Below are 56854 nucleotides of genomic sequence, written 5' to 3' on the forward strand. Positions count from 1 at the left end.
AAATTAATCTGAGCCATATCTATTACCTCCGGTTTTGTTTTTGTCGTTATTAACATTTTAACCGATTTGATAGATATGTGCTCTATTTTTTTATTTACACCATTATACAGACTCTATCGAACCGGAAACATATATGGTAGGAATCTTCTGTATAAAAAGATGTTTTTAAGCTTTATTCAATCAAATTTGTGCTATTTTGTTCCAGGAAGAAACTGCTGAAAGCTGAAATCCGCCATAAATACACCTAAAATTGCTCGTTTCAGGCACTTTTGTCGGATTTAAAGCGAAGGAGAGGGGATATTTTAGGACTTTATGCGTTTGCCGTGCGGATACCCAAGAAAAACATGCCCGTCATGACAAAAAACCAGAGCCGCGTCTTTAGCGTCAGCTCCGGTTCAACTGCGATAAATGAAAAAACAATTATCTCTCTAATATATGCGCTTTTTCCTGACCCGTGATGACTCTGTGAATGCCTTTCGCCAGGGCTTCCATTTCGAAAGTACCCGGGATCACTTCGACTGGAGCGATAAAAGCTACTCGCTTCTTCATCTCTGAAGTCAGATAATCAGAGTGCGCCATGCCGCCCGTCAGGATGATTTTGTCCACCTTACCACAGACAATCGGGGCAAGCGAACCGATATCCGTCGAGAGCTGCATGATCATGGCGTCGATGATAGTTTTCGCCTGCGGATCCGTTTCCGCTAATTTCTCAGCCGCCCTGAGATCATTGACGCCAAGATACGCGATCAAACCACCCTGCCCTTTCAGCTTCTTCTGCACTTCTTTTTCTGTCAGGCCACTCCGAAAACAGAATTTGACCAGTTCTCTGCACGGCACGCCGCCGGAACGTTCAGGTGAAAATCCACCTTCGTCATCACCGACAAATTCCACAACCTTGCCGCCTTTGATCAGATTGGAAGTAACGCCGCCGCCCAGGTGGCAGACGATGTAAGTCGTCTCTTCCAGTTTGACGCCGTCTCTCCTTGCCTGTTCGATGCTGACCGCACGGCTGTTGAGCACGTGGGTTAGGAAAGGCTTCTTAATCTCCGGCACGCCTGTATAGGTAAAAATCGGATCGGGCACACCGCACCCGCAGACCGCATCGTAGACATATCCGTGAATGCCTGTTCCAGCCTGCTCCGCCAACTCATAGGCGATGATTGGAGAGAGATTGGCCGGATGGGGAATCGTAGAAGTTCGGGAAGCTTCTGCAAAGACTTCGTCTATCAGATAAGCGCCGCTGTCAAGCTGCCCCACGATACCGCCTCTTGCAGCAATGGCCGCCAAATCAGTAAGTGTCAAATTCTGCTCTTTCAGATAATCCAGCACTGCAGCCTTACGAAAGTCCAGCTGATCGTTAATTTCCTTAAACCCTTTCAAGTCTTCTGCCGGATGGTCGATGGAGGTGACATCAAGCGCTTTTTCTCCATCGTAGATTGCAACCTTTGTAGAGGTTGAACCGGGATTGATCACTAAGATATATTCTGCCATGTTATCTCGCTCCTTTCGCACATGCCGCCGCCAAAAGCAGGGACTGACGTTTTTCTTTTTCTGTTGCGCCTCTGGAAGTCAATGCGATGGGCGCTTTCGCTCCTACAATCAGACCTGCCATATCCGCTTCAGCGGAAAAGAGAAGCGCTTTGCCAAGAATATTGCCGCAAGGCATATTCGGCACGACCAAAATATCCGCATTGCCCACCAGCTCGCTGTCAAAACCTTTCTTATGGGCTGATTCTCTGCTCATCAAAATGTCGTAGGACAAAGGGCCTTCTACGATACAGTCTTTGATCCGACCACGCTTGTACATCTCTGTCAGCTCTGCTGCATCCACGGTCTCTGGCTGCTTGGGATTGACTTTCTCCACTGCTGCCAGAATTCCTACCTTCGGTTCGTCATATCCCATATTCCGCAGATTTTCCACTGCATTTTCGATGATTTCTTTTTTCTGTTCCAGTGTCGGATACAAAACCATACCGCTGTCAGTCAGCACGATAATCTTGTGATAGTTGGGAATCTTTAAAAAAGCCAGGTGACTCATCAGTTTCCCTGTGCGAAGCCCATTTTCCTCCGCAACGGCGGCTTTCAGCAGAATTCCTGTATCTATTTTTCCTTTTAAAATAAAATCCGCCTGGCCATCACGGACACAGAGACAGGCTTTTTTTGCCGCCTCTTCCAATGTTTCCGCATGGACAATGGGCACATCATCCATCTCTCCATGGAAGTGTTTGATTTCTTCTTTGATCAGCGTTTCATCGCCTACGAGAATTGCGTCGATCAAGCCGTCTTTTCGGCATGCGTTCACTGCAGTCAAAGCGGATTTATCCTGTGCAGCTGCTACGACAACGGTCTTTTTCGAGGATGCGTGAAACGAACCCTCCAGCTCCTCAAAATTTCTAAATACCATAAGTGTGTCCTCCCGTTTTCACCTACAGTTGACAAGGAGATACAGGCTGCAAAGGTCGTGCACCTCTATCGACTGAAGGTAACCGTTTTTCTAACATAAGAATAGCATTTTTGCAGCTCCCGGTCAAATTCTTTTTTAGAATCAAAAACTTTTTGTCAGAATACTTTTACACTGTTATGTACGAAACAGCAAGTGTGCACAGAATTGAGCCATTTCCGTTCTCAAATTTTTATTTTGATATTATAACTTTTTGTTTGATAAGTAGTTGCAATGAGACTAAAAAATTGATATAATGAATGTGCTAATTTGTGAAAGTGCCCTTACGGTCTAAGGGGGAAATCAGGAGACGATAAAATGATAAAAAATGAAAAGCAGCTAAAACAGGTAGCCGATTTGATCGCCGCACAGTTTGGCCCCAACACAGAAGTCGTCGTCCACGACTTTACGGGCGATATTGACCACACCATCGTATACATCGTCAACGGTCACGTAACGGGTCGCCGCATCGGGGACGGGCCGACGCAGTCCTTCCTGCGTTACATGAAGAGAGAAACCCATGCCATGGAAAAGGTTCGTTATATCACCCATACTGCCGATGGCCGCATGGTTCGTTCCTCCACAGTGAATTTCTTCGATGACGACGGCATTCTCAACAGTTCCATGTGCATCAACCAGGACATCACAGATTTGGTCGCGCTGGAAAACGCCATCAAGGGAATGTCCGATAACAAATATTTCGAAACCAACCGTCTTGCCAGCGACGACGAGTTCGACAGGCCGGTCACTTCCATTCATGGCTTGATGGACAGTCTCATCGCAGAAGGTTTGGCACAGATCGGCATGCCGCCGGACAAGATGAACAAAGAAGCTAAAATCAAGCTCTTGAAGTTCCTAGACGAACGCGGCGTGTTCATGATTCAGAAATCCGGCCAGACAGTCTGTGAACTTCTGGATATATCAAAATTCACGCTGTACAATTACCTGGAGGAAGCCCGGGGAAAAGAGAAAAAATAGAATCACATACACAACAAAACGCGCAATCCTCTAATGGTTTGCGCGTTTTCTTTAGGGAAAACTCCTGTCCTAACTGGTAACTCTGCAAACTCTACTATACCTTCTCCATGACTACGTTCTTTAAGTAAGAGTCGAATTCCTCATAAGCTGCCTGGGTCAGCTTTACCGGATAGGACATGACTGCCAGACCGTGTCCCTGGTTCCCTTGGCGGTAAGGCGGATGCACATGGGCGAAACTGTTGACACAAAATCCCGCCCGCTCGTAGAAACCCTGCCGTCTCTTTGCTATCTCATCCTCAGGTGGATCAATTTCCAAAATGATCGTCTTTCCCTTCTCCTTTAATAGCTTCAGGGCCCGCTGACCGTAGTTTTTATTTCTCAAGTTGGGGTCAATACAAAAATGCTCAACATAGATAAAGTATGCTGACTGCCAATACAGAATGATACCTGCAAAGGCCCCTTCGTCGTAAATCAAGTCAAAATGATAATCTGAGGCATTCATAATTTTTCTTTGGCAGTCGTCTTCCCTCTGTTCATGGCTCGGAAAGCTTTTGCCATAGAGTTCCATGGCCACCTCGTACAGAGGATCCTCTGCGGACGTCATTCTTACAAAATTCATATTTATCACACTCTCTCATTAAAATTTTCTCTGGACAGGATCGCCAAAATCAAGCTGATTACCAAAATGGAGATATCGCTAGCAGATACGCTGTCCATAAAATAGTCTACGATGGCCATCGTCACCGCTGTGACCGCAGTGTCCAATACCAAAAATAATATTTTTGCTCCTCGAGCCGTTATTTTCTCCAAAGACAGCAGAGCCTTCGGAAAGGCTCGTGCGATGATTTCTGCCGGAAACCCTGCAATACCCGCGATTAGAAAAAATAAGACAATGCTGCCGGGCGACTCATATTCAAAGCCAAAAACTTTCATAATTGCGCCGCCAAAATAGGCTATGATGGCAACGATGGCTACAATAATGCCTGCAAGCAGACCGTAAGCGATTGCAGCTGTAAATGCTTTCTTCATTTTGTCTTTCAAATTTCTACGCTCCTTTCGTTGCCTTCATCTCAAGCAAAATTTCTGCTGCCCCTTTTTGCTGGGCTTGGACGATATAGAGATTCTGCTTGAGATTCAAAACCACCAGCTTCGGCACCTCTGACTGGACAATCTGTTTCAGCTGCCGGTTGATTCCTTCCTCATATTTTTTCAGCAGGACAACCCTGTTTTCCAGCAAAGCTGCCGCCTCCTTCCTGTCTATGGCCTTAACAAAGAACAAACCAATATGAAATGGCGTAATATCATAGTCAAAATCCGCCAGAAAGTTTTTTATGGTTTCTAAAAACTCCGCACGCCCCTTATCTGTCATGGAATATATTGTCTTGTCCGGCATATTACCGGATTTCTCTATAGTACCTGTAATATAATCCTTCTTTTCTGCTGCCTTCAATGTGGCGTAAACGGTGGAGCTTGCAATGTTGTACCAGTCCCGTACGTGCATTACTGATAACCATTTGTTCAGTTCATATGCGTTAACCGGCTGCTGCTCTATGATACCCAGCAGAATCGCCATTGTTTTTGATAACATAAAATTTCTCCTTCACAATGCTGCAGCACAGCACTACTCTATATATAGAGTAGTGCTGTGCTACACTATTCTGTTATAATAACATCTAAAGTCGAAAATGTAAAGTGTGGAGGTTTATCATGATTGTAGATCTGATGGCAGAAAGTTGGGAGGATATCTCCCAGATGAATGCGGAAAAATTAGTTGTTTTCCTTGGAATCGCGCCAATTGAGGAACACGGCAGACATCTGCCAATTGGCGTAGACATTTATGAGACAAATCATTGGATTCATAAGGCGGCAGAAAGGCTGGACTCTGCACTGCCAGATTATTGTTTTGCTATTCTGCCGACCATTCCCCTGGGTTTTGCCGATATGGGGCAGTTCCCCGGCAATATTCACGTCAGCCGTAGGCTAATCTTCGATGTTGTCTATGAAACGACGTCTGCCATTGCAAGATGGGATGTCCACAATATCATCATTATTTCCGCCCACGCAGACCCACTTCACGCCATTGCCGTGGAACAGGCCTGCGAAAAAACCAACAAAGAACATGGCGATATCTGTCTTGCGCCGATGGGTGCTATTTTTAACCTAGGACCTGAGGACACATCTGCTGCAGAACCATCCGAACTGCCTGCGATGCAGCGTAACTTTCCAGACGACTTTCATGCCGGTTGGATTGAGACCTCCTGTATGCTGTCCATTCTGCCCCAATATGTAAAGTCAGATTATATGAAGCGGCCAAATATCGTCTTACAGGGACGGGAAATGACGGATGGGCAAAAGGTTGCGGCGGCGATTGCCGGCGAAGGACATATCGGATTTCCTAAGCTAGCTACGGCCAGCCTGGGTGCAGAACTTAACAACGATATGGCAGAAAAAATTAAAACGGCGGTCTGCTGCTTCGTGAAGCGTGAAGATTTCGCCCGTTATATGAAGCATCCTCTGCACGACATCCTCTCGTCCGTTCCACTTTGATGCAACAGTAACCAAGAGGTTCTGGCATAAAACATGGCGTATAAAACAAAACTGGCGCGATTCATATTATTGCAGTTGTTTTAATTCTTTCAACATCTCCCGGATGAACTCTGCGGATAACGCCGATGCTTTGCTGCAGTTTTGATCAAAGGTGTCGACGCCGCTCTGTTCTTCGGTATCAGTGATGGTGCGAACCGCGATAAAGGGAATCTGATTGACATAACAGACATGAGCGATGGCACCGGTCTCCATGTCCACAGTCAGCGGCTTGTGGATCTGGTTGATTTCTGCGCGCTTCTCCTGATCGATGAAAATCTCTCCAGTCATCATTCTCCCAAAGACCACCTTTTGGGAACTTTGATCTGCCGCCTTTCTCGCCAGACTCACCAGTTTCTGATCCGATTGAAAGTAGATAGATTTCATAAACGGGTGGTACTCTGTCAAGATATCTTCTGCCACATCCCAGTAGGCAGTTTCTGTAGCTACCACCGTATCGAATACGTGCAGGCCTTGATCCATGCCGCCGCAAGTTCCGCCATTAATCATCACATTGCAGCCAAACGAATCAATCAAAATCTGCGCTGCGATAGCAGCATTTACTTTGCAGACGCCGCAAAACACGGCGGCCACGTCGACGCCTTCCATCTGCCCTTCGTAATACTTGAGCATTGCCTTTTCTGTCATTTCTGTCTTTGTAAGGTGGGACAAAACCGGGCTGATTTCGTCATCCGTTGCACAGATAATTCCAATTTTATGTTTCATATTTTTCCTTTCTTTTGTTAATATATTCATCAACGTCCTCGGTATCATAGTGCTTATCAGAGTAGGTTCCCCCTCGGTTCTGTGCGACAAAATCGAGCCACGCTTCGTCAGCTTTATCAAAATAAAGCACCTCTAATTCCTTTGCGATTATAGTTGTATTATAAACAATGCCCACCAATAAATCAATTCTTTCTAAAAGTTCAACTTGCGCCAGAGTCCCTTCTCTGTTATAATTATTCTGAATTAAACAAACGTGGAAATGACGGAACTAAAGATTCCTATTTCTTACGTTATGAAAAGATTTGAGGTGAAAAGATGCGTAATTTTTCTTGCTAAGTTTAACATGCATGATAGAAATTTATTTCAGCGGCAAAGAACCCCGCTTGTTTTATCATGCAGACTGCGAGAAAGTTTACGAATCTGACTGACTTATAGAAATCATCCATCGCGCCTCAGCGCCTTTGTTAATGATGCTTTAAGCTGCAAGAAGAACTTTCTTGCAGCTTTTTTCGTTGCATATAACAAGCTTGGAGGTGTATATATGTCTTTAATCAATGTAAACAATTTAACCTTCGCCTACGAAGGCAGCTACGACAACATCTTTGAAAACGTCAGCTTTCAAATCGACACAGATTGGAAGTTAGGGTTTACGGGAAGAAATGGTCGGGGAAAGACCACTTTTCTCAATCTGCTCCTGGGAAAGTACGAATACAGCGGACAGATTTCAGCAAAGGTGCATTTTGATTACTTTCCCTTTGAGGTGGCTGATAAATCCGTACCCGCCATCGAGGTAGTCGATCAGGTTTATCCAGCCTATGAGTATTGGCAGCTTTCCCGGGAACTAAATTATCTTGCGGTCACAGATGAGGTGCTGTATCGTCCTTTTGATACGCTTTCAAGCGGCGAGCAGACCAAAATTCTGCTGGCTGCCCTCTTTCTAAAGGAAAATAACTTTCTTTTGATCGACGAGCCGACCAACCATCTGGATATAAACGCGAGACAAATCGTCAGCGACTACCTGCGAAGAAAAAAGGGATTTATCCTCGTCTCTCATGACAGAGTCTTTCTCGATACCTGCATCGACCATATTCTTTCTATTAACAAAACCAATATCGAGATACAGAAGGGGAATTTTTCAACCTGGTATCACAACAAAGAACTGCAGGATGACTACGAAATGGCAGAAAATGAAAAACTGTTGAAAAATATCAAGTCCATGGAAGCAGCAGCCCGCAGAACAGCCCGTTGGTCTGATACCATTGAGAAGCGCAAGAGCCACAACGGCGATCGTGATGCCGGTGTCAAACCGGACAAAGGCCACATCGGCGCCCAGGCAGCAAAGATGATGAAGCGTTCCATCGCAGCCCAGAGGCGGAAGCAGGGTGCTATCGAAGAGAAATCCAAACTGCTCAAGAATATAGAAAGAGCTGACAGTTTAAAGATTCACCCCCTCTCCTTCCACACAGATTCTCTAATCACCTTTGAAGACGTTTCCATCAAATATGGGGAGAAACAGGTTTTCAGCAATCTGACCTTTGAGATTAAAAGAGGAGAGCGCCTCGCTCTTCAGGGCAGAAACGGCTGCGGCAAGTCCAGCATCATCAAACTAATCTGCGGCTTTGACGTGCCCTTTGACGGTGTGGTACGTATTGGCAGCGGGCTAAAAATATCCTATGTTCCACAGGATACCGCCGGACTTTCGGGAACCCTTGACGATTACGCCGCAGCGCGCAATATTGACGAGACCCTTTTCAAGGCTATTCTGCGGAAGTTGGACTTCTCCAGGATACAGTTCGAGAAAAAAATGGAGGATTACAGCGGCGGTCAAAAAAAGAAAATGCTCATCGCAGCCAGCCTCTGTGAAGAAGCGCATCTGTATGTCTGGGATGAACCACTCAACTATATTGATGTCATCTCCCGCATGCAAATTGAGGATTTACTTCTCACCTATGAACCCACCATGCTCTTTGTAGAACACGACAGCGCTTTTTGCCAAAATACGGCTACGAAGCGCCTGTCTTTCTAGTGGAATGTGAGCGAAATCTACAGAGGTTCTTCAACAAACCATTACAATAAGGTCAACATTCCATCGCAGTCCGCGTCTAAAATGTCAAGTAATCAATGACGAAAGGGGTACGTGGAATGGAAACAAAAGACCACTATTATCTGTCAAGGAATCTGGCCGACTCCATGGCCCTGGGCAGACTCGATAAGTTTCTGTTTATCCTGGGCAATTTAATACCGGATATCAATCCGTTTTCATATATAACCAGTATCGGCTCAAACCGTTTCTCGGGGCACAGCTTTACATATCGGAAAACCTTTATGAAAAGCGCCCTGGAGAAGCGGCATCCCGATACGGGACTCAGGTGGTATCAAACCGGAATCCTGACCCATTATCTCGCTGATTCCTTTACCAGGCCCCACAATGAGGCTTTTCAATATTCACTGAAGGATCATGTGGAATATGAGCGCCAGCTCCATCAAACTTTGGAAGAGTTTCTCCGCAGAAATCTCACTACTGCGATTTCAAAAGAGCCTTCTACCCCTCGACTTTCAGCCAAACAATTGGATGCCCGCCATGCGGCATATATGAAAGAAAGCCGTGGAACGTTTGATGACTGCCGCTATATTCTTCAGACCGTGGTCGAAGCTTGTCATTTGACATTAGAAGCAAACTGCCCTAGACTATAAGATAGAATTGATATTATCTTCAGAGGGGGTAAACCATGTTAACAGAAAAAGGCAGTCAGAATCTGTCAGATTTTACAGAAAAAAATTCCCATGAGAATTATGTGGAAATCACAAAGGGTATTTGGCACATTTCCGGATTGGGTCATAGCAATGCCATCTGCATTGAAGGAAATTCCAGCGTCATCCTTATCGATACATTAGATTCCTTTGAGAAGGGTAAAATCCTCTTACAGTTCATCAGGGAGCGGATAGGGAAATCTATTTCTACGGTGATCTATACCCACGGACATCCAGATCATCGCGGCGGTGCCGGCGCATTTACAGAGAGCAATCCAGAAATCATCGCCTTTGCCCCCATTACACCAACGCTGGCAAAAACAGCCATGCTGCAGGATATACAGAATCAACGAGGAAGCCGACAGTTCGGTTACACTCTCACTGATGAGGAAAACATCTCACAGGGAATCGGCCGACGCGAAGGAATTGCCTACGGTGAGCAGCGCGCCTTTGTTCCCCCGACTACCCTATATCAGCAGGACAGCGTCGTGCGGGAAATAGACGGCGTAAATCTGGAACTGATCAGAGTCCCCGGCGAAACAGAGGATCAGATTATGATCTGGCTGCCGGATAGAAAAGTGCTCTGCTGTGGAGACAATTATTACGGCTGTTTTCCAAATCTCTACGCCATCCGCGGCGGTCAGTACCGTGATCTGGCTCTTTGGCTGCAAAGTCTCGATAAGCTGGCCGCCTACCCGGCCGAATATCTGCTGCCAGGACATACCGCTGCCGTCATTGGCAGGGATCAAATTCAAGAGGTCCTGCTGAACTTCAGAAATGCTATCGATGACATTTTGACTAGAACTCTGCAGGGTATGAACCTGGGCAAGTCTGCTGACCAGTTGGCTGCCGAAATCGTACTGAAGCCGGAATATGCGGCTTTGCCTTATCTGGGAGAGTTTTACGGATGTGCAGAATGGACCGTTCGCGCCATCTATTCGGCTTACCTCGGCTGGTTTGACGGCAACCCGACTCATCTGCATCCACTGCCGCCGAGGGAAAAGGCAGAAAAAACCACCGCACTCATGGGAGGGATTCAGTCTGTATTGGACGCGGCCAAAAAAGCCTTCTCCATGGAGGAATACCAGTGGTGCTTAGAACTCTGTGACCTGCTCTTAGATGCGGGACAGGAGATTACAGAAGCAAAGACGCTCAAGGCTTCTGCCTTAAGAGCTCTGGCAGAATATGAGACCAGCGCCAACGGACGCCATTACTACATCGCCAGTGCAAAAGAATTAACTGAATAAATCAAAAACGCACAGGAGCCGGGCAGTCACGATGACGCCCGGCTCCTATCTAATGCAGATTACTTTTTTTGTTTTCTGATAAAGTGTTTCGCTAACAATACCCCTATTGTTATGATCCCTGCCCAAGACAGGATGAAGACCAGCAGAATGATAATCTGTACCGTCAGTGGTGACATTATAATCCCTCCTTATAGGCACAACAGCGTTTGCCTGTTATAAACTCTTAAGCATTTGTCTCTTTTCTTCTGCGACAGCAGCTTCCCTTCTGCACAGCCGCTTACGCATGATCCAGTAGATGAAAAAGTAAAACGCAATCACGACTATATAGAGCGCTGCTAATATAAGCTGACTTCTGTATCTTCCACCTTCACGGCCTTTAACGTACTCCCATTTCATAGCTTTGGGAGAGCAGGATTTTCCTGTAAAAAAACCGTCTGTTTGAGAAAGGTCTTCGATGCTGGACTTGTATTTAAGCGCTTCTTTCCCACCAATCAAATTTCCCTGCTGATCGAACTCCATGGGATACCACTTCTTTTCCCCGCTGCTTCTATCCTTGACCTGGAGGTCGCTGAAGACAACTGGACTCCCCGATTTATCATTGATCACTCCGAAATAGATTTTTACATCGTCCAGGGTTTCATCCCCATAAGAATTTTCCCAGACTGGTATTTCGGAGAACTCGTCGATAAAATCTATGGATAATGGTACTAATAATACCAGGCTTAGAACTGGGATCAGTAAGCCAATCCATTTATTTTTACGCCCCGCCAGATAAAACTCCAATATTCCAAACACTATCACATTGAAAATAAGCAATCCCCAAATGGTGATAATTTCAAACAGATCTTCCATAAGACTTCCCCCTCTCTATAACTCCTGAATATTCATTTTCTCAAGTTCTTCTCTCTGCTTTATACGACGAAGCTGATGTCGTCTCATCAGATGGAGCAGCAGCAACGGCACAGTGACGATTCCTAAATCCCACAAGAAAATATTCTTTGAAAAAGTAGTGTAGCCGAATTTCACTCCGTCTTCCATCCCATCCTTCCATGTGGTAGGCGTGTCCATTGTAATAGCATAATCCCCTTTTAACTTTTTTTGCACGTCCTTCAATCTATATTCTCCCCATGCGATTTCATCAATCAAAATACCCTTTTTATCCTTGATCGATATATCTGTCACCGAAACAATTTCGTTATTTTCTCCCCACGTAATCGTTGCTTCGGCAATCCTGTCCTTTTCCAAACTGCATGTCAATGTTTCTTCTTTCGTCGGCACATCTAAGCTATATGCCCAAACCGTCAGAGATAAGAAAACAACACATACAGCTGCGATGAGTGCCAGCCCTGGAAATACACTTTTTTTAGAAGACAACCATAGCTGTAACAAAATCAGCAATATGCCCATACCCGTCAAAGTCAAAACGTATAACATATTATCGCTCCTTTTTATATTCATTAATTAAAAGCTTGGCAGTCTCAAAGTCTAATCGATCCTCTAAAGCCAGCCGTTTGATCAGTTTCACATAGGGTTCCGCTTCCTGATCGTCCGTCATCTTTATCCTGTCAATCAGCCGATCCAGACGCAGACGCACTGTGGGATACGTCACATCGTATTTTGCGGCCATTTCCTTCAACGAACCGCTTACCAGCATAAAGTTCTTGATAAACACAATGTCTTCCTCTTCTAAATTCTCCATCCAAGATGGTATTACTCTAATCGTCATTCTTTTTACCCCCATTACAAATCTTCAAGACGCGTCTTGTCTAACTGATTTCCTTTTTTTCTCTGCAGTCGATCCCCCAGAACCATAAGCCAAAGAATCAGCGGACAGATTGCATGAAATCCAAATGCAATAAAATAGTTTTTGAGGGAAAAGGTTTTAACCGGCTCTCTGATTTTATCCTGCTCATCTCTCAGTTCCTCAAATGAAACGGTGCTGCCGGTGAATCCCTTTGTCAAAGAGCGAGTAGCATTGTCAATCTGTTTCTTATACCGCAGCGCCTCTTCGCTTCCGACTAACTCACCCTCCTTGTATTCCAGTGCTATATACTCCAAATCCTTCTCTGTTTCCCCAATCACCAGATATCCTATAGCATACATATGCTTCTCGTGATCTGCAGCAGTCTGGATTTCTCCAAATTGTTCGTCTTCAATCATGACAGAGACGCTTGTTATTCCACTGCTGCTGTGTGAAATCCAACTGAATTGGATTGAAGAGAAGATAGCAAGTATAGTTATCGCTGCTGGAATAACCCATTTCCATTTTTTCTGCAGTTTTATTATCTGCCATTCTGCCAGTATCGTTAGCGCTGCAACTCCAATAAAAATAAACATCGATATAAATGCCGAAAAAATAAACATTCGCCCCACCCCTTTCTTTAATTTATTTAAATATAACATTTAACTTTATTAAAGACAATACTAAACACAATTCTTAATTTTATTTAAGAACTCTTCAAGGTTCATGGGAATTAAAAAGGCTGCCCCGAAAGGACAGCCTTAGAATCCAAATATGTAGTTTACGCTTCAGTTTTTGCTTCTTGCGCAGCTTCAGCTTTTGGAGCAGCCGGTTTTGCTGGCGCTTTTTTGACTCTCATATTGTTGATTGCACCAGTTGGACATTCTTTTGCACAGAGTCCGCAGTTCTTGCACTTCTCTGGGTCAATGCGGGCAACGTTGTTTTCCACAGTGACAGCTTCGAACTTACAAGCTTTCTCGCACTTCTTGCATCCGATACATCCGTTGGAACAAGCTTTTCTAGTCTCAGCACCTTTTGCCTCAGATTTGCACTGAACCACAACCAGGTTCTTAGCACTCTGAATATTGATGACTGCGTTCGGACAAGTCTTTGCGCAGACACCGCAGCCTACACAGTTGTCTCTGTTGACTACTGCCACACCGTCACAGATGTGGATGGCGTCAAAATCACAAGCGGCTTCACAATCGCCCAGACCGATACAGCCATAAGGGCAAGCGCTTAATCCGCCAAAGAACTGTTTTGCAGCGGAGCAAGTCTTGACGCCGTCATATTCCATGATTGTCTTGGCAGCTTCCTTTGTTCCGTTACATCTGACGACTGCAACCTGCTTGTCAGCAGAACCAGATTCTACACCTAGCACTTCTGCCAGCTTTGCAGCGACGTCAGCACCGCCGACAGGACATTTTGAGCAGCTCAGTGAATGATCGTCTGCCAGTGCACTTGCGTAATCATCACAGCCTGCATATCCGCAAGCACCACAGTTGGCACCCGGCAGTTCTGCACGGAGCAGGGCAAAGGTTTCGTCAACAGGTACATAGAATACCTTTGAAGCGATAGTCAGTATTGCAGCGCAAACGAAGCCGATTGCAACTACTAATAAAATTGGTGTTACCATTCCTATCCCTCCTTCTCTACTGGAATAATCCGCTGAAGCCCATGAAGCCCAGGGATAACATAGCAGCAGTAATTAATGTGAGAGGAACTCCTCTGAATGCAAAAGGAACGCCTTCTTCATTTTCCAGTTTGCTTCTGACACCTGCGAACAGAACCATTGCAAGCAAGAAACCGATGCCTGCGCCAGCAGAGTTGCAGATAGAAAGAAGATATCCATAACCAGCATCGATGTTAGAGATACAAACACCAAGTACCGCACAGTTTGTTGTGATCAGCGGAAGGTATACACCCAATGCTTTGTGCAGGGATGGAATATATCTCTTCAGCATCATCTCTACAAGCTGTACCAATGCTGCGATTACGAGGATGAATACTACAGTCTGTAGATATCCGATTTCAAAATTATTGAGGACCTGCATGATTGGCCATGTCGCGATGGTTGCCAGTACCATTACAAAGATAACGGCAACGCCCATGCCTACTGCAGAGTCAAGTTTTTTCGATACACCGAGGAATGGACAGATACCCAGGAACTGAGCCAGTACATAGTTGTTAACGAGGATAACGCCCATCATTGTCGTTACGATTAGCATGCTTTTTCAGCTCCTTTCTCACATTCTTTTCTTGCGCCTCCGCACATTGCGGCCATAGCGCATCCGTCACATCCAAATTCTTTCTTCTTCAAGCCTTTACCCTTTGTAAAGTAGTTTACAGCAGCGATCAGGATTGCAAATACGAAGAATCCGCCTGGAGCCAGGTTGAAGATTCCCATTCCAGGGATGTGTCCTGTCAGAATTTCGATTCCAAATGCTGTACCGGAACCGAAGAACTCTCTGATCAGACCCATTGCTCCCAGAGCGAGGGTGAAACCGATGCCCATGCCGATGCCGTCTAAGGCAGAATCGAAGGCATTGTTCTTGCTGGCAAACATTTCAGCTCTTCCCAGGATGATACAGTTTACTACGATCAGCGGAATAAATAGTCCCAGTGAAGCGTAGAGGTCAGGCACGAAAGCCTGGAGCATTAACTGAACGACGGTTACGAATCCGGCGATGACTACGATGTAGCACGGGATTCTCACGTTGTCAGGAATAATCTTTCTCAGTAGTGAAATTACGATATTTGAGCAGATCAGGACTGCCATGGCAGAAACGCCCATTCCGATACCGTTGATTGCTGAAGAAGTCGTTGCCAGTGTAGGGCAAGTACCTAACAGTAACACCAGTACAGGGTTTTCTTTGATAATGCCTTTGGTAAGGATGCTCAATTTACTTACTTTCTTTTCCATTATTGCACACCTCCCATTGCTTTGTACTGGTCTAATGCACAATAGATACCGTAGTGAACTGCGTTGGATGAAATCGTAGCTCCAGTGATATGGGTTACATTCGCATCATCCTTGGCAGAAGTCGATGTCAATTCTGTAAGACCTTGGTACTGCTTTAAGTGTTTTGGATCGTGAGCCTTGGTTCCAAGACCCGGTGTGTCAGCGTGGTCAGTGACCTTTACGCCTGTAATCGCACCATTGCTGTCGATGCCGATCATCTCAGTCAGCGCGCCGCCGAAGGATTTCGTTACGACAGTGATGACCATTCCGCTGCCGTTATCAGCGACGTAACAATCCTGAACATAAACCTTGTCTTTTTCTTCTACGGTCAATTCTCCGGTGTACTCCGTGAAGGTATCCGCAGCAGGAAGCAGTTCAGCTCTCGCTTCATTCGCTTTTTTGATTGCATTTTCGTCGATAATCGGTTTTGCTACGCCGTAAGTTGCGGCAAGAGCAGCTGTAATTACCAGGCAGATGGCGACCAAAACGACGATAGGTGCAACATATTTGCTAAATGTACTATTATTTTTCATTTTTCTTTGCACCTCCATATGATAATTTGATGCACAGCTGGTCAATCAGCGGAGTCAAAATGTTCATCAGCAGGATGGAGAAGGAAACGCCTTCCGGATATGCACCCCAGAGTCTGATGACCATGGTCAAGAGTCCGCAGCCGATACCCATGATAACCTTACCAACCGGCATGATCGGGGAAGTTACATAGTCTGTTGCCATGAAGAAGGCTCCCAGCATAACGCCTCCAGCGCAAACGTGGAAGACTGCCATATTCAGCGCGCTTACATCACCGCCTACGATTGCATAATAAACAAATGCGAATACGAATACGGTTCCGATGAAACAAGCCGGGATGATCGGTGAGATAATCTTCTTCCAGATCAAGAAGAGACCACCCAGAAGCAATGCAATTGCACTGACTTCACCCACGGATCCGCCGATGAATCCTAAGAACATTTCCATATTTGCCGGCAGATCTGCCACGTTGCCCTCCTGCAATACGCCCAGAGGTGTCGCGCTTGTTGCTGCATCAACTGTTGACATTGATGGAGTAGGCCACGTTGTCATTTCAGTTGCAAATGATATAAACAGTACAATTCTTGCAGTGATTGCAGGATTTACCACATTTCTTCCAATCCCGCCGTAAATCTGCTTTACAATAATAATTGCTACGAAACATCCGATGACAGCCATCCAATATGGGAAGCTGGACGGAACGTTGAACGCGATCAATACGCCAGTAACTGCCGCACTGAGGTCGCCTACAGTCTGTCTCTTGTGCATCAGCTTGTTGTACAGCCACTCAAAGCCTACGCTGGCGACGATACATACCAGAGTCAATGCGACAACTCTGAAGCCGAAAACATATATACTAACTAAAAAAGAAGGTACTAAAGCAATGAGTACCATTGCCATTGTCTTTGTAGTATCCAGGCCGGTGACCAGGTGTGGTGCTGAGGATACTGCTAAATTACCATAGTATTTTTTATCCATTATTTAATTCCAGCCTCCTTTACAACCGCTTTTCCAAGCTTGTTCATGAAGCCCAGAGGTCTTCTCGCCGGACATACGTATGAACAGCTTCCGCATTCCATACACTGCATTACCTGCAGATCAGCGAGCTTCTGTGCATCTCTGCGTTCATAAGCTTCTGCCAACGCGGTTGGAAGCAGGTTGAACGGACATGCATGATGACATCTGCCGCAGTTAATACATGCAGTCTCTTCAGGGATATATGATTTTTCCTTGGAGAATGCAAGAATTGCATTGTTGTTCTTTACGATCGGCATCTCGTCGGAGAAGATGGCTCTTCCCATCATCGGACCACCCATCAAAATCTTCTTCGGTTCAGATTTGTATCCGCCGCAGAACTCGATAACGTCGTGAATCTGTGTACCGATTGGGGCGATGATGTTCTTCGGCGTGGCTACTGCATCGCCGTCAACGGTCATTCTCTTCTGTACTAGAGGTACACCGTTTCTGAAATACTGTCCTACAAATGCAACAGATGTTACATTGGATAGGATGACACCCAGGTCTGCAGGAAGTACGCCTGCCGCCATTGGCTTGCCGGTGATTTCATAAACAAGAACTCTCTCTGCTCCCTTTGGATATCTGGCCTGCAGCTTGAAGGTGTGCATGTTTGTGAGACCTTGTTCGGCAAACATCTTATCAAGCTTCTCGATTGCGTCAGGTTTGTTTTCTTCGATTCCGATATATCCTTCGTCCAGGCCGATGTAGTCCATGATCAATTTCATCCCGTCGATAATGTCCTGAGTATCCTCAAGCATTGTCCTGTGGTCAGAAGTGATAAATGGTTCGCACTCCGCACCATTGACGATTAAAGTATGTACTTCGTCGAGATTTCTTGGATTGTACTTGATGTGTGTAGGGAATGAAGCGCCGCCCAATCCTACGAGACCACTGTCTCTCACGGCTTTGACAAAGCTGGCCAGGTCATTTACCTGAGGAACTTTGATTTCCTCCCACATCTCTTGTTTTTTGTCAGTTTCAATCACAACCAACGTGTCATTTCCACCTGTGGCAGAGCGCTGTGTTTCAATGCCTGCAACGGTTCCGGATACGCTTGAGTGAATAGGTGCACTTACGAATGCATCTGTATCGCCGATAAGTTGTCCGACCTTGACCGCATCACCTTTCGCTACTAAAGGCTTACAAGGCGCACCAATATGCTGTGACATTGAGATCTTGACAACGTCAGGAATTGGCATAACTTCGGTTTCACATTTCGCCGTGTTCTTATAGTGTCCGGCGTCGATGCTATGTAAATGCTTTGCATTTGAACTCATATTTGAAACCTTCCTTTCTAAAAAATAGTTGTCTAATAATCATACGCAATACATTATACTACAAAGAGTGACAAAAATCATCACAATTTTGACATATTTTTAACCTTTCGCAGGTTCCAAAATTACCCTAGAACCATTCCATCTGATTGTTCTTGATTCAGCCTCCTCCAAAGCATATGCAGATGTATACATTAAAATGTCAAAAACCCTTGTCTTCCTCGATGCTAGGACTTATAATTCTGTATATATGAGGGAAAGGGGTGTGTTCATCATGATTAAAAAAGAAGAGCTGCCGATCTGCCCGGTAGCTACCACCGTACAGCTCATCGGCAGCAAGTGGAAGCTGCTGATTATCCGTAACCTCCTTGACCGGCCCTGGAGGTTTAAGGAATTGCAGAAGTCGCTCACAGGCATCAGTCAGAAGGTGCTCACCGACAGCCTTCGTTCCATGGAAGCAGACGGCATCATCCAGCGCACCGTCTATTCGGAAGTGCCGCCAAGGGTGGAGTACGCATTATCGCCACTAGGTGAGACCCTGCGCCCCATTCTCGATTCTATGGGACAGTTCGGCGCTTACTATCAAAATCTCGTCGATTCGCAGACACCAGATCACAATGAATAAGCAGATACAATGCAAAGCCACTCTGGCTGTAAACTAAGAGTGGTTTTTGTTTTATGTAATTAAGAGCGATTCTTTTTCTGATAACAGGACTCAAATATTGTATACGTTTTTTCTGTGTCCAATAGTAAGAATCAGCATGATCCCTCTATCCTCCTGTATCTGTGCAGTCAAACGGTAATCACCTATACGATACCTCCATTGTCCGCTATCATTTAATAAAATCTTTTATTTTAGATGTTTCATTTTCCTTTTTAGTGGAATATTATTTATATAACATTTAAACAAATACTTAATTGTTTAAGCAAAACGAAAGGATGTGCAAAAAATGAAAGAGATACACCTGCCACACGATCACGGTAATAGGACTTCAGCTTTTATCCAAAACATGCCCTGCCAGGATGTCTTTGATAAGACCGCTGAAACCTTCACCCTGATCAGCGACCCCACCAGGGTAAAGATTCTTTGGCTTCTGTGTCACACCGAAGACTGTGTTGCCAACATCGCCGCTGCTATCGAGATGTCTTCCCCCGCCGTCTCTCATCACCTGAGAGTCTTGAAGCAGGCCGGGCTTCTCGCTTACCGAAAATGCGGCAAAGAAGTGTATTACACCTTGGCTGACACTGATGAGGCGAAACTGGTGCATCACATCGTGGACATTATATTCGATTTAAATTGTAAAGAGAGGTACTAACTATGAAAAAGACTTACAAACTGGAAAATCTCGACTGTGCAAACTGTGCGGCAAAGATGGAAACTGCCATCAACAAAATGGACGATGTGGACTCCTGCAGTATCAGTTTCATGTCTCAGAAAATGACAATTGAAGCTGCCGAAGATAAATTCGAAGATATTCTGGACGATGCACAGAAAGCGATCAAAAAAGTAGATAGAAGTTGTAAAATCATAAAATAGTAAAGAGGGGGGGATATCACAATGACGAAATCACAGAAATTTGATTTGGTCAAAATTTTCGCAGCAGCTGCTCTGTTCATCGCGGGGTATACTACCGACATCATCTGGTTTTTCATAGCTGCCTATGTCATTGCCGGTTACAGAACGATTATCGAAGCAGTCATGGGAATCGTCCGCGGCCAGCTTTTAGATGAGAATTTTCTGATGACGATCGCGTCTCTAGGCGCCGCCTACTGTCAGGACTATCCTGAGGCGGCAGCCGTCATGTTGTTCTATCAAGTGGGAGAGTTCTTTGAGCATTATGCCGTCAACAATTCTCGAAAGTCCATCGCTGATCTGATGGACATCAAGGCTGAATTCGCTAACAAGCTAGTAGACGGAAAGGAGATTACTGTCGATCCGGAAGAGCTGGTTCTCGGTGATTTGATCCTAGTAAAACCGGGGGAAAAGATTCCTGTGGACGGTGTTGTCGTAGAGGGTAATTCTTCTCTGGACACTGCCGCTCTGACTGGAGAATCGATGCCGAGGGACGTAAGCGCAGGTGAAGAGATTATCAGCGGTACCATCAATCTGACTGGTGTTCTCAAAGTCAAAGTTTCTAAGTTATATGAGGACTCCACCGTTGCGAAGGTTCTCGATCTAGTGGAGAATTCCAGCAGCAGAAAAGCATCTGTCGAAAAATTCATCACCAAGTTTGCGCACTACTACACGCCCATCGTTGTCGGGCTGGCTGTTTTACTGGCTGTCGTTCCGCCGCTTGTGCTCAGCGGGCAGCACTTCGACGACTGGCTCTACAGGGCTATGATTTTCCTGGTCATCTCCTGCCCTTGTGCGCTGGTCATCTCTGTACCTCTCAGTTTATTTGCCGGCGTTGGCTCCGCTTCAAAGCAGGGAATTTTAGTCAAAGGCAGCAACTACTTGGAGGCGTTAGCACACGTCAAAGCCTTCGCTTTTGACAAGACGGGCACTTTGACCACTGGAAAATTTGCAGTGACAAAAATCCATACGACAGGAATCGTGACAGAAGACCAACTGTTAGAAATCGCTGCCCACGGTGAGAGCTTGTCCAATCACCCTATCGCTTTGTCTATCGTTAGGCGCTTTGGTGACACAGACAGCAGCCAGGTGACGAATTACGAAGAAATTTCCGGCAAGGGCGTATCTGGAATATATAAAGGAAAGAAAGTTTACTGCGGCAACAGCCGTCTGATGAAGGACTTGGGCGTAGAGGCTGCGATTCCATCAGAAATCGGGTCTGTAGTACACGTCGCCTACAGCGATACCTATCTGGGATATATCGTGGTAGCAGATACCATCCGAGAGAACAGCGCTGAAACCATGAAAGAGCTTAAGGCTCTCGGTGTAGCGCAAACCATCATGCTGACAGGAGACAGAAAAGAAATTGCCGAAAACGTTGCATCAGAAATCGGTATTACCAATGTACTGTCTGAGCTGCTGCCAGAAGATAAAGTATCCTCTCTGGAAAACGTTCTTAACACCGGACAGAAAGGCCGCTTGGTCTTTGTTGGTGACGGTATTAACGATGCACCGGTACTTGCCCGGGCGGATGTGGGAATCGCCATGGGGGCCTTTGGCTCAGATGCAGCAATTGAAGCTTCCGACGTGGTGATCATGGCCGACGATATCTCAAAACTCGTCACCATAACGAAAATTGCCCGCAAGACCCTGCGCATCTGCAAACAAAATGTCGTCTTTGCCCTAGCCGTCAAATTTGCCATTATGGCATTAGGCGCTTTCGGCATAGCCACTATGTGGGATGCCGTTTTCGCCGATGTGGGAGTCGCATTTATTGCCATTCTCAATGCAATGCGGGCATTAAAACTTTAAGAAAATAGACGAAGGGCTGTCGCTTCAAGGAAGAAATTCCTAGTGCACAGCCCTTTTTTCTGACTAATCGGAACCACTTCCAAGATACTTATTTCACAGGTTCCTTTGTATCTTTATCCAGCTTCAAATCAAACAGTAAATTGAAGATATAACGCACAATAGTCGCTCTGCGTGCGATGCCTACCAGTTTGCCTTCCTCATCTATAATTGGTATTTTCTTAAACTTCTTTTTCGAAAGAATTCTGGCAACTTCGTCAATGGGATGGCTTTCTGTCACGCAAAACACCTTGCGAGCAGCCAACTCCATCACATTTCGCTCCTTAAATGCGTCTACTTTCTGCTCAAAGGATTCATCGTCATAAACTACCATGACAGAATCGCCTCCGTAAATAGAACGGGTCTTCTGTTTTGATACAGCCCGCATGATATCTCCATCGCTGATGAATCCTGTGACGTGCTGCTCTTCATCGACGACTGTCAACCCGCCCACTTCCTTTTCGACCAGGATTTTGACCACATCTCCCAAAGTTGCCGTCACTGGACAGGTGTACACATCTGTGTCCATAATCTTTCCGATTGGCGCTTTCATACCATTCCTCCTATTCTTCTTCTAAAGGTGCTTCTCCGCCTTTGCGCACCTTCACAATTGCCAAAACCAATGCTACAGCGGCGACACAGGCCGACGCTGCATAAGCAGCTCTTACACCGCTGGCTGTCTGCAGCAGAGGCGTCTGCGCATTGCTGGAACTGGTAACCATCGTCATAATCGTGATAATCAAAGCGGTACTGATAGAACCGCCAACCTGACGTCCTGTGTTGCTGATGGCATTTCCGTGGGCTATGTATTCGTTTCTTAAAGAGTTGATCCCCCAAGTGTTAACCGGCATGTTGGCAATGGTCTGACCGAAGGACTGCATGACGTAGATTACAATCAGAAGGACAACTGATGTCGTTGGACCGATAAAGGCCAGCGCCGCCAAAGAACCCGTCAGCGCAGTCAACCCCAGAATGGAGATACCTCTCGGTCCGAATTTATCAAAGAGCAAGCCGCTGACCGGGCTCATAAAAATCGAAGCGACCGCACCGGGCATCATCAGCATACCCGTGGTAAAGGCGGAAAACCCTTTGACACTCTGTAAATAAATCGGCAACACGATGCTTCCCACGGAAAGTGCCGAATTGATGATGGTCACGATGGCTGCCGAACAGGCGAAGACTGGCGTCTTCAAAATCTTCAGTTCCAGGAGCGGCTCATCGAGATGAAACTGTCTGCTTATGAACCAAACAAAGGCTGCTGCGCCTACCATCAGCGGCAGGATGACCAGGGGGCTGCCCCAGCCTTTGGTGCTGGCGCTGGAAAAACCGTACAGCAGGCCGCCAAAGGCGAAGGAGGACAGCACGATGGACAGAAAGTCCAGGTGCGGACGTTTCCGTTCTCCGACATTTTCCAGCAAGAAGATGCTTGCGATCAGGATCACCACTGCCAATGGGATAATAGAATAGAACATCATTCTCCAGCCAAAGCGGTCGATAATCCAGCCCGCGAAAACCGGTCCGATGGCTGGTGCACAGCTCATAACGATACCGGCCATACCCATGGCAGTGCCCCGCTTCTCTCGCGGAAATACCAGCATCGGCACGTAGGCAACCAATGGCAGTTGAATGCCGGCACCCATGGCCTGCATTACCCTGCCTATAATCAAAACCGGAAAGGTATCTGCCATACCCGTAACCAACGTTCCTACAATGAAGACTGCCATCGATAGGATGAACAGCAGCTTTGTAGCGAACCGGTCGATAAGATAGGCCGTAACCGGTACCATGATGCCGTTGACCAACATGTAAATCGTCGTCACCCACTGCGCAGTTCCCGCGTTGATTTGAAAGGTCTCCATCAGCTTTGGTAAAGCCGGTGACAACACAGTCTGGTTGAGGATGGCGATAAAGGCGCCGCCTACCACGATGGCGATAATCATAATTTCTCTTTTTGTGACTCCCGATTTCGGGGTTTCTGCTAAATCTTTTTCTTTCAACTTCTTCCCTCCCAATACGCCAAAACTTTCTAAGCCTGCTTTCTCATGTTTTCAAGAACACGTTCTAACATCGTCATCAGCATCTCTTTTTCCTCTTGGCTGAATCCGTCTGTCATCAACTGTTCAACATGGTCTAATACTTGGTAGAATACGGGCACAAAAGATTCTCCTTTTTCTGTCATCACCAGATAATTGCTGCGGCAATCCTTCTGGCTGCGTACTCTCTGAATCAGTTTGTTCTCCTCCATGCGTCCTAAAAGACGGGTCACCGTGGAACCCTTCAGTAATAAGTAATCCTCAACATCCTTCTGGCTGACCTCATGATCTTTGCCGAACCGATAGCGCATATTGTTGAGAAACAGCAAAACCAATGACTGCACATAGGTAATACCGTTTTGGGCAACGCCGTGATTCAGCATAGCCTTTTGGCCATTGGCGATTTTTTTAAACAGATCACTGTAGTATGTCTTTTCGTAACTCATCTCTTTTCCTCCAAATTTAGTTAGTAGGCTAATAATTAGTGTACTAAGTATAATACTGCAAAAAAGGCCGACTGTCAATTTCAATTTATGAAATTCCCTTTCACATCACGGCAAACCCATTTTTTGCAAAAGGATTCCAGATAGTAAAATTGTCTTTATAACTGAGCCGATTTTGTTTATGGTCTGATGTTCATGGGTTTGCCGTGTCTTTTACAAACATTTTACTTGCGTATGGCAAACTACTATAATATAATAATTGGACTAAATCAAGAACCGGGGAGCATTGAGATGAAACTGAAAATAATTAACTTACAGAAAAATTTTGAAAGCAAAGAGGTTTTGAAGGACATCACCTTTACCTTTGAAACAGGAAAAATTTATGGACTGCTAGGAAAAAACGGCGCGGGAAAGACCACTTTGTTCAACTGCATTAATGAAGATCTGCCCATCGACGGAGGTTCTTTTGTCATCGAGGAGGATGGTGCAGAGCGCTGCGTTGTACCTGACGATATCGGTTATGTACTCTCCACGCCTGCTGTGCCAGAGTTCCTGACCGGCAGAGAGTTTCTCAAATTCTTTCTCGATATCAACGCTGAAAAAGTCAAGGAACCTAAGGCCATCGACGAATACTTCGCTTTCATGGACATCGAAGAAGAAGACCGTGATAAACTGATGAAGGATTATTCCCATGGTATGAAAAACAAGATGCAGATGTTGGTCAATATCATCGGCAGCGCCGGCATTTTACTCTTGGATGAACCGCTGACTTCTTTCGACGTATTAGTGGCTGAACAGATGAAAGATCTTCTGCGACAGATCAAAAGCGATCACATCATCATCTTCTCCACCCATATTATGGATCTGGCCGTCAGTCTCTGCGATGAAATCGTCATTCTCAATAACGGCGTTTTAGAAGAAATCGACAAGACGAACCTGACGGAATCAGGGCTGAAGGAACGCGTCATCAGCATTTTGAAGGGAGAGGACAATGTTTAAAACATTCAAATGTGCTTTTGCACTGAAGAATACATACAGGGCAAACGGCGTCATCTTTTCCCTGAAGCAGATTCCTCTGGTTAAGAGGCTTCTTCCCGCTGCCCTTTACAAGAGCCGCGGGTTAAAAATATTTGCAAACATCGTCAGCATCATTCTGGAGCTCGCTAACATCTTCGTTACAAAACCACTCTATGTGGCTTTGATGATCTATCTGCCAGCTATCCTGTATCAAGCGGATACAGCGGCGATTTTGCTGCACATTTTTTTGCTGATGACCTTGATTGGCGTCATCATGAACTCACACCTGTTCAACCCCACAAAGGACAAATACTATGCCATGTTCCTGCTGAAGATGGATCCACGCGAGTACACATTAACCAATTATGGATATTTTCTATTGAAATCTCTGCTGGGTCTGGGCGTTTCGTTTATCGTCTGTGGCCTGTTCGTTGGATTGCGTCTGCCGACCTGTATTCTGATGGCAATTTTCGTAGTCTTCAGCAAAATCTGCTTTCACAGCTTTTTGCTGTGGCGATCCCAGCGGACAGGCAGAAAAACTTATAACGAAAACAAACCTTCGCCAGCGCTTTGGATAACCATATTCGCAATTTTGCTCTGCGCCTATGGGCTGCCGTTGATAAACTGGCACCTCAGCGAGACCATCTTTTATATTTTGATGGTCCCCGTGGTAATCTTTGGTCTGGTGGGAAGCGTATATCTTTGGAGATTCCAGGGATACCGCCGGGTCTATAAGGACCTGCTGCAGAATAACAACATCTTTTTCGGTTACAATGATGCAGTAAAGCAGGCGAATATCGACACTTATCAAAAGAAGCAGCTTGACAGCTCCGTCAAAGTCAGCAGCAATAAAACCGGCTACGGATATCTCCATGAACTCTTTGTAAAGCGTCACCGCAAGTTGCTGACCAGGTCCGCAAGGAATTTTTCCATCGGTATCTTTGTAATTCTCGTCAGCGTCGTAGCTATGATTTACCTCAATCCGGGAATTGCCGCCAGAGCCAACAGGATGATGCTTAACTCTCTGCCTCTGGCTCTGATGTTCATGTACTTCATCAATCGCGGGCAATCGGTAACACAGGCCATGTTCATGAACTGCGATCACAGCATGCTCACCTATCGATTTTACCGTCGGCCGGAAGCAGTCTTGCAGTTGTTCCGGCAAAGACTGCGCACTTTAGTAGCTATCAACCTGCTGCCCGCCGCTCTGATCGCCCTGGGTCTGCCCTTGGTGCTGTATCTGTCAGGCGGCACTGATAACCCGCTCAACTACCTCGTGCTGTTTCTTTCCATCATATCCATGTCGGTGTTCTTTTCCGTCCACCACCTGGTCATGTATTACCTGTTACAGCCATACAATGTAGAACTGCAGACAAAAAGTGCCACATATGGGATTGTCAATTACATCACGTATCTCATTCCCTTTGCCTTCATGTACATCAAATTGCCAACCATCGCTTTTGGCTCCTGTATGGTAGGTTTTGCTGTGCTATATGTCATCCTCTCTCTGATTTTCGCATATAAGTATGCGCCAAAGACCTTTAAGCTGAGATAATAACATCATAAAAAACGTGGAAATGACGGAATCAAGCGGTCATGTCTGCCAAATCAAGATTTGGGGACTTTTCGCATGAGACCTGCCAACGATTTACTTAAAGTAAATCGGGCTAGGGCTTCAAGATTCCTATTTCCACGTTTATTATATCTCAGTCATTGAGCGAAATTCAGTTGAATCATAAATCCGTCAGCTCTTCCGGCTATAATATCGTAGCTTTGCATTTTTATAATCGGCTGTATTTCTAGTGACGATGCAACATGCGTCTGCCTTAGCTGCGATTTCGTCAATAAGTCCGCACGATTTTGCCAGCTGGCTTTACATCTTGGACAGTTCACTCTTCATCCACAACATCGCACCCACAGAACTGTCGATCAAAAACATAGTTCGATTGATCACGTCCATCAATTCACCGATGGTATCCATCGCATAACCAAAAGGCATGGCGTTTTGGTCAAAGTCCTCGTCAGTCAGTTCTTCCATCATCAGCTTTTTCAAATCCGGGTTTTTCCTCGCTAACAGCTTCAGATACTTACGGGCTTTGCTATAATCGTCCACCTTATAGTAAAGCAGAATCAGTGGAAACAACATGCCCGCACTTTCCTCCTCGTAAGCCGCCAGAAGTCCTTCTGCTGATGATACATCCTCCATAAAAGCGTGGAGTGCCATCAAGTCATAACGAATTCCCATATTGTCGTTTTGATTCAGTCTGATGATATTGACACCTGTACGAATGGCCAGGCGAAACTTTCCCAGGCCGATCAGGTCATCCATATAAGTCGCCAACGCACGGATATACGGCCTGGTCTCGTTAATCATGTAGAAGCTGCCGATGTTCTCTTCTGCAAAATAGCCTTCCTCTTCTAAGTGTTTTTCCGTCTTCTTGATCAACTTTTCGAAACGTTTCTTTGCCTCTTCCGGCGTAATGTCCATCAAATCGATGAGAAGCAGTTCCGCATCTGTACAATAGGGATCGATGGTCAGCGCTTTCTGCGCGTTTTTCCTTGCCACTTTAACGTCCTCTGCTTCCATCGCCAGATCCAGATAGTACCATTGATCCTTTTCCACTGGCCCATCAGGCACCAGTTTATCGTTATATTGTTTCATAAATTCGTCGATCTTCTCTTTGGTCTCTTCTTCTGACAATTTTCCAAACTGGTCCAGATACTTCTGCAGTTCTCTAAATATTTTTTCTGTATCTCTATTCATTCTCTTATCCTTTCCTCAACTGCGATTATATAATCGCACTCTCGATGGCTGCCCCCGGTGCTAATGTTTTGATATAAAGTTCCATCTGATTCAGACAGCCTTCTACTTTCGCAATCGGCAGCCCCTCGGGAGCAAAGACCATATAAACCGGATGGAGTGTCTTGTCTGTCAGACAGGTCTTCTCATCTGGTCCTGAAATCATGGTCAAAACCACGCCACTGTCGTCTCTGCCAGTCAAGTCTCCTTTATAGCTGTGCTTATCACGTCCGCCCATGCCGACAAAGGGAATTTCTTCTGCTGCCTCGAACAAAACCAGTGCACCTTCTATCTTGTCCGCGTCGTGAGTACCAGTCAGCATACGCGTCTTCAATTCCGTCAGAAAGGCCACCTGATTGATGGGGTTGTATTCCGGGAAAGGCCGTCCCTTTAATAAAAAGCTTTCCAGCTGCGCCATGACAGGATAGGTCTTCTTGTGTTTCCTAAAATAGCGGAAATACGGCTCCTCCGAGAACGCAGCCTTGCGGTCATAGGTCCCTGCCTGCTCTTTGATGGCAGCAAGTTCTGTTTCTTTCAATTTGCCAAAGGCGGCCAAGTCCCATTCCGCCTGTTCTGGATATCTGACATCCAAGATGCCAAAAGGGATGTCCCTTCCAGCTAATGATTGATCTTTATATACTTCTATCATTCAGTGTTCCTCCTGCACCAGCGCCTGAAACCCTCGTTTCTCTAGAATCTCTGTCAGCTGATCTGCAAAATCGCTTTCACTTCCCCAGGATATATTGAATAGTCCACCGCCTCCGCCAGCACCGATTCCATCTACATAAACGGCCTCTTCGTCGCCAGTAATCGCTACAGTCAAGCTTGCATAACTGCCATTTCGCATATAATATCGTTCAAAGACGATTAAATCAATACCAACACCATCTTGAATATGGCGCACCTCATCTTTCAGTTCCGGTGGAATAGCCCCTTTCTTCAGCAGTTCTTTTTTTATATACTCTGCAGTCTCAACTACACCGCCTGCCCCGGCCATACAAATTTTTGCCATTATACACGCTCCTTTCCCACGACAACTCGGTCCTGGTCATCAATGCCAATTACCTTTTCTCCTTTTTCCCGCAATTCTTTTACATAGTTCAATATCTCCTGGTCGATGATTTCCCCCGGACAGATGACGGGGATACCCGGCGGATAAGGAATGATGGAGGATGCGCAGACTCTGCCTGCCGCTTCCTTCAGTTTGATTCGCTCCTTCTGCCGCGGCAGTGGTTTCTGCACCAGCTTCTTCTGTGTCAAAATCTGTTTTGCTGGTGCAGAGTTTATCGTTATTTGGCGATTAGAGGCTATTTCCCGCAATGCAGAGAACAATCTGTCGAAGTCGTATCGTTTATTGCCGATTCCTGTCATGCACATGACGATGTTCCCCGTCACCAGCTCTACGAAGATACCTTGTTTCATCAAAAGTTCTTCTAGATGTAAGCCGTCGATACCGTAAGCGCTCATATCCAGATTGATCTTGGTATGATCCAGAAGTGGGTGATCCATGACCCGCAGGCTTTCAATCTCCGCCGCCCGCCTGTAAAAATACTGCAAATTCTCTTCCCACTGCCATATCAGATCTTTTCCTTTTCGTTCCAACAAATCTGCATTGATATCCAGAGATGCCATTAAAAGATAGGACGGACTGGTACTCTCAATCAATTGCAGCTTATCTTCAAACTCATACTTGTCAACCTTGTCTGAACAGAGGTTGACAACAGCACTCTGGGTATAGGATGCTAACGTCTTGTGAACGCTGTCAATGACAATGTCTGCCCCCAGATTTTCGGCAGCTTTGACGCTGTCACCTATATACCGGTCAAAGAATTTCAAATGAGCGCCATGGGCCTGATCCACAATGAGAATTTTGCCCGCATCGTGAACCAGCTGCGCAATGGCTTTGATGTCACTGCAGACGCCATAGTAGTTTGGACTGGGTAGAATCACCGCACTGCTGCCTGGGTGCTCTGATAGGCAGCGAGTTATTTCATCTGCGGTGATTTCTCCCGAAATCCCATAATCCGCAATCAACTGCGGATAAGCGTAAACCGGCTCGGCACCCGCCAGGGAAACTCCGTTGAAGATGGACTTATGACAGTTTCTCGCCATGATGATCTCACCGCCAGCCGGTGCACAAGACAGGATTGCTGCAATCAGCCCCGCGCTGCTGCCGTTGATCAGCAGATAACTCTCCTTTGCCTCATACAGCTTGGCGTATCGCTCCATGGTTTCTTTGATTATGCCTTCGGTCTGAAAGAGGTTATCGGCTCCGGGAATCTCTGTGATATCACAATCCATCATCTGATCCAAAAACCTGCCGTATCCATTTTCACGATAGATGGCTTCCCCTTTATGACCTGGCATATGAAAGGATATGGGTGCGCGCGTTGCATGATCTAACAAAAACTGGCAGACGCCTCTCTTTTCCATGTTCTTCTCCCTTAAATTTATTAAATGTGGTATACTTATACTTATTCTAACATTTATTGGGGGAGGAATAAAGCATTATATGTCGTCTCATTTTCGTGAAATCACCTGCAAAGCAGCGCTAAACAAACTTCACAGCCGCAGACTGCCTTATAACTGGGATCTGAACATCTATCGCGGCTGCCAGCACAAGTGCGAATACTGTTTCGCTCTATATACCCAGGATTACATGCCTGACAATGACTTTTTTGACACCATCTACATCAAAACAAATGTCGCGGATCAGCTTGAGAGGCAGCTTGCCAGTCCATCCTGGAAACGGGAGATTGTCAACATCGGAGGCGTCACTGACAGCTATCAGCCCATCGAAAAAGAGCGCAAAATGATGCCGGATATCTTGAAATTGATGATCAAATACAAGACGCCCTGCATCATTTCCACCAAATCTGATCTCATTCTGCGGGACTTTGATCTGATTGCAGAGCTCGCCAGCATCACCTATGTCAACGTGGCTGCAACCATCACCTGCATGGATGAAAATATCAGGCAGAAGATTGAGCCGGGCGGAGTTCCTTCCCTGCGTCGTTTTCAAATGCTCAAGGAATTTTCGAAAACGGATGCTTCGAGGGGTCTGCACATGATGCCGATTATTCCTTATCTGACCGACTCTGACGAGAACCTCGACACCCTTTACGCTCACGGCGAAGAAGCAGAAGTTTCCTATGCCTTGCCAGGGCTGATGAATCTGCGCGGACGGACGAGACGTTCTTTTTTCGATTTTATCAGGTTGGAGTATCCCAGATTGGAACCGATTTTACAAGATTTATATAAAGAGGGGCGATTAGACCAGGAATACAGGACCGCCTTTTACAAACGCCTGCGCAAAATCAAGAGCAGGCACACCCTGTCTCATAATTACATGCCGCCAAAGAAGGATGAAGGCGTGCAGCTCTCTCTGTTTTAGAAAGGACGAGAAGGAAATGGCAAAGAGAAATACTAGAAATACAAAGGGCAAAATCATCTCCGCTGCCTGGAAACTGTTCTACGATCAGGGCTATGACCATACGACGGTAGACGAAATCGTAGAAGAGTCCGGTACCTCAAAGGGCTCTTTTTACCACTACTTTGAAGGAAAAGATGCCTTGCTCTCCTCTCTTTCCTTCCTCTTTGATGAGAAATATGAGGAACTGAAAGATACACTGCAAGAAGAGAGCAGCGCCATTGACAAATTAGTTTATCTCAACCAAGAGTTATTTTTGATGATAGAGAATTCCATTTCTGTAGATCTGTTGGCTCGGCTCTTTTCTTCACAGCTGATCACCAGAGGCGACCGCCACCTGTTGGATCAGGACAGAATCTATTACAAGCTGTTGCGCAAAATCCTGCAGGAAGGTCAGCAAAAGGGCGAACTGCGCAGCGACCTCTCTATCAACGAAATCATCAAGACCTACGCCATGCTGGAGCGGGGACTGATGTACGATTGGTGCCTGTGCAACGGCGATTACTCCCTCGCTCAGTATGCAAAACGCGTCCTGCCCATGATGCTGGAGGTGTACAAAGATCAAGATGCGTGACAAAATGAGGGCGAAGCCTGCGGCTCCGCCCTCAAAGAAATGATTCTATTACAATCATTATTCTGCAGCATGTAGCATATTCTCTACATCTTTGACTGTTCCATCGATTCTCTTTGCCACTTCTTCCATGGACATGCCTTGATCCAGGAATTTCTTCACAACAGATTTCATGCTTTCGCCGACCTCTATGAGATGGTTATCCAAATCATAGAAACGAATGACCCGCTGTCCCCATCCGTGCTCTTTCACGTCATGAAGCAGGCACACGTCTTCCCTTTTTTTCAGTTTTTCCACGAACCCGTCAAAATCTTTTAATTCGAAATAAACCTCAAAGCTGTTCTCCTTATCCTTGATCTCTTCGTCCGGAATTCCCGTAAGCCAGCCGAATTCCTGCTGCAAGGCAAGTCCGCAGTCAAAACCTATATTGATGCCAAAGTCGGCATCAACCTTGAGGTCAAATAATTCTTCGTAAAAGGCTCTCGCCTTATTGATATCTTTTACAGATAATAAGCATACAAATTGCATCATTTCTCCTCCTATTTGTTTTTTTAATTATAACGTCTTTACAGAATATAGAATAGGAAAAAGGCGACATCTTTTTCGCAGTCTATTTTAAAATTGACTTCAGAGCTTCCCGTGGTGTCATGGAATGATACTTTTTGAACACGCTAATCATATGAGATTGGTCTGTATAACCATACTTGTGCACCAGATCCTGATAGTTCAGGCCGCCCGATTGCAGCATCTCCTGCCATAGAGACTGATAGCGTACCAAGTCCGCCATTTGTTTTGGCGAAGCGCCCGTCACTTCACGAAAAATCCGCTGGATCTGGCGGTGACTGTAACCCGAATACCTTGAAAGATCTTCCAGAGTGACGTTTCCCTTCTGTTTCAGCATCAGCTCTACGCCATTGAGAAAAGGCGCATTCAGTTTCCTGTCGTCAATCATCTTCTCTATGTATTGTTCAGCGAGGCGGACTCTTCCTATAAACGCTGGTTGATCAAAAATTTGCTCGCAGAGTTGACTTATTGCAGGAAAAAATTCCTCCGCTGGCAAAATTTGATCCATGGTATCTTTGCAGTGAAAATTCCCAATCAGATGCATAGCCCAAAAAGGAAAACGAATAGCAAAGAGGCTCATCTTTCTTTCATCTTCTCTCCATTGATCGATACTATAAGCACTGCTCATACCCACAAAAATCATTCGATAGGAGCCTTTCTCATTGTCTTTCACGAGCATCAAATCAAAACAGGTATCCGGTACAATCAAAGTGTTTCCGTAAATGGCTGAACTGCCGGGATCAAAGTCCTCCTCCGAACCCCAGAAGCAGCGGATATACGGGGCCAGTTCCAGTGAGGGCAAAACACTGTGGTATGTGGCATCTGTCATATGCGGATTGGCTGTCTCTGCAGTATAAATGGTTTGAAACTGAATTCTACTCATGGGTGACTCCTCTCTGTTACTGCAATTATATATGATTATGGAAATTGCCACAACTGGTTGATTTTGCCGCAGCGGTGATTATGCTTTCCATCCGATTTTGATGGCATTTTTAAAAAACATGAAAATAATCACGCCACAAACATAACTTTTCATTTATAATAAGTTCATATCTATTGAAAAAAGGAGAATCTGTTTATGAAAATCGACCGCCTCATCGGAATCCTATCTATTTTGCTGCAGCAAGAAAAAGTGACGGCACCTTATCTAGCTGAAAAATTCGAAGTATCCCGGCGTACGATAAACCGTGACATCGAAGATTTATGCATGGCTGGCATCCCTCTGGTCACACAGCAGGGAAGAGACGGCGGTATTTCTATCATACAAGGTTATCGCATGGAGCGGACCCTCCTGACTTCAGGAGACATGAAGTCTATTTTGGCCGGCCTGCGCAGCCTGGACAGTGTCAGCGGCACAAATCGCTATCAGCAGCTGATGGAAAAGCTCTCCGCTGGCAGCTCTGAAATCCTGACGAACAACGATCACATTTTGATCGATCTGTCGTCACAGCAGAAATCCTCCCTCGCGCCAAAAATCGAATTGATCCAAAATGCCATTGAACAATCCTGTCTGATGAAATTTGATTATTACTCTCCCAAGGGAGGGAGTAAGCGCCAAATTGAACCCTACTTTCTGGTGTTTCACTGGTCTTCCTGGTATGTCTGGGGATTCTGCCTGGAAAAACAAAATTTCAGGCTGTTCAAGCTGGGCCGGATGATGAACTTGACGAAAGAAGGAACTTTCTTTAATCCAAAACCGGTGCCAACGCCCGACCTTTCCAGTGAAACAGTTTTTCCTTCTTCCTTTGAAGCAAAGATTCTGTTTGAGCCGACAATGAAATGGCGCATTATTGAAGAATTCGGCATCGATGCGATGAAGGAGCAGCCTGACGGGAAACTGCTAGTCACCTATCAAGCCTTTGATAAATACAGTCTCTTCAGTTGGATTCTCAGCTTTGGCACTCAGGCAGAACTGGCAGAGCCAAAAAAACTGCGAAAAGAACTCTCCGAACTGGCAGCAGAAATAAGTTCAAAAAACAAGAATTGATGACACACTGATGTCATGTTCTAGTTGTTAAGATAAACCTATCAAAAGAAAGATAGGAGAAACAAATGAATTACGAAATTGTCAATTTAGAAGAAAAAAGAGTCGTCGGTCTCGCCGCCAGAACCAATAATCAGTCTCCCGAAATGGGCGCCGTCATCGGCGGACTTTGGGAAAAGTTTTATGGGGAAGGTATTTATGCGCAAATAGAGAACAAGACCAGTGACAAAGCCCTCGGTATCTACACAGACTACGCTGGCGGAGCCATGGATGATTATACCATCATGGTCGCCTGTGAAGCCGCTGAATCCAAAACGATGCCAAAAGATACCATCGTCAAAACCATTCCAGCCGGCAGATACGCCAAGTTTGTCGTCAAGGGCGATATGCATACCGCAGTAGCAAACTGCTGGATGGAAATATGGTCCATGGACCTGCCCCGCACTTTCGTCAGCGACTTTGAAGAGTACCAGGATGACTGCATGGACGGTGATGCCGAAATCCATATCTACGTCGGATTAAAAAAATAATAATTTTAGTATAAATAATAGTCTAACTAATAAGCATTGAAATTACAATGCTTATTTTTATGTTATTCAATAATAGTTTAGACTTTATTCTGTATTTCAGTCCAATCCTATTTGTGTTACAATGGACTCTGATTGAAAGGAGATCGTTCATTATGGATACATCACAAGTTTGCATTATGATTGCAATTATCGTCTACCTGCTATTCGTTCTTGGCGTAGGCGTCTATTTTTCAAAAAAGAACAACAACGTCGGTGATTTCTATCTCGGCGGCAGAAGACTGGGCCCCTTTGTCACTGCCATGAGTGCCGAAGCCTCAGATATGAGCAGCTGGCTTTTGATGGGACTGCCCGGCGTCGCTTACCTTACGGGAATCGCTGACGCTGCCTGGACCGCCATCGGACTGGCTCTGGGAACCTATATCAACTGGCTCATCGTCGCCAAACGGATTCGTACTTATTCCCATCATATCGATGCGATTACCATTCCGGATTTTTTCTCAAAGCGTTATCACGACGAAAAAAATGTCCTCAACGCCATCGCAGCCGTCATCATCATCCTGTTCTTTATCCCTTATACAGCATCCGGCTTTGCTGCCTGTGGAAAACTCTTTGGCAGTCTCTTTGGTGTCGATTACTTCTGGGCCATGGTCATCAGCGCCATCGTCATCGTGGGTTATACGACGTTAGGCGGTTTTCTCGCAGCCAGCACCACCGATCTGATTCAGAGTATCGTCATGTCAGTTGCTCTGATCGTGGTACTGGGTTTCGGAATCAATGCCGCTGGGGGCTGGAACATGGTCGTGGATAACGCCAGCGCGCTGCCGGGATATCTCAATCTGAGTCAGACCTATGATCCGGCATCTGGCAGCGCTTCCCCTTACGGACTTCTATCAAAATGTTCCATGCTTGCCTGGGGTCTCGGTTACTTCGGTATGCCTCATATCCTGCTCCGCTTTATGGCCATTGAGGACAAAGAAAAGCTGAAGCTGTCCAGAAGAATTGCCACCATATGGGTTCTAATCTCTCTGGCAGTGGCAATTACCATCGGTATTGTGGGTTACGGGATGACAAAGGCTGGTGCTATAGAATATCTCGATGGTTCAAATTCAGAGACGATCATAGTAAGAATTGCAGGACTGATCAGTCAGCACGGTGCCTTGGCCGCCCTAGTGGCAGGTGTCATCCTGGCAGGCATTCTGGCGGCTACCATGTCAACCTCTGACTCCCAGCTTCTAGCTGCCTCGTCTAGTGTCTCGCAGAACATCTTCCGGGATTTTCTCAAGATCAACATGAGTGAAAAGAAATCCATGCTGGCGGCAAGGTGCACAGTCATCGTAATTTCTGTCATCGCCGTCCTCTTCGCATCCAATCCCGATAGTTCAGTCTTCGAAATCGTCTCTTTTGCCTGGGCAGGCTTTGGTGCTACCTTCGGACCGGTGATGCTCTGCGCCCTCTTCTGGAAACGTTCAAACAAGCAAGGAGCCATCGCCGGCATGGTAGTCGGCGCAATGATGATCTTTGTCTGGAAGTATGCAATCAAACCTCTGGGCGGTGCATTCGGAATCTATGAGCTGCTGCCAGCATTTCTGGTCGCTCTAGCAGTCAACATCATTGTCAGCCTGGTGACGAAGGCTCCAGAAAAAAAGGTCAATCAAGAATATGAAGAGTATGCTTTGGAAATGAGAAAGTAAATCATCAGTCATACAAACAGCACGAAATAAAAATCAGAGTAGAGAATTCTATTTCTACTCTGATTTTTTCGTTAGCTATTTATATCATTCTTTCGCTGCGCCAGCGTATAAGCCTCCTTCACGACGCCTCACTGCCGGGGAGCAGAACTAGCAGCCGCTGTACTTTTCATAATACTGCCGCGCTTCGCTTTCTTGCAGCCCGAACCGCAGCACAAGTTTTTCAATAATTGCTTCCGGCGTTCTTCCCTCTTCTACATAATCCTGTACAAAGACGGCAATGCCTTTCTCAATGCCTTTCTCGATGCCAAGCCGCTCTCCGTCTTTTTCCGCAAGCATTACCTTGGTGGCTAAATCGTGCTCTGCAATTTCCCTGCGCCATAACAAATCCTGAAGACTTTCATCTTCTGTTATCTCTCTGAATACCTGGTCTGACATTAGGACGGCCTCCTCTCCTGTATCTAACAGCTTCTCTACATAGTCAGCTCTCCTGTGGTCCCCTGCAAATTTGAGATATGCACAAAACCGCTCTAATGGCTCCATCTCATCCGGATCTTTGCTGTCGTCTATCTTCCCAAGTTCAAGAAAATGAATCTCCAGTCTATCCGTCAGTAACAGCCCTTCAAGGTTTTCTCTCAATTCAAACTTCGTGTGGAAACTAGACAGATCCTTAAACATGACACCGTCAATAAAGGAGATGACTATACTTTTTTTTATTGTATCATAATCTTCACCTTTTGCCAACGAGGAGTTCACCATTCTCGCCCCATAGACCAGCGTCCGCTCTCCAAAGAACATCTGTACAGAGGTCTGCATCTCTACGTTAAATTGTTCTCCGTTCTTCGACCGTGCCTTAACATCCATTACCGTCTCTTTGTCACCTGGATGAAACCCCTTATGTACGGTATTGACTATTTTGACCTCCGCGATAGGGTCTTCTCTTTCTAAGACTACGTTAAGCAAAGAAAGCAATGCCTTATTCGATTCCTTCGAACCGGCACCATAGACGAGAAAGAAAATAATATCATTAGTCAAGGAGATACGACCACGCCTTTCTGTTTTTTTGTTAAATTGTTCATTTTTTACCATATAATTCCTTCTCCATTTTCTTTTACAGTATCACTGTTGTATGGGGAAGTCAATGAAAAAAATTCACTTTATCTCATCTGCTCAATGCACCCTTTCTGTATCAAATCAATATTTTCGGCCAGCTTTTCTGGCGGCCAGTCCCACCACTGCAATTCCAGCAGTTTTTCGATGGTTTCCTCTGAAAACCTCTTCTTTATCGGTCTGGCCGGTACCCCGCCGACAATCGTGTAAGGCGGGACATCTTTTGTCACCACTGCCCGCGTACCGACAATGGCACCGTCGCCGATGGTGACGCCAGTCAGGATAACCGCCTCATAACCGATCCAAACGTCATTCCCGATGATGATATCCCCTTTGTTATCCCAAGAGTCCGCAACATCTTGTCGATCCAGCCCCCACTCTTCAAAGAAGAGTGGGAAAGGATAAGTCGATAGGGAATTCATCCTGTGATTGGCGCTGTTAAAGAGAAACTTTGTCCCACAGGCGATGGAGCAAAACTTACCGATGATCAGCTTATCGTCATTGATCGGGTAGTGGTAGAGCACGTTGTTCTGTTCAAACAGCGTCGGATCATCCCTGAAATCGTTGTACATGGTATAGTCGCCCACTATAATATTGGGATTTGTGATCACATCTTTTAAATAAATAGTTTGTAAATCCCCTGTTCGCGGATATGTTTTCATTTTCCCTTCTCCTCTTTGTCTAAAAACAGTTTCCAGCCTTGCACGATATCTGCGGCTAGTCGGTCTGCAGTATCCCTGTTCAGCGGCATGACTCTGCTGTGATAGGCATAGTAGACCAGGTTCGACCAAAGCACTTCGTATCCGCCTTTGTCGTATTCTGCCGCAGTAGGCAGGTAACTACTGCAGCCATTGGTATAGCCGCCAAACAACAGCAGAGGGTTCCCCGCTTGTTCCATCACGTCCAAAGCGATCCTGCACATGGCCTCATTTGCCACGCCGCATAGACATCCGTCATTTATACAGAAATATTGTACTTCAATGTCGGCAAGCTGTTCCTTTATATGCAATCTATGCAGACGCTTTACTTCCTCCAGCCAGCCGGTTCCATCTATGCCCGCCATCTGTGCAGCCTCCTGCCCAATCTCAGCTGCTCGTTTCAGTGAGGGCACATCTGCTGCAAAACTGCGGTGCATCGAAAACATAGCAAGTCTGGTAATTGGCTGTGGTATCATCTCATCGATGATACTATCCACTGCACTACATATGGCATCTGCCATTTTGCTGAGTGCCGCCTTGCTCTGGTCAAAGTATTTCTCTTTCTCATTCTCTGCATATTTCTTATGCGGTTCTTCCCATGCATGTATTTCCAAGAACTCGGCATTGTCCTGCTGATATTTTGGTCTGATATCTCCTGCTGCTCCCTGCGTCATCATGACCTCACAGCCGTATTTCTCTTTTAATAATGTTCTTGTCACACCAAAGTAATCTGCTGAGATGAAATCATTGTCACTGGAAAGTACGTTAGCATGAGCTGTAACTCGCAGCAACAACAGCTTCAATGTGCCCGAATAGCTGTCAGCCACTTTCAAAATACCAATACGGTTGTCTACTGAAGCGGTATCGCCACGGCGATTGACTCCAATTTGGCTCAGCCCGAGTCCCCATGCAGCTTCAATTGGATTCATTGCGGAAACTGCCTCAGAAACTGCGTTCAGTATCCTCTCACGGGCAAACTGATAATAAATCCTGTCTTCCGTACCGGCATTTGGAGCCGAGTGCGTGTGGGAAAAGCAGAGCATCACTTTCTCTGGTGATGTCCGCAAAGTCTCCCCGATCTGCTGCCGCAGCAAGTCCGAAAGCTCCGTAGTGAAGCCGAGGCTGTCAATGGTTACAAGACAGCAGGTTTCCTCTGTAGATTTCAGAACCATAACCTGTGCCTCCAAAGGATGCAGTATTCCCTTCGATAAATTGTCAGGTTTGGCAAACCCGATCATCTCTGCCTGCTCTTCTGGCGTAATATCTGCACAGGCACATCCCATATATACAATCATCAAATCCCCCCTCTCTATCTTCTATCATACATGGAGAATACCCTCCTCTCAATATACAAAATAAGGCAGACCTGTTCTGTATACTATATGGAAACCGGTTGATTTCTTCCAAAATGACGCAGCTAATCTGTTTCTGCATAACCGGCACACAGCCCCTGCCCCTGAAAAGCAAAAAACACCTGCACATTCCGAGCTTAAGTCCATTGTGCAGGTGTTCTCCTATTTTTGATATATGATTTTCCTGATGGCATAAACGGATAGACAGTAATGTTCAGCCAACGCCTCTATCGCAGCCCCGCTGCGATACTCCATCTGGATAGCTTCATTTCGCTGATCCAGTTCCTTGCGATAGCCAGATAACTCTCCCCAAGATTTACGCTTTTCTTCTTTTGCCGGAACATAGAGATATCCTCCCTGTATGTATTTCTGCAGTTCCGATACCAGTTCATCCGGAAGAATCAGGGTTGCATTTGTATATTTCATGTTGGCTTCCTCCTTGATTATTTCTTTCAAGCAGCAAAGCCAGCAAGCTCATTTTAGCGACTCTGATCTACTCCATGCAAGTGTCGCTCATCATACTGGCTTTGCATGGAGCCATACATCGTTACGCCTTTTCTCGTTCCTACACATTTTATCACCACCTTGTTTCTCTTCCATATCACTTGGAAGCATTACAGACCTTCAATCTCATCTAACGGCAAATCAGTAAGTTCGGCGATTTCCACCAGTGCAAATCCCTTTGCTTTCATTTTTCTCGCCGTATCCAAAGCTTTCCTATATTGGCCTTCTTCTTGACCTTCTTTCCTGCCCTCTTTCCTGCCCTCTTTCCTGCCCTCTTCTTTACCTTCTGCCCTTCCTTCTGCAAGACCGTCTTCATACCCACTCTCAAATCCGTCCTGTCTGGACAATTCCCGGGCTTCCTCCTCTGTCAACACTTCGAACAACATCCCGATGACCTCCGTTCCGTATTTTTCCAGGAACTCCTTCAGTACGTTTTCTGCTCTGCACTTCTGCAGGATTTCGACCATAACGCTGTCACTCAGTTTTTGCGTTTCCGCATACTCTCGTACAATACCGACAAACTGACTATACTCCTGTAAAGTCCTGCATCGTTTCATCACCTCAGGATTCCTTCCGTTATTAATATTGTACACTTTTACGGTCAGTTGTAAACCAGTTTCTTCCTCATGGTCATAAAAATTATCAGATAGTTTCATCTCTTGGTAATCAGGCATCTCCCTCACGCCGTTATATAGAACGAGGAACTCGGGGCGGGGAATTTTGACGCATTTCTCTTTCAAGAAAGCTTTCATCCCATACATCCTCTGCAGAATCGTCGAATAATAGATCAAATCTCTGGTCGTCATATTTTTATTAGGCGAAGATTGATGCTCAAGCAATACGACAAAAGTATTTTCAAGCAGAAAAGCGATATCATTCTTTTCTGTTTTGAACACAGCGTCCTCTATGGTCGTAAAGTTCACCTGGGTTTCCGCGGTGTATTCTTTACCTGCAATCGCATTGTACAGATTGATTACATTTTCCTTGTTATTAAACAACAGCCGGAAGACACTGTCTTTATACTCTCTGCGCAGAGACGCCCTCGCTTCTGGTGTTGTCGTCAGAAGTCCACTCTTGTTGCCTATAGTTTCCATATGTATTATTCCTCCTTTTTCAATTAATGTAAAATTATTACATTTTCATTTTACATCAATTTACTTTTCAGGTCTATGAGAATAACCACACAACAAAAGATAATTTCAGTGCAATTTTAAGAGCCGGCATATCCCTTACCGGCTCTCTGCTATTCCAAGGAACTCTCTAAAATATGGATTTCGGATGCCCCTTTGAAGCCTATTTTATTTATGCCGCTTTCTTCGTCGTCTTCCCCCGCAGGCTCTTCCCTTTGCTGTCAAAGACCCCGATACCTGTGACTGCACAGAGAATGGCAAAGACAGGACATAACAGTGGCAGAAATGCATATGGAAGATACTGCAGCGTCGAAACACCTAGTACGCCGGAACTGTAAATGGCCGCAGCGGACCAGGGTACCAGGAAAGAGAAGATGGTACCGCCGTCCTCTAAGGTCCTCGAGAGTACGTATGGTGCCATATCAGCCTTCTCATAGGAGGAACGGAACACCTCTCCCGGCAGCAGGATAGCCATGTACTGTGATGTGGTCAGCATGACCGTCGCAAGGCAAGAAATCAGCGTAGCGATAATCAGATTACACGGCTTCAGGATTTTGTCTTTCACCTTATCCAATATGACTGTGAGAACACCCATTTCATACATCAACTCTCCCAGTTCCAGAGCAAAGATGCAGTAGACGATAGTGGACATCATAGCCGAAATACCGCCCCTGTTCAACAGTGAGGCCAGGGCTTCCTCTTCAAACTCTCCAGTAAATCCCACAGACATGGCCGTCACCACTTCATTAAAGCTGAACTGCGGCTGTGCGATCAGTGCTGCAACGATGCCTGCCAGCGCGCCGATGATCAGGGCAATCATCGCAGGAATTTTCTTTGCCACCAGGACGATGGTAAGCACCGGAACGATCAACAGCAGCGGCGAAATTGTAAAACTCTCATCCAAGGCTGCCACGATGGCTTTGATGCTCTGCAGAGACTCTTCCGATGCCGCGTTAAACTTCAGCCCCATAATGAAGTACAGGGCTGTCGTGATAATAAAAGAAGGAATCACGGTGTAAAACATGGATTTGATATGAGCAAAGATATCAGTACCTGAAGCCGCTGGCGCCATGTTCGTCGTATCAGAAAATGGCGACATTTTATCACCAAAGACAGCACCAGACACCGCCATGCCAGCCACCAGTCCAGGATTAATTTCCATCCCGTAGCCGATTGCCATAAAGGCTACGCCCATGGTGCCAAGGGATGCATAGGAGGAACCTGTAAAAAATGATATGATGCAGCAGATCAAAAATCCCACCGCTAAGAAAGAGGACGGCGTAAATATCTGCAGTCCATAATAAATAATCGAAGGGACGATGCCTGAAATAATCCAGGTTCCCACAACCATGCCTACAGAAATGAGAATCATCCCTGTCAGCGCGAATTTACGAAATCCATTCAGGATGACTTCCTGAAGTCGTTCCAATTTCATGCCCAGGCAGATAGCGACAATACACACCGCCACTAAAGCCAGGATAAAGGTCACCATCGTATTAAGCTTCAGAACCGCCAGTCCCACAGACATGATGCCCGCTACAATGACCAGGGTCAGTAATGCCATAGGCAAGCTGACTAGTTTTCTCGTATTTGTTTCCATATTTTTACCTCATAGACGGCATGCCGTCTTAAATTTCAACATCAATTCCAGCATTCGCAATCCATTTCTTATCGATAATGCCCTCATTGAATTCCCTTTTCACAACTTCATGATTTCTTTCTGACGCAGACCCATAGCCGCCGGCGCCGGCTGTCATCATCTCTACAATGTCATCTGTCTGTAGCCGTACATTTCTCGGTTTCGGGTTGTCTGATATCATTTGACCGTCGCGGTAAATGCGCAGACTGGAAGTACCGCCTTCCTTGCCGCCGCAAAGGCCCCAAGGGGCTCTGCGAGATCTTTCTGTGGCTGCCGCCACTAACATGGTATCCTCACTATCAGCAAGAATTCGTATCGTCCTGACAATGCCCATACCTCCCCTGTATTTTCCGGCGCCGCCGCTGTTTTCATGGAGGGCGTACTTTTCTACCATCAGAGGATATTCCATCTCCAAGGCCTCTACGGGCAGATTGGAAGTGTTGGTCATATGGACATGGACGGCATCCAGTCCGTCTTTGTTATATCTGGCTCCAGAGCCACCACCGATCGTCTCCACGTAGATATACGGCCGCCCGAGCCTGGCGTCACTTCCCGCAAAGGAGAAGAAGGACATCGCTCCATTTCCGGCTGCGGTGACCATTTTAGGGTCCATTTGAGCAAAGGCGCCAAAGATGACGTCAGCAATTCTCTGGGAAGTTGTTTCTCGATCCGCTACAGGCGCTGGTTCCTCTGCCCAGACCAGACTGCCCGGCTCTGCAACGATGTGGATGCTATCAAAAAAGCCGGAGTTGGCCGGAATGGTCTTATCCAGAATTGACATCAGGGAGTAATAGACCGTAGCTTTCAAGGCGCAGGGAACACAGTTATAGGGTCCGCTGACCTGAGGGCAGGTGCCCCGGAAGTCAAAGGTGATTTCTTCTCCCTCGATAATCAGTTTGGTTTTGATCAGCAGGTCTCGGTTTCCTGCACCGTCGTCGTCCATATAATCTGCAAACTCGTATGTACCGTCCGGCAGAGAGGCGACAGCTGCCTTTGCTTTGCGTCTGCCATAATCCAGCCATTTCTCACAGAACGCTTTATAAGTGTCCAAGCCGATTTTTTCAACTAGCTCCACCAACTTATCCGCCCCGTACTGATTGGTGATGACCTGCGCGTTGAGATCACCCTGGCGTTCGTACTTCATCTGGAAGTTGAGCATGATCAAATCGGAGACATCCTTCACCAATTCACCCCGGTCATAGAGCTTGACAACCGGAATCCGCATGCCTTCGTCGTAAATAGTGGTTCCCTTCCTGGACTTATCAGCGTGATGACCTGTGTTGACCATATAGGCGATCAGTTTCTTTTCATAGAACACCGGCCGCAGCAATACGATATCCGGCAAGTGAGAACCTCCTCCCGTGTAGGGATCGTTGGCGATGAAGATATCGCCCTCGTGAACATCTGCCGGGTCATATTTTTCCGTCAGCACCTCCACTGCTCCGGAAAGAGAACTGAAGTGAAGGGGGATGTGCTGGGCCAGAGACAGCAGCTTGCCATTAGGGCTGAAAATCGCTACGGAGAGGTCCTTCCGCTCCTTAATATTGGTGCTGTACCCTGTCTTAGAGAGAATAACCCCCATCTGCTCTGCGATAGACGTCATGCTGTTGGCGATAACCTCCAGGGTAATTGAGTTGATTGCTTTCATCCTCTACGCCTCCCTCTCGATAACCATGTTCAGATACTGGTCCACTGTCGCCTTCTGCCCCGCCAGAATCAAGGTCGTACTGTCCATCTGTTCCACAACTGCCGGTCCCTTGACCACGTTTCCGTTCCGCAAGCGCTCCCGGTCGTAAAGGGTGTAGTCGGCAAAAACGCCGTCTCCCTGGTAAATCCAGCGGCTGCCAATGATGGCATCTGACCCATCTGGTCCGGCAAATTCCTCCTCTGTAATCACTGGAAAGACGATATCCCCCACCGCAGACAAGCCGAAGTTGACAATCTGCATCATGTCGTCAGTGCTGAAAGAATAAAGTCTCTCATACGCCTCGATAAAGGCATCTGCAATCGCCCTGCTGTCTTTGGTTTCTTTCATGTCCAAAGGCACACGAATCTCGTGGTTCTGCCCTTTATATCTCATATCGAGAAAATATTCCAGTGCGCGTTTTTTTTCTGGGATTTTTTCACTATCAAACCAGGCCGCCGCTTCTGTTTCCAAAATGCGGAATTCTCTTTTTAATACAGCAAAACTGTCTTCGTGCAAGTCTGTGACTTTGGTCTGCACAAAATCACGGCGCATGTTTTCCGTCAAAAGGCCATAGGCGGCCAAAAGTCCCGGTGTTTTCGGAATCAGGGCTTTTTGAATCATCATCTCTTCCATCAGCTCTGCTGCATGGAGCGGGCCGGAGCCGCCAAAGGCTACCAGGCAGAAATCGCTCGGATTGTAGCCCTTTGCCACGGTGACATTCTTGATTTCCTTGACGATATTGGAGTTGCTCACAGCAATGATGCCCTTTGCCGTCTCCAAAAGATCCATGTCAATCACGTCGGCTAGTCTCTGCACCGCTACCTGTGAATTTTCTTTTTTGATAGGAAGCCTGCCTGCCAGCAGGCTCTCCCCGTTCAGATGCCCCAGCAGAACCCTGGCGTCCGTAATAGTGGCTTCACTGCCGCCTAAATCGTAACAGGCAGGGCCAGGATTAGCGCCCGCGCTCTGCGGACCTACCTTCAAGATCTTTCCGCTGTCAATCCATCCGATACTGCCTCCACCGGCACCGATGGTAGAAATGTCGATAGAGGGAATCCTCACCGGATAACCGCTGATGGTCTTTTCGTCTGAAGCCTCAAATCTGCCGCCGGCAACCAGGCTGATATCTGTACTCGTGCCGCCGATGTCGATGGTGATCAGATCCTTTTCACCTATAAGTTCTGTAATATACTGCGCGCCCACCACACCGGCTGCCGGTCCCGACAGTGCCGTCTTAATCGGAAACTGCATGGATTCCGCGATGGACATCAGTCCCCCGTTGGAGTGGTTGATATACGCGTTGTGAATGCCAATTCTCTCCAAAGTTGCCTTCAGGTTGTTCATGTACTTTTTTACTTCCGGACCGACGAAAGAGTTGAGCACCGTACCGCAGAGCCGCTCGTACTCACGGAACTGTTTTGACAGATCGCTGGAAATTGTCAGGAATACCTCTGGCAGCGCCTTTTCGATTTCCTCCCTGAGCAGCCTTTCGTTTTCCGGGTTCAGATACGCGTTGAGGAGCATCACGGCCACAGATTCTGCACCGCTGTCCTTGACCTTCTCCATCAATTTCCTGACTGCACACAGATCAATTGGTCTGACAATCTGACCCCTGTAGTCCATTCGCTCTTCGATTTCAAAGCGAAGGCTGCGATCGATCAGCGTCTTGACTTTATCTGCCTGCAGGTCATAGAGGTCGGGTCGTTTCTGCCTGCCGATTTCCAACAGATCTCGAAAACCTCCTGTCGTCATCAATGCGGTTTTCGCCCCTCTTCCCTCCAGGATGGCATTGGTGGCAACCGTCGTCCCGTGCATGAAGCGGCTGACTTCACTGCCGTCAAACCCATGCTCCTCTGCAACGACTTTGATGCCTGCAACCACAGCATCTGACTGGTCATAAAGCGAGGACGGCAGTTTATACACCATCAGTTCCCCGCTTTTTTCATCAATGGCGCAGATGTCTGTATTGGTGCCGCCCACATCTACACCGATGCGAATGGATCTTTTCTTCATGGTCTCTTCCTTTCTTACGATAATAGTTTACTACACTAAAGATATCATTGTTTTTTTATTCAGTCCAAGATATAATAAATTATATATACATAAACGCAAGTCTATCATTTTGGAGGTTTTTATGGAATTGCTACAGCTGAAGTATTTTTTGATGTTAGCGCGGACAGAACATGTCTCCAAGACGGCAGCTGCCTTACATATTTCCCAGCCCTCTCTCAGTTCGACAATTAAGAAATTAGAAAATGAAGTAGGCGTCCCCCTGTTTACCAGGCAAGGCCGCAACATCAGGTTATCCCCTTACGGGCATGCCTATCTGACTTATGTGGAGCAGATATTTACAGCTTTAGAAAATGGGCAGCGGACGCTGGCCGTCATGAAAGGACAGGATGATCGCCATCTGGCTTTGGGAATTTTAAGCCCCTACATCTGGAAAGACCTGCTGCGTGCTTTCAGCGAATCACACCCCTCAGTCAAGATGGACCGCTACTCCATGGAGGGCAGTAATCACATCAAAGCCCTGCTGAATGGAAATGTTGACATGTATCTCGGCGCCCTCAACGGACTGAGCGACAGAAATCTGACGAGCAAAGTTCTCTACGAGGATGACATGGTACTTCTCGTCAACAAATCTCATCCCCTGGCAGACAAAAAAGAAATCGATCTTCGGGAATGCCGAAACGAGCCTTTTATCAACCTGAGCAAAAGCACGAATCTGCAGCAATTCATCTCTGAGATTTATGAGGATGCAGGTTTTGTACCTGACAGCATCATGGAGTGTGACTATACCCTGCGCGACCAGATGGTCATAGAAAATTATGGTGTCTCCATCACCACGAAAACCTCAGCAGAAAATGTGGATTCAGATCAGGTAACCGCCCTCGCCCTTACATGTCCGAAGAAGAAAAGAATTTTAGGACTGGTGTAGCGCAAAAACCTGGTCTTTACGCTAGCCATGAAGCAGTTCCATGACTTTGCCTGCCAGTATTTTGACGAATCAGTTCATTGAAGGGCAGTTAACAAAAAGAATCGAGAAAAGGCATCCTGAGAGGAGTGCCTGTCCTCGATTCTTTCTATACGATCAGCGATCTGGCTATTTCCATTACTTCTTCCGTCCCACCAGTACCTGGCCTTCCACGGTGATTTCTCGGATTCTGCTCGTGTCCACGGCAGTCTTGTCCACATCAAAGAGCAGAGGCGTCATCCGAATCAAATCTGCCAGAGCGTCACCCTCAATGGGCATCGTCTTTGATGCCAGTTCAGAGCTGACCACCTCAAAATGATCGGCAAAATACTCCAGGACATCGTCGTTGGAATACTCTCGATTTCTAATCTGGTTCTTTGCAGCTTCCCGCAGCTCTTGCAGATGATGTTCTCCCGGAACCACTTTGATGACAATCCCATCTTCTTTGAGCACTCTGATGAATTCTCCGTAGTTAGCCAGGGTAAACACATCGAGAATGCAATCGACCATACCGTCCTTTACCGGAATATTGGTGATATCCGAGGCCAGCCATTTGACAGGCGCAGGACTCCTCGCCGCCACTTTGATCGCTTCTGTGGCGATGTCGAAAGCGAGAATCTGGGCGTCCACTTGATCGCACAGGCGGGCAGCATAAAATCCTTCACCGCAGCCAGCATCCATCACCACTTCCAGAGGGCTGTGGTCCAGCGCCGCAGAAATAACAGCGTCAGAAATATGATCGTAATAGCAGCCCCGAAAAAAGCGATGACGACTTTCAAAGAAGTCCCGATCATAGCCCTTCAGCGGTTTGCTGCTCTGTAGGAAATTGACATACCCCTTGGCCGAGATATCAAAGCGGTGTTCTTTCTTGCAGACCAGCCCGCCTGCATGAAATCTGATTTTTTTACCGCAGATGGGACACTGCAGCAGGTTTTTCACCTCATAAAATTTATCTACTTTGTTCATAATTCCCCCAATATTATAATAACGGACTCAGAACCCGCAATACGCCGTCGAAAAGTAATCCAAAGAATCCTCGTCTGCAGTCTTCGTGATGGATTTCTTTTGATTGCGAGAAAGTATCCTCACAATCTCGTTTCAGGTCATAAAGAGCTTCACAGCCGATCATCAGAGTTCCGCATTCGAAGTGCAGAAAGAGGCTGCGATAGTCCATATTGATCGTGCCGACCACACCGATTTTGTCGTCACTGAGATAACTCTTGGCATGGATAAAACCCGGCGTATATTCATATATCCTGACACCTGCTTTGATCAGCGGTCTGTAATACGACCGGGTCAGGCGAAATACCATCTTCTTGTCAGGAATCGCCGGCGTGACGATCCGCACGTCTACGCCTCTTTTCGCCGCCAAAGAAAGGGCTGTCTGCATCTCATTGTCGATAATCAGATAGGGTGTGAAAATATAGACATAATCCTCAGCCTGACTGAGAATTTCCAGATAAACATTCTCGCCCATGTTCTCATCGTCCAGCGGCGAATCGGAGTAAGGCTGAATGATTCCGTCACTGCCGAACTCTTCAGGATGGTTGACATGTGGCCTGAACTTGTCGTAGTTCTCTTCCGTCTTGCGAAAGGCATTCCACATGTTGAGAAACATGACCGTGAAATTCCAGACAGCATGTCCCTCTAATCGTATGCCTGTATCCTTCCAATGTCCAAATCGAACGACCTCGTTAATATATTCGTCGGCGATATTAAAGCCGCCGGAGTAAGCGATATAACCATCTACGACCAAAATCTTTCTATGATCCCGATTGTTATAAATCAAAGAAGCAATCGGAGTCAGCGGGTTAAAAGGCAGCACCTTGATGCCGTTTGACATCAGGCTGCTGAGAAATCGTTTCGGGGTCTTATTGATGCTGCCCACATCGTCAAAGGTGATGCGCACATCCACTCCAGCTGCCGCTTTTTCCTTTAAAATCCGAAAAATACCATCCCACATTTTCCCATCAGCGATGATGAAGTATTCCATGAAGATAAAATGCTCGGCTTTTTTAAGGTCCGTCAAAATGTCCGGATAGACGTCATCCCCTACGGCATAGTATTTGCTCTTGGTATCCGTCCAGGCGGGATAGGGTCCCTTCTGTGCTATGTAATTAACCGTGTCCAGCAGTCTGGTATTCATGATTTCTCCCAGATCTTCTTCCTGTTTCAAATCATCCCTATGCAGGGCATCCTGGGGATCAATTCTCCACTTCAGGGACTTTGCCGGACGCTTGTTGCCGAAGAAGACGTACATTGCCGAGCCCAAAATAGGCATCAGACAGATTAGAAGAATCCAGCCCATCTTATAGGCAGGATTATCGTCTCTCCAAATAACGAACAGGGCCATCAGTGCTGCCAAAACGGTAAAAAGCACAGAAATCCAACTGGCGTAATCGGCTAATTTAAAAAGAAGAACGGCAAACCAGCCTAGCTGTACCAAAATCAAGGCTACCGTAATCGTCAGTCTGTTGAATATTTTATTGATTGCTTTTCCTAGTGCTGTAATCATAAAAGCTATCCCTTTCAGCAAAGGACTTGGATTATAATCCAAGTCCTTTGCAAACGTTCATCATAAAGTCTTGTACATTAGTCACAATACCCTTTGCCGACAGACTTCCTCTGTCACCCAATTTATTGGCGGCAAACTCCGATGTATCGACCATGTAAAAATAAATCGGTCTGATGGTACCGTCAGCCAGTACCCTGTAAGTCGGCGTCATATTGCCTGTTGCAATGGTATGAAGAACCGTCGCCATACCGATTACAGTCGTGGCCTTCCTCACATGGGAACGAATCGTATCCTGGCCATCGTAAGTATGTTCATAGACCTCTGGCAGAGGCCCATCGTCACGGATAGAACCGTTAAGAACAAATGGCACATCGTTCTCTACACAAGCGCGGATAATACCGTCTTTGATGTTTTCCCCTTCGATAAAGGCCGGAATCGATCCATAAGTGTTGATTCTGTTGATGGCATCCAAATGGTTGTAGTGGCCGTTAGGGTAGGACTCCTGGGTGCGGATATCCATACCCAGAGCCGTGCCCAGATAACCGCCCTCTAAATCATGCGTAGCAAGGGCATTTCCTGCCAGCAGTGCGCTGACATAACCGTTCTCCACCAGACTGGCAAAGCATTCTCTGGCCTGGGCGTCAAAGGAACAGGCTGGCCCCAGAACCCAGAGGATATAGCCGTCGTTTTCTCTCTCGTATTTGAGCAGCTGGATTAACTGTTTATAGTCGTAGCTGAACCCGGTTTCCCGACTGCGGCTCTGCCGGAAGGCAAAGGCACCCGCCTGACCGCGGACTTCCTTCTCAAAACAGTCTGCGTGGACGTAAATCCCTTCTTCGCAGTTTTCGCTCCGCCCCAGGACGACCCGGTCGCCTTTTTTCACATTACGGAATTCCCGAACAAAGATTTTCCCCGCTTCATAGACGGGTACGCAGTCCATACGGCTGTCCTCTGCCAGCAGCCATCTGCCTCCGATTTTAAAATATTCCGGATAGATGGAGGTGGCGTGAAACCCTGTTGGCGCCGCTTTGTCCACAGGCGCCGGCGCCAGAACGACGTCTGGTGCATTAACAAATTTTTCTTCGGTAAAATCTGGTTCAATATAGTTTGGTAATTTAAACATGTCTCTTCGATTCCAAGATTACTTCGTAATCTTGTCAACTCCCATATATTTTCTTAAAGCTTCTGGTATCACTACGCTGCCGTCAGCCTGCTGATAATTCTCCAAAATGGCGGCAACTGTTCTGCCCACTGCCAGTCCGGAACCATTCAGAGTATGAACAAACTCAGGCTTTTCTTTCCCTCTTCTAAATCTGATGTTGGCTCTTCTGGCCTGGAAGTCTTCGAAATTACTGCAGGAAGAAATCTCCACATATCTGCCGTAACTCGGCATCCACACTTCGATATCGTAGGTCATCGCCGAGGAGAATCCCAAGTCTCCGGAACTGAGCCTTACGACTCTGTACGGGATGTTCAAAATCTTCAGGACTTCTTCTGCGTCAGCAGTGAGTTTTTCCAGTTCGTCGTAAGAAGTCTCTGGCTTTACAAATTTGACCAATTCTACTTTGTTAAACTGATGCTGTCTGATCAGACCTCTCGTATCTCTGCCGGCAGATCCCGCCTCTGCCCTGAAACAAGGGGTGTAAGCGGTATAGTAAACCGGCAGTTCTGCCTCCTCCATGATTTCGTTTCCGCGGAGATTGGTCACCGGTACTTCTGCCGTCGGAATTAAGAAGAAATCCTTCTGTGGTACGTAGAACATGTCTTCTTCAAACTTCGGAAGCTGACCCGTGCCTGTCATTGCTGCTCTGTTGACCATGAACGGAGGGAGGATTTCTGTGTAATCCTGATCGATGGTGTGCAGGTCCAGCATAAAGGAAATGACTGCTCTTTCCAGTCTTGCCCCCAGGCCTTTGTATACAGTAAATCTGGTGCCGGAAATCTTCGCAGCTCTTTCAAAGTCCAAAATATCCAGGTCTTCACCGATGTCCCAGTGAGCCTTTGGTTCAAAATCAAAGGCAGTAGGCTCTTCAAATTTTCTCATTTCTACGTTAGCGCTGTCGTCCTCGCCGTACTGTACATCCTTATATGGCGTATTAGGTACATTTAGAAGAGCAATCTTCAAATTCTCTTCTATCTCAGAAAGCCTGCCGTCCATCTCTTTGATCTTGCTGGACAACTCCTTCATTTCAGCCATGATCGCAGTGGTGTCCTGCCCCTCTTTTTTCATTTTAGGGATTTCTCTCGATACAGTATTCTGTCTGTTCTTCATTGCTTCTACATCTGCCAGAAGCGCTCTTCTCTCTTCGTCATATTTTTTCACATTATCTATGCCGAAATCGCCTTTTCCTCTGAACTCAACGCGTTCCTTCACGCCTTCAAAGTCTTCTCTGATTCGTTTAATGTCTAACATTTTTTAACTCCTCTGTTTATAATAGATTCTTTTTATATCTGGTATATAGAGCCGCCAATTCATTGATTTTTTTCTGGATTTCCAACTGCAGATCAGATGCCTCGTCGTATTCCCCATTGTCAAGGGCATCTTTTGCCCTGGTCAGCAGGCACTTCTCTGTGATGGTATCCTTCGCGATCTGATGTCGGATCTTGTCAATCTCCAACCAGTTCTTAATATCATAGTCTGAGAAATCATTATCGCTATGTACTTTCTTGCAGCCTCTGATAAAGTCCATAGTCTGCGGGATAATGCGGTCGTGCAGTTCTGTCCGCCACTGAGATAATATCTGTTCTCTGTAGGATTCTAAAACAATATCGCGCATCACATCCCCTTCCTTAAAAATAGCCAGTTTTTCCGGATATCTGTCAAAGGCGGTCAGATTCTGCCATACGGTGCTCGGCGCCTGTCCAAAGAGTTTATTTCTCTCTTCCTCTGTAAAATCTTCAAAGACGTCATCCTCACTTCTGTACTCTCTGTCCTTCTCCAGGTAAAAGTCTTCTTCTCCGTACTTCTTAGACAATGACTGCTCCAGATCAGACGGTTTTTTGCCCGCTTCCAGTACCGCTTTGATACCGTCCAGTATCGCAAGATAAGATGCTGCGATAACCAGATAAGTGTTGCTCTTCGGATTCGGCGCACGCAGTTCAAATCTGGTAGACATCGGATTCTTTGCATCTCTGATCAAACCGACTAATACCGTCCTGTTTCTCGAAGGCTCGTCAACCGCTCTTCCCAAGGAAGTGACGATGCAGACTGGCGCCTCATAACCTGGCTTCAGTCTGTTAAATGCATCATTGGTGGAACTGACAAAAGGATTGATCACCTCGTAGTTTTTGAGAATACCCATCAATGCCCCGTATCCCAACGGATTCATGAACTCCTTATTGAAGTCTTCCGGCGCGAACAGGCTGACTACTTTTCCGGTCTTCAGCTTTGCCGCCAAGCCTAGATGTGTATGTTCCCCGCTTCCAGCAACGCCTTCAAAAGGTTTTGCCATAAAAGTGACATCGAGGCCATGTCTGGTGAAAATATCTCTCACCACGTACTTCACCTGATTCTCGTTGTCCGCCGCCTGAATGGCATCAGCATATTTCCAGTCGATTTCCAACTGCTCCATTACGTGATCATAGTGACCGCTGTTTCCCATTCTGGCTTTGACGCCGCCTACTTCTTTGTGCCCCATCTCCACCTGGAAACCATATTTGTCGAGGAACATCAGCGTCTCTTCCAGAGCAGTTCTCACTTCTCCGTAGGTTCTCTTCCAATATTGTTCTTTCAGAACCTGCGCAGTAAAGAGCTGCTCTCTATCGCCCTTATCATCCGGTGTCTTCACCCAGAATTCCAGCTCCGTGGCGCTGGTGATAATCAATTCTTCAATGTCTTCTGCACGATCGATGCCTTTGATGTACTGAAACACATAAGGATGTGCTTTCAGTTCTTTCATCAGCTCTCCTTTAAAATGGCGGAGAGCATCTCTGAGAATGACTCTGGATCCCACTTCAAAATCTTCATTGTGGACGAGGAAGGAAGGAATTCGCAGCGTCCCGATGGGAAGTCCCGTCTTGTATCCCCTGTTCCGGAAGTTATAGTCTACATACCAATGCACACCCAGGTCAGGAATGATATCAACCTTCGCATTGTTTAACTCTGCAATCAATGGCAGGGCAACGCTGGAGCCGTCTGTCTGAACACCGTTTGTCAGCACTTTGTCTATATCTTCTAAGAATAATTTCACCGGAATCTTCTCGTCGGTATCGTGGCCGCCGATATCGATTCCAACCAGGGAAACGAATTGGACTTCTGGATGATCCTCTAAAATTTCTGTAATCTCCTTTGCAGAATGTTTATCTGCGGGTATTCTGAACAGCATCTTGTCTAAATCATAGTCCAGCATATTCGTCCTCCTTTTCATTTCATTATATATTGGTTTTGGGACATTCAATCTGAATGTCCCAATTTATTAAAACATATTCAATTCTAGCTTAATTTATTAAGGGCATTTTCCAGTTCTTCCATATACTCGCCATATTTTGCCCAATCTCCGCTCTTCAATGCATTCTGTGCATTTTCATAAGCTTCGGAAGCTCTCTTGATCCAATCGGACTTGCTGGTAGTGCCGCTAGGTTTATCACCGCCGCCTGTGCTGGTGGTGCTGCCGCCGTTGGCATCTTCCCCGAAGAGTGATTCCAGTGCCTCACCAAGAGTCGGCTCGTAAGCGATCTTATCGTCATAGGCTACGATAACTCTCTTGACTTCTGGAATTGCGGAATTAGACGCTTCCAGATAAACCGGCTCAACGTAGAGCAGTGACGATTCAATCGGGATGACAAAGAGGTTTCCTCTCTTGTAAGAAGATCCTCTGGAACTCCACAGTGTAAAGTCTCCGGAAATCTCTGTATTCTGATTGATCTGCGCTTCTATCTGCATCGGTCCGTAAACGGTTTTGCTCTTAGGGAATCGGTATACAACCAGTTGGCCGTAATTCTCCCCGTCGTTTCGCGCCACCATCAAAGCTGTCATATTCTGCTTTGATTTCGGTGTATACGGGATGGAGTTGATGAACTCAGCGCTCTTTTCACCCGGCAGCTTAACGATGTAGTAGTTAGGATCCATCTTCTTCTGCTCTGTTCCATAGATTTCGTTGGCGATATCCCAAACGTCCTCGTTCTGATAGAATACCTTTACGTCTTCCATATGGTAACGGCTGTAAACGCCGGCCTGAATCTCGAAGAGCGTGTTCGGATATCTGATATGTGCTTTCAGACTTTCCGGCATCTTATCCACGGACTTGAACAGCTGCGGATAAATCTTCTGATAGGTTTTCGCCATCGGATCGTTTTCATCTACGACGTAGAAGCTTACGTCTCCGTTATATGCGTCAACCACGACTTTTACAGAGTTCCTGATATAGTTGGTGCCGCCTACCTTACCGTCATAAGGCTCTGAGTAAGGATAGTACGAACTGGTGGTATAAGCGTCCAGCATCCAATAGAGCTTGCCGTCTGCCACTACGGAATACGGATCGTCTTCGTAGCTCAGATAAGGCATGATTTTGTTGACTCTTTCCATGATGTTTCTGTTGATGATGATCTTGGAATCACTCTTGATATTTGAGGATACCAGAATCTTCAAACTGCGTTCTCTGATGGCAAACATCACTCTGTTGAGGAAGTTCATCTTGATTCCGGCATTTCCTTCGTACTGTGTGTATGCGTTGGAGTCACCAGAAGGATAGTCGAATTCGTCTTCGCTGGTGTTTACCATGATATAGTCGTTGGATAACTCACCAAAGTAAATCTCGGGTCTTTCAATCTGAATCTCATCGATCTTGGATTCAGGTGGTATATTCTTGATCAAAACGTCTGGCTGTCCACTGGCCGTTACAGCATCAACACGGGACAAGGTTACGCCGTATCCGTGGGTGTATTTCAGATGTCTGTTGAGCCAAGTGTCGTTGATCTTTTCTTCATCAATCTCTCTCATGGCCATGTATGTCTGGGTGTACTTCCCGTTGACCATGTAACGGTCTACATCGACGTCGTTGAATTTGTAATACTGTCTGATACTCTGCGTCTGATTGTAGAAAGTGTTAACCGGCTGATAATCGTTAATTCTGATGTTCCTAACGGTTTCAGAGTTAGCATTGATGTCCTCGCTGGTCAGCTGGTTGTCTGCTGCAAAGGATTTGACAGAAACATCGTCCAATTCATAAGCGTACTGGGTATATTCGATATTTCTCTCCAGATACTTATCCTCTTTGTTGATTTCGTCTGGTGATACGATGAAGTTCTGCACCAGATAACTGGCTCCAATACCGACTACACCTACGACAATCATAATCACCGGAACGGTGAAAATCTTCTTAAACTGTTTTTTTCTGATATGATGCACTACAGTAACTGCGCCGAAAAGTGCCAAAATGACAAGTGCTCTGTAAACCCACAGCGTTACGTTGACATCTGTGAAACCCGCTCCATAAACTGCGCCTGTATGTGCGTGGAGCAGGTCGAACTGCTTCAAGAAGAAGTTCAGAGCGATCATCACGAAAAAGACTACGCC

The 56854-nt window shown here is 46.3% G+C and carries 58 protein-coding genes (1 of these 58 cut by a window edge); 17 read left to right on the top strand and 41 right to left on the bottom strand.

Annotated features, from left to right (window positions below; all coding sequences use genetic code 11):
• Positions 1 to 420: 420 nt before the first annotated feature.
• A complete protein-coding gene (gene buk, locus ACMQ5W_RS11390) occupies positions 421 to 1491 on the bottom strand; it encodes a butyrate kinase (RefSeq protein ID WP_419025265.1) in 1071 nt (356 codons plus the stop codon).
• Position 1492: 1 nt separating this feature from the next.
• Positions 1493 to 2404, bottom strand: a complete 912-nt coding sequence (locus ACMQ5W_RS11395; protein WP_419025266.1) for a bifunctional enoyl-CoA hydratase/phosphate acetyltransferase — start codon at positions 2402 to 2404, stop codon at positions 1493 to 1495.
• Between the two features lie 354 nt (positions 2405 to 2758).
• Between ACMQ5W_RS11395 and ACMQ5W_RS11400 the strand changes: the two genes are divergently transcribed.
• Positions 2759 to 3418: a helix-turn-helix transcriptional regulator gene (locus ACMQ5W_RS11400; protein ID WP_148491217.1), complete on the top strand. Its 660-nt coding sequence runs from the start codon at positions 2759 to 2761 to the stop codon at positions 3416 to 3418.
• Positions 3419 to 3512: 94 nt separating this feature from the next.
• On the opposite strand, the gene ACMQ5W_RS11405 is transcribed toward ACMQ5W_RS11400, so the two are convergent.
• The 3 genes from ACMQ5W_RS11405 to ACMQ5W_RS11415 are packed head-to-tail and all read right to left on the bottom strand — an operon-like array spanning position 3513 to position 5006.
• Positions 3513 to 4037: a GNAT family N-acetyltransferase gene (locus ACMQ5W_RS11405; RefSeq protein WP_419025267.1), complete on the bottom strand. Its 525-nt coding sequence runs from the start codon at positions 4035 to 4037 to the stop codon at positions 3513 to 3515.
• Positions 4038 to 4042: 5 nt separating this feature from the next.
• A complete protein-coding gene (locus ACMQ5W_RS11410; RefSeq protein ID WP_419025268.1) occupies positions 4043 to 4459 on the bottom strand; it encodes a regulatory YrvL family protein in 417 nt (138 codons plus the stop codon).
• 4 nt (positions 4460 to 4463) lie between these two features.
• On the bottom strand, positions 4464 to 5006 hold the full coding sequence (locus ACMQ5W_RS11415; protein ID WP_419025269.1) for a PadR family transcriptional regulator: 543 nt from the start codon (positions 5004 to 5006) through the stop codon (positions 4464 to 4466).
• Positions 5007 to 5125: 119 nt separating this feature from the next.
• On the opposite strand from ACMQ5W_RS11415, the gene ACMQ5W_RS11420 reads away from it, so the two are divergent.
• The gene (locus tag ACMQ5W_RS11420; protein WP_419025270.1) at positions 5126 to 5965 is read left to right on the top strand and encodes a creatininase family protein; all 840 of its coding nucleotides are present in this window, start codon (positions 5126 to 5128) and stop codon (positions 5963 to 5965) included.
• A 66-nt stretch (positions 5966 to 6031) separates the two neighbouring features.
• Here ACMQ5W_RS11420 and ACMQ5W_RS11425 read toward each other — a convergent pair whose 3' ends face one another.
• Complete coding sequence (locus ACMQ5W_RS11425; RefSeq protein ID WP_419025271.1) at positions 6032 to 6727, bottom strand: 5'-methylthioadenosine/adenosylhomocysteine nucleosidase; 696 nt, start codon at positions 6725 to 6727, stop codon at positions 6032 to 6034.
• 541 nt (positions 6728 to 7268) lie between these two features.
• Between ACMQ5W_RS11425 and abc-f the strand changes: the two genes are divergently transcribed.
• From abc-f to ACMQ5W_RS11440, 3 genes are all read left to right on the top strand, one after another.
• A complete protein-coding gene (abc-f, locus tag ACMQ5W_RS11430; RefSeq protein WP_419025272.1) occupies positions 7269 to 8753 on the top strand; it encodes a ribosomal protection-like ABC-F family protein in 1485 nt (494 codons plus the stop codon).
• A gap of 116 nt (positions 8754 to 8869) precedes the next feature.
• Complete coding sequence (locus ACMQ5W_RS11435) at positions 8870 to 9421, top strand: zinc dependent phospholipase C family protein (RefSeq protein WP_419025273.1); 552 nt, start codon at positions 8870 to 8872, stop codon at positions 9419 to 9421.
• A gap of 35 nt (positions 9422 to 9456) precedes the next feature.
• Entirely contained in the window at positions 9457 to 10725 is a 1269-nt protein-coding gene (locus tag ACMQ5W_RS11440; protein WP_419025274.1) for an alkyl sulfatase dimerization domain-containing protein, read from the top strand.
• 213 nt (positions 10726 to 10938) lie between these two features.
• On the opposite strand, the gene ACMQ5W_RS11445 is transcribed toward ACMQ5W_RS11440, so the two are convergent.
• From ACMQ5W_RS11445 to rsxC, 11 genes are all read right to left on the bottom strand, one after another.
• On the bottom strand, positions 10939 to 11577 hold the full coding sequence (locus ACMQ5W_RS11445; RefSeq protein WP_419025275.1) for a hypothetical protein: 639 nt from the start codon (positions 11575 to 11577) through the stop codon (positions 10939 to 10941).
• A gap of 15 nt (positions 11578 to 11592) precedes the next feature.
• A complete protein-coding gene (locus ACMQ5W_RS11450; RefSeq protein ID WP_419025276.1) occupies positions 11593 to 12159 on the bottom strand; it encodes a hypothetical protein in 567 nt (188 codons plus the stop codon).
• 1 nt (position 12160) lies between these two features.
• Positions 12161 to 12451: a DUF2089 family protein gene (locus tag ACMQ5W_RS11455; protein WP_148491195.1), complete on the bottom strand. Its 291-nt coding sequence runs from the start codon at positions 12449 to 12451 to the stop codon at positions 12161 to 12163.
• Between the two features lie 14 nt (positions 12452 to 12465).
• Positions 12466 to 12885, bottom strand: coding sequence for a hypothetical protein (locus ACMQ5W_RS11460; protein ID WP_419025277.1), 420 nt, complete (start codon positions 12883 to 12885; stop codon positions 12466 to 12468).
• Entirely contained in the window at positions 12878 to 13018 is a 141-nt protein-coding gene (locus tag ACMQ5W_RS11465) for a hypothetical protein (RefSeq protein ID WP_419025278.1), read from the bottom strand. Before ACMQ5W_RS11465 ends, ACMQ5W_RS11460 begins: the two co-directional genes overlap by 8 nt.
• Before the next feature lie 229 nt (positions 13019 to 13247).
• Complete coding sequence (locus ACMQ5W_RS11470; protein ID WP_148491192.1) at positions 13248 to 14102, bottom strand: RnfABCDGE type electron transport complex subunit B; 855 nt, start codon at positions 14100 to 14102, stop codon at positions 13248 to 13250.
• A gap of 16 nt (positions 14103 to 14118) precedes the next feature.
• Complete coding sequence (locus ACMQ5W_RS11475) at positions 14119 to 14694, bottom strand: electron transport complex protein RnfA (RefSeq protein ID WP_148491190.1); 576 nt, start codon at positions 14692 to 14694, stop codon at positions 14119 to 14121.
• On the bottom strand, positions 14688 to 15389 hold the full coding sequence (rsxE, locus tag ACMQ5W_RS11480) for an electron transport complex subunit RsxE (protein WP_148491188.1): 702 nt from the start codon (positions 15387 to 15389) through the stop codon (positions 14688 to 14690). Before rsxE ends, ACMQ5W_RS11475 begins: the two co-directional genes overlap by 7 nt.
• On the bottom strand, positions 15389 to 15961 hold the full coding sequence (locus tag ACMQ5W_RS11485) for an FMN-binding protein (RefSeq protein ID WP_419025279.1): 573 nt from the start codon (positions 15959 to 15961) through the stop codon (positions 15389 to 15391). The genes rsxE and ACMQ5W_RS11485 overlap by 1 nt, the downstream gene beginning before the upstream one ends.
• Positions 15951 to 16937 (bottom strand): RnfABCDGE type electron transport complex subunit D, encoded by a 987-nt coding sequence (locus ACMQ5W_RS11490; protein ID WP_148491184.1) that lies wholly within the window; start codon positions 16935 to 16937, stop codon positions 15951 to 15953. Before ACMQ5W_RS11490 ends, ACMQ5W_RS11485 begins: the two co-directional genes overlap by 11 nt.
• Positions 16937 to 18253 (bottom strand): electron transport complex subunit RsxC, encoded by a 1317-nt coding sequence (gene rsxC, locus ACMQ5W_RS11495; RefSeq protein WP_148491182.1) that lies wholly within the window; start codon positions 18251 to 18253, stop codon positions 16937 to 16939. The genes ACMQ5W_RS11490 and rsxC overlap by 1 nt, the downstream gene beginning before the upstream one ends.
• A gap of 271 nt (positions 18254 to 18524) precedes the next feature.
• Here rsxC and ACMQ5W_RS11500 point away from each other — a divergent pair, with 271 nt between their 5' ends.
• Positions 18525 to 18875 (top strand): winged helix-turn-helix transcriptional regulator, encoded by a 351-nt coding sequence (locus ACMQ5W_RS11500; RefSeq protein WP_148491421.1) that lies wholly within the window; start codon positions 18525 to 18527, stop codon positions 18873 to 18875.
• A gap of 90 nt (positions 18876 to 18965) precedes the next feature.
• On the opposite strand, the gene ACMQ5W_RS11505 is transcribed toward ACMQ5W_RS11500, so the two are convergent.
• Entirely contained in the window at positions 18966 to 19097 is a 132-nt protein-coding gene (locus ACMQ5W_RS11505) for a type II toxin-antitoxin system RelE family toxin (RefSeq protein ID WP_419025376.1), read from the bottom strand.
• 103 nt (positions 19098 to 19200) lie between these two features.
• Here ACMQ5W_RS11505 and ACMQ5W_RS11510 point away from each other — a divergent pair, with 103 nt between their 5' ends.
• Genes ACMQ5W_RS11510 through ACMQ5W_RS11520 form a run of 3 tightly spaced genes read left to right on the top strand, consistent with a single transcriptional unit; the run spans position 19201 to position 21635 of the window.
• Complete coding sequence (locus ACMQ5W_RS11510; RefSeq protein ID WP_148491180.1) at positions 19201 to 19566, top strand: ArsR/SmtB family transcription factor; 366 nt, start codon at positions 19201 to 19203, stop codon at positions 19564 to 19566.
• A 2-nt stretch (positions 19567 to 19568) separates the two neighbouring features.
• Entirely contained in the window at positions 19569 to 19787 is a 219-nt protein-coding gene (locus tag ACMQ5W_RS11515; protein WP_419025280.1) for a cation transporter, read from the top strand.
• A 21-nt stretch (positions 19788 to 19808) separates the two neighbouring features.
• Positions 19809 to 21635 (top strand): heavy metal translocating P-type ATPase, encoded by a 1827-nt coding sequence (locus tag ACMQ5W_RS11520; protein WP_419025281.1) that lies wholly within the window; start codon positions 19809 to 19811, stop codon positions 21633 to 21635.
• Between the two features lie 88 nt (positions 21636 to 21723).
• Here ACMQ5W_RS11520 and ACMQ5W_RS11525 read toward each other — a convergent pair whose 3' ends face one another.
• Genes ACMQ5W_RS11525 through ACMQ5W_RS11535 form a run of 3 tightly spaced genes read right to left on the bottom strand, consistent with a single transcriptional unit; the run spans position 21724 to position 24150 of the window.
• Positions 21724 to 22224, bottom strand: coding sequence for an HPP family protein (locus ACMQ5W_RS11525; RefSeq protein ID WP_419025282.1), 501 nt, complete (start codon positions 22222 to 22224; stop codon positions 21724 to 21726).
• A 10-nt stretch (positions 22225 to 22234) separates the two neighbouring features.
• Entirely contained in the window at positions 22235 to 23668 is a 1434-nt protein-coding gene (locus ACMQ5W_RS11530; protein ID WP_419025283.1) for an MDR family MFS transporter, read from the bottom strand.
• Between the two features lie 29 nt (positions 23669 to 23697).
• Positions 23698 to 24150: a MarR family winged helix-turn-helix transcriptional regulator gene (locus ACMQ5W_RS11535; RefSeq protein ID WP_148491173.1), complete on the bottom strand. Its 453-nt coding sequence runs from the start codon at positions 24148 to 24150 to the stop codon at positions 23698 to 23700.
• A gap of 288 nt (positions 24151 to 24438) precedes the next feature.
• On the opposite strand from ACMQ5W_RS11535, the gene ACMQ5W_RS11540 reads away from it, so the two are divergent.
• Together ACMQ5W_RS11540 and ACMQ5W_RS11545 are read left to right on the top strand one after the other, a co-directional pair.
• Positions 24439 to 25146, top strand: a complete 708-nt coding sequence (locus tag ACMQ5W_RS11540) for an ATP-binding cassette domain-containing protein (protein ID WP_148491172.1) — start codon at positions 24439 to 24441, stop codon at positions 25144 to 25146.
• Complete coding sequence (locus tag ACMQ5W_RS11545; protein WP_419025284.1) at positions 25139 to 26719, top strand: hypothetical protein; 1581 nt, start codon at positions 25139 to 25141, stop codon at positions 26717 to 26719. Before ACMQ5W_RS11540 ends, ACMQ5W_RS11545 begins: the two co-directional genes overlap by 8 nt.
• Positions 26720 to 27037: 318 nt before the next feature.
• Here ACMQ5W_RS11545 and ACMQ5W_RS11550 read toward each other — a convergent pair whose 3' ends face one another.
• Genes ACMQ5W_RS11550 through ACMQ5W_RS11565 form a run of 4 tightly spaced genes read right to left on the bottom strand, consistent with a single transcriptional unit; the run spans position 27038 to position 30397 of the window.
• A complete protein-coding gene (locus tag ACMQ5W_RS11550) occupies positions 27038 to 27928 on the bottom strand; it encodes a hypothetical protein (RefSeq protein ID WP_419025285.1) in 891 nt (296 codons plus the stop codon).
• Positions 27929 to 27953: 25 nt separating this feature from the next.
• Complete coding sequence (locus ACMQ5W_RS11555) at positions 27954 to 28613, bottom strand: hypothetical protein (protein WP_419025286.1); 660 nt, start codon at positions 28611 to 28613, stop codon at positions 27954 to 27956.
• A complete protein-coding gene (locus ACMQ5W_RS11560; protein WP_419025287.1) occupies positions 28614 to 28976 on the bottom strand; it encodes a DUF6054 family protein in 363 nt (120 codons plus the stop codon). It lies immediately after the preceding gene.
• Positions 28976 to 30397, bottom strand: coding sequence for an aminotransferase class I/II-fold pyridoxal phosphate-dependent enzyme (locus tag ACMQ5W_RS11565; protein WP_419025288.1), 1422 nt, complete (start codon positions 30395 to 30397; stop codon positions 28976 to 28978). The genes ACMQ5W_RS11560 and ACMQ5W_RS11565 overlap by 1 nt, the downstream gene beginning before the upstream one ends.
• Positions 30398 to 30476: 79 nt before the next feature.
• Between ACMQ5W_RS11565 and ACMQ5W_RS11570 the strand changes: the two genes are divergently transcribed.
• A complete protein-coding gene (locus ACMQ5W_RS11570; protein ID WP_419025289.1) occupies positions 30477 to 31358 on the top strand; it encodes an SPL family radical SAM protein in 882 nt (293 codons plus the stop codon).
• 16 nt (positions 31359 to 31374) lie between these two features.
• Positions 31375 to 31968: a TetR/AcrR family transcriptional regulator gene (locus ACMQ5W_RS11575; RefSeq protein WP_419025290.1), complete on the top strand. Its 594-nt coding sequence runs from the start codon at positions 31375 to 31377 to the stop codon at positions 31966 to 31968.
• Between the two features lie 57 nt (positions 31969 to 32025).
• Here ACMQ5W_RS11575 and ACMQ5W_RS11580 read toward each other — a convergent pair whose 3' ends face one another.
• Together ACMQ5W_RS11580 and ACMQ5W_RS11585 are read right to left on the bottom strand one after the other, a co-directional pair.
• A complete protein-coding gene (locus tag ACMQ5W_RS11580; protein WP_419025291.1) occupies positions 32026 to 32496 on the bottom strand; it encodes a VOC family protein in 471 nt (156 codons plus the stop codon).
• Positions 32497 to 32575: 79 nt separating this feature from the next.
• Positions 32576 to 33412, bottom strand: a complete 837-nt coding sequence (locus tag ACMQ5W_RS11585; RefSeq protein ID WP_419025292.1) for a helix-turn-helix domain-containing protein — start codon at positions 33410 to 33412, stop codon at positions 32576 to 32578.
• A 195-nt stretch (positions 33413 to 33607) separates the two neighbouring features.
• Between ACMQ5W_RS11585 and ACMQ5W_RS11590 the strand changes: the two genes are divergently transcribed.
• The 3 genes from ACMQ5W_RS11590 (at position 33608) to ACMQ5W_RS11600 (ending at position 36734) form a co-directional block, all read left to right on the top strand.
• A complete protein-coding gene (locus ACMQ5W_RS11590) occupies positions 33608 to 34516 on the top strand; it encodes a helix-turn-helix transcriptional regulator (RefSeq protein WP_419025293.1) in 909 nt (302 codons plus the stop codon).
• A gap of 65 nt (positions 34517 to 34581) precedes the next feature.
• Positions 34582 to 35043 (top strand): GyrI-like domain-containing protein, encoded by a 462-nt coding sequence (locus tag ACMQ5W_RS11595; protein ID WP_419025294.1) that lies wholly within the window; start codon positions 34582 to 34584, stop codon positions 35041 to 35043.
• A gap of 152 nt (positions 35044 to 35195) precedes the next feature.
• On the top strand, positions 35196 to 36734 hold the full coding sequence (locus tag ACMQ5W_RS11600) for a sodium/proline symporter (protein WP_419025295.1): 1539 nt from the start codon (positions 35196 to 35198) through the stop codon (positions 36732 to 36734).
• Between the two features lie 147 nt (positions 36735 to 36881).
• Here the strand turns inward: ACMQ5W_RS11600 and ACMQ5W_RS11605 are convergent, their stop codons facing one another.
• The 8 genes from ACMQ5W_RS11605 to ACMQ5W_RS11640 all read right to left on the bottom strand — a co-directional run bounded on the left by ACMQ5W_RS11605 (position 36882) and on the right by ACMQ5W_RS11640 (position 46864).
• Positions 36882 to 37820: an Rpn family recombination-promoting nuclease/putative transposase gene (locus ACMQ5W_RS11605; RefSeq protein ID WP_419025296.1), complete on the bottom strand. Its 939-nt coding sequence runs from the start codon at positions 37818 to 37820 to the stop codon at positions 36882 to 36884.
• Positions 37821 to 37888: 68 nt separating this feature from the next.
• Positions 37889 to 38503: a CatB-related O-acetyltransferase gene (locus ACMQ5W_RS11610; RefSeq protein ID WP_419025297.1), complete on the bottom strand. Its 615-nt coding sequence runs from the start codon at positions 38501 to 38503 to the stop codon at positions 37889 to 37891.
• Entirely contained in the window at positions 38500 to 39834 is a 1335-nt protein-coding gene (locus ACMQ5W_RS11615; protein ID WP_419025298.1) for an alkaline ceramidase, read from the bottom strand. Before ACMQ5W_RS11615 ends, ACMQ5W_RS11610 begins: the two co-directional genes overlap by 4 nt.
• A gap of 219 nt (positions 39835 to 40053) precedes the next feature.
• Entirely contained in the window at positions 40054 to 40317 is a 264-nt protein-coding gene (locus tag ACMQ5W_RS11620; protein WP_419025299.1) for a CD3324 family protein, read from the bottom strand.
• A gap of 188 nt (positions 40318 to 40505) precedes the next feature.
• On the bottom strand, positions 40506 to 41489 hold the full coding sequence (locus tag ACMQ5W_RS11625) for a hypothetical protein (protein WP_419025300.1): 984 nt from the start codon (positions 41487 to 41489) through the stop codon (positions 40506 to 40508).
• A gap of 208 nt (positions 41490 to 41697) precedes the next feature.
• Positions 41698 to 43125, bottom strand: coding sequence for a Na+/H+ antiporter NhaC (gene nhaC, locus ACMQ5W_RS11630; RefSeq protein ID WP_148491112.1), 1428 nt, complete (start codon positions 43123 to 43125; stop codon positions 41698 to 41700).
• Positions 43126 to 43153: 28 nt separating this feature from the next.
• Positions 43154 to 44812 (bottom strand): hydantoinase B/oxoprolinase family protein, encoded by a 1659-nt coding sequence (locus ACMQ5W_RS11635; protein ID WP_419025301.1) that lies wholly within the window; start codon positions 44810 to 44812, stop codon positions 43154 to 43156.
• Between the two features lie 3 nt (positions 44813 to 44815).
• The gene (locus ACMQ5W_RS11640) at positions 44816 to 46864 is read right to left on the bottom strand and encodes a hydantoinase/oxoprolinase family protein (protein ID WP_419025302.1); all 2049 of its coding nucleotides are present in this window, start codon (positions 46862 to 46864) and stop codon (positions 44816 to 44818) included.
• Positions 46865 to 46985: 121 nt separating this feature from the next.
• On the opposite strand from ACMQ5W_RS11640, the gene ACMQ5W_RS11645 reads away from it, so the two are divergent.
• Positions 46986 to 47789, top strand: a complete 804-nt coding sequence (locus tag ACMQ5W_RS11645; RefSeq protein WP_419025303.1) for a LysR family transcriptional regulator — start codon at positions 46986 to 46988, stop codon at positions 47787 to 47789.
• Between the two features lie 174 nt (positions 47790 to 47963).
• Here the strand turns inward: ACMQ5W_RS11645 and ACMQ5W_RS11650 are convergent, their stop codons facing one another.
• The 6 genes from ACMQ5W_RS11650 to ACMQ5W_RS11675 all read right to left on the bottom strand — a co-directional run.
• Entirely contained in the window at positions 47964 to 48791 is an 828-nt protein-coding gene (locus ACMQ5W_RS11650) for a methyltransferase domain-containing protein (protein WP_419025304.1), read from the bottom strand.
• Between the two features lie 13 nt (positions 48792 to 48804).
• A complete protein-coding gene (gene cls / locus ACMQ5W_RS11655) occupies positions 48805 to 50340 on the bottom strand; it encodes a cardiolipin synthase (RefSeq protein WP_419025305.1) in 1536 nt (511 codons plus the stop codon).
• 31 nt (positions 50341 to 50371) lie between these two features.
• Complete coding sequence (locus ACMQ5W_RS11660) at positions 50372 to 51463, bottom strand: hypothetical protein (RefSeq protein WP_419025306.1); 1092 nt, start codon at positions 51461 to 51463, stop codon at positions 50372 to 50374.
• Between the two features lie 18 nt (positions 51464 to 51481).
• On the bottom strand, positions 51482 to 52753 hold the full coding sequence (gene serS, locus ACMQ5W_RS11665) for a serine--tRNA ligase (protein ID WP_419025307.1): 1272 nt from the start codon (positions 52751 to 52753) through the stop codon (positions 51482 to 51484).
• A 16-nt stretch (positions 52754 to 52769) separates the two neighbouring features.
• Complete coding sequence (locus ACMQ5W_RS11670; protein WP_419025308.1) at positions 52770 to 54689, bottom strand: glutamine synthetase; 1920 nt, start codon at positions 54687 to 54689, stop codon at positions 52770 to 52772.
• Between the two features lie 83 nt (positions 54690 to 54772).
• Positions 54773 to 56854 carry the 3' portion of a UPF0182 family protein gene (locus tag ACMQ5W_RS11675; RefSeq protein ID WP_419025309.1) on the bottom strand. Its footprint extends 771 nt past the window's final position, so 2082 of the gene's 2853 nt are visible here — the last part of the coding sequence; its start codon lies beyond the right edge, outside the window; the stop codon is at positions 54773 to 54775.

It is taken from the genome of Emergencia sp., from assembly GCF_048465375.1.
In the GTDB taxonomy this organism is placed as follows: Bacteria; Bacillota; Clostridia; order Peptostreptococcales; family Anaerovoracaceae; genus Senimuribacter.

Coding starts and splice junctions, on each gene's coding strand:
- serS (WP_419025307.1), bottom strand. CDS start 52,753: ATGTTAGACATTAAACGAATCAGAGAAGACTTTGAAGGCGTGAAGGAA.
- ACMQ5W_RS11465 (WP_419025278.1), bottom strand. CDS start 13,018: ATGGCAGATAATAAAACTGCAGAAAAAATGGAAATGGGTTATTCCAGC.
- ACMQ5W_RS11510 (WP_148491180.1), top strand. CDS start 19,201: ATGAAAGAGATACACCTGCCACACGATCACGGTAATAGGACTTCAGCT.
- ACMQ5W_RS11560 (WP_419025287.1), bottom strand. CDS start 28,976: ATGGCAAAAATTTGTATGGCCGGGGCAGGCGGTGTAGTTGAGACTGCA.
- ACMQ5W_RS11535 (WP_148491173.1), bottom strand. CDS start 24,150: ATGAGTTACGAAAAGACATACTACAGTGATCTGTTTAAAAAAATCGCC.
- ACMQ5W_RS11445 (WP_419025275.1), bottom strand. CDS start 11,577: ATGGAAGATCTGTTTGAAATTATCACCATTTGGGGATTGCTTATTTTC.
- ACMQ5W_RS11515 (WP_419025280.1), top strand. CDS start 19,569: ATGAAAAAGACTTACAAACTGGAAAATCTCGACTGTGCAAACTGTGCG.
- ACMQ5W_RS11485 (WP_419025279.1), bottom strand. CDS start 15,961: ATGAAAAATAATAGTACATTTAGCAAATATGTTGCACCTATCGTCGTT.
- ACMQ5W_RS11610 (WP_419025297.1), bottom strand. CDS start 38,503: ATGAAAACATATCCGCGAACAGGGGATTTACAAACTATTTATTTAAAA.
- ACMQ5W_RS11585 (WP_419025292.1), bottom strand. CDS start 33,412: ATGAGTAGAATTCAGTTTCAAACCATTTATACTGCAGAGACAGCCAAT.
- ACMQ5W_RS11490 (WP_148491184.1), bottom strand. CDS start 16,937: ATGGATAAAAAATACTATGGTAATTTAGCAGTATCCTCAGCACCACAC.
- ACMQ5W_RS11615 (WP_419025298.1), bottom strand. CDS start 39,834: ATGATTGTATATATGGGATGTGCCTGTGCAGATATTACGCCAGAAGAG.
- ACMQ5W_RS11625 (WP_419025300.1), bottom strand. CDS start 41,489: ATGGAAACTATAGGCAACAAGAGTGGACTTCTGACGACAACACCAGAA.
- ACMQ5W_RS11620 (WP_419025299.1), bottom strand. CDS start 40,317: ATGAAATATACAAATGCAACCCTGATTCTTCCGGATGAACTGGTATCG.
- ACMQ5W_RS11605 (WP_419025296.1), bottom strand. CDS start 37,820: ATGGTAAAAAATGAACAATTTAACAAAAAAACAGAAAGGCGTGGTCGT.
- rsxC (WP_148491182.1), bottom strand. CDS start 18,253: ATGAGTTCAAATGCAAAGCATTTACATAGCATCGACGCCGGACACTAT.
- ACMQ5W_RS11500 (WP_148491421.1), top strand. CDS start 18,525: ATGATTAAAAAAGAAGAGCTGCCGATCTGCCCGGTAGCTACCACCGTA.
- cls (WP_419025305.1), bottom strand. CDS start 50,340: ATGATTACAGCACTAGGAAAAGCAATCAATAAAATATTCAACAGACTG.
- ACMQ5W_RS11475 (WP_148491190.1), bottom strand. CDS start 14,694: ATGCTAATCGTAACGACAATGATGGGCGTTATCCTCGTTAACAACTAT.
- ACMQ5W_RS11395 (WP_419025266.1), bottom strand. CDS start 2,404: ATGGTATTTAGAAATTTTGAGGAGCTGGAGGGTTCGTTTCACGCATCC.
- ACMQ5W_RS11590 (WP_419025293.1), top strand. CDS start 33,608: ATGAAAATCGACCGCCTCATCGGAATCCTATCTATTTTGCTGCAGCAA.
- ACMQ5W_RS11565 (WP_419025288.1), bottom strand. CDS start 30,397: ATGGAAAAGAGAGGCGTCTGCCAGTTTTTGTTAGATCATGCAACGCGC.
- ACMQ5W_RS11520 (WP_419025281.1), top strand. CDS start 19,809: ATGACGAAATCACAGAAATTTGATTTGGTCAAAATTTTCGCAGCAGCT.
- ACMQ5W_RS11595 (WP_419025294.1), top strand. CDS start 34,582: ATGAATTACGAAATTGTCAATTTAGAAGAAAAAAGAGTCGTCGGTCTC.
- buk (WP_419025265.1), bottom strand. CDS start 1,491: ATGGCAGAATATATCTTAGTGATCAATCCCGGTTCAACCTCTACAAAG.
- ACMQ5W_RS11420 (WP_419025270.1), top strand. CDS start 5,126: ATGATTGTAGATCTGATGGCAGAAAGTTGGGAGGATATCTCCCAGATG.
- ACMQ5W_RS11405 (WP_419025267.1), bottom strand. CDS start 4,037: ATGAATTTTGTAAGAATGACGTCCGCAGAGGATCCTCTGTACGAGGTG.
- nhaC (WP_148491112.1), bottom strand. CDS start 43,125: ATGGAAACAAATACGAGAAAACTAGTCAGCTTGCCTATGGCATTACTG.
- ACMQ5W_RS11660 (WP_419025306.1), bottom strand. CDS start 51,463: ATGTTTAAATTACCAAACTATATTGAACCAGATTTTACCGAAGAAAAA.
- ACMQ5W_RS11635 (WP_419025301.1), bottom strand. CDS start 44,812: ATGAAAGCAATCAACTCAATTACCCTGGAGGTTATCGCCAACAGCATG.
- ACMQ5W_RS11400 (WP_148491217.1), top strand. CDS start 2,759: ATGATAAAAAATGAAAAGCAGCTAAAACAGGTAGCCGATTTGATCGCC.
- abc-f (WP_419025272.1), top strand. CDS start 7,269: ATGTCTTTAATCAATGTAAACAATTTAACCTTCGCCTACGAAGGCAGC.
- ACMQ5W_RS11575 (WP_419025290.1), top strand. CDS start 31,375: ATGGCAAAGAGAAATACTAGAAATACAAAGGGCAAAATCATCTCCGCT.
- ACMQ5W_RS11455 (WP_148491195.1), bottom strand. CDS start 12,451: ATGACGATTAGAGTAATACCATCTTGGATGGAGAATTTAGAAGAGGAA.
- ACMQ5W_RS11425 (WP_419025271.1), bottom strand. CDS start 6,727: ATGAAACATAAAATTGGAATTATCTGTGCAACGGATGACGAAATCAGC.
- ACMQ5W_RS11460 (WP_419025277.1), bottom strand. CDS start 12,885: ATGATTGAAGACGAACAATTTGGAGAAATCCAGACTGCTGCAGATCAC.
- ACMQ5W_RS11450 (WP_419025276.1), bottom strand. CDS start 12,159: ATGTTATACGTTTTGACTTTGACGGGTATGGGCATATTGCTGATTTTG.
- ACMQ5W_RS11640 (WP_419025302.1), bottom strand. CDS start 46,864: ATGAAGAAAAGATCCATTCGCATCGGTGTAGATGTGGGCGGCACCAAT.
- ACMQ5W_RS11415 (WP_419025269.1), bottom strand. CDS start 5,006: ATGTTATCAAAAACAATGGCGATTCTGCTGGGTATCATAGAGCAGCAG.
- ACMQ5W_RS11555 (WP_419025286.1), bottom strand. CDS start 28,613: ATGATAGAAGTATATAAAGATCAATCATTAGCTGGAAGGGACATCCCT.
- ACMQ5W_RS11470 (WP_148491192.1), bottom strand. CDS start 14,102: ATGGTAACACCAATTTTATTAGTAGTTGCAATCGGCTTCGTTTGCGCT.
- ACMQ5W_RS11435 (WP_419025273.1), top strand. CDS start 8,870: ATGGAAACAAAAGACCACTATTATCTGTCAAGGAATCTGGCCGACTCC.
- ACMQ5W_RS11645 (WP_419025303.1), top strand. CDS start 46,986: ATGGAATTGCTACAGCTGAAGTATTTTTTGATGTTAGCGCGGACAGAA.
- ACMQ5W_RS11650 (WP_419025304.1), bottom strand. CDS start 48,791: ATGAACAAAGTAGATAAATTTTATGAGGTGAAAAACCTGCTGCAGTGT.
- rsxE (WP_148491188.1), bottom strand. CDS start 15,389: ATGGAAAAGAAAGTAAGTAAATTGAGCATCCTTACCAAAGGCATTATC.
- ACMQ5W_RS11440 (WP_419025274.1), top strand. CDS start 9,457: ATGTTAACAGAAAAAGGCAGTCAGAATCTGTCAGATTTTACAGAAAAA.
- ACMQ5W_RS11550 (WP_419025285.1), bottom strand. CDS start 27,928: ATGAATAGAGATACAGAAAAAATATTTAGAGAACTGCAGAAGTATCTG.
- ACMQ5W_RS11600 (WP_419025295.1), top strand. CDS start 35,196: ATGGATACATCACAAGTTTGCATTATGATTGCAATTATCGTCTACCTG.
- ACMQ5W_RS11540 (WP_148491172.1), top strand. CDS start 24,439: ATGAAACTGAAAATAATTAACTTACAGAAAAATTTTGAAAGCAAAGAG.
- ACMQ5W_RS11670 (WP_419025308.1), bottom strand. CDS start 54,689: ATGCTGGACTATGATTTAGACAAGATGCTGTTCAGAATACCCGCAGAT.
- ACMQ5W_RS11580 (WP_419025291.1), bottom strand. CDS start 32,496: ATGATGCAATTTGTATGCTTATTATCTGTAAAAGATATCAATAAGGCG.
- ACMQ5W_RS11525 (WP_419025282.1), bottom strand. CDS start 22,224: ATGAAAGCGCCAATCGGAAAGATTATGGACACAGATGTGTACACCTGT.
- ACMQ5W_RS11570 (WP_419025289.1), top strand. CDS start 30,477: ATGTCGTCTCATTTTCGTGAAATCACCTGCAAAGCAGCGCTAAACAAA.
- ACMQ5W_RS11545 (WP_419025284.1), top strand. CDS start 25,139: ATGTTTAAAACATTCAAATGTGCTTTTGCACTGAAGAATACATACAGG.